The sequence below is a fragment of the Pseudomonas sp. GW823-FHT06B06 genome, from assembly GCF_058795195.1.
In genome coordinates this window covers 1-56191 of the sequence record NZ_JBXAHO010000032.1, presented here as the reverse complement: position 1 = coordinate 56191, position 56191 = coordinate 1, and the positions used below count along the sequence as shown (strand labels likewise).

The 56191-nt window shown below is 59.3% G+C and carries 54 protein-coding genes; 18 read left to right on the top strand and 36 right to left on the bottom strand.

The features are described from left to right. Positions 1–35: 35 nt before the first annotated feature. The 3 genes from AC1Q8Q_RS24265 to AC1Q8Q_RS24255 all read left to right on the top strand — a co-directional run bounded on the left by AC1Q8Q_RS24265 (position 36) and on the right by AC1Q8Q_RS24255 (position 2063). The gene (locus AC1Q8Q_RS24265) at positions 36–740 is read left to right on the top strand and encodes a YebC/PmpR family DNA-binding transcriptional regulator (RefSeq protein ID WP_008063883.1); all 705 of its coding nucleotides are present in this window, start codon (positions 36–38) and stop codon (positions 738–740) included. A 635-nt stretch (positions 741–1375) separates the two neighbouring features. Further along, on the top strand, positions 1376–1801 hold the full coding sequence (locus AC1Q8Q_RS24260) for a hypothetical protein (protein WP_020798447.1): 426 nt from the start codon (positions 1376–1378) through the stop codon (positions 1799–1801). Between the two features lie 67 nt (positions 1802–1868). Next, the gene (locus tag AC1Q8Q_RS24255) at positions 1869–2063 is read left to right on the top strand and encodes a PLDc N-terminal domain-containing protein (protein WP_020798446.1); all 195 of its coding nucleotides are present in this window, start codon (positions 1869–1871) and stop codon (positions 2061–2063) included. Between the two features lie 30 nt (positions 2064–2093). On the opposite strand, the gene AC1Q8Q_RS24250 is transcribed toward AC1Q8Q_RS24255, so the two are convergent. The 4 genes from AC1Q8Q_RS24250 to AC1Q8Q_RS24235 form a co-directional block, all read right to left on the bottom strand. Then, positions 2094–2642, bottom strand: a complete 549-nt coding sequence (locus tag AC1Q8Q_RS24250; protein WP_007895886.1) for a cupin domain-containing protein — start codon at positions 2640–2642, stop codon at positions 2094–2096. Positions 2643–2916: 274 nt separating this feature from the next. After that, a complete protein-coding gene (locus AC1Q8Q_RS24245; RefSeq protein ID WP_168758311.1) occupies positions 2917–4200 on the bottom strand; it encodes an NAD(P)/FAD-dependent oxidoreductase in 1284 nt (427 codons plus the stop codon). A 56-nt stretch (positions 4201–4256) separates the two neighbouring features. Further along, the gene (locus AC1Q8Q_RS24240) at positions 4257–5747 is read right to left on the bottom strand and encodes an aldehyde dehydrogenase (protein WP_492615582.1); all 1491 of its coding nucleotides are present in this window, start codon (positions 5745–5747) and stop codon (positions 4257–4259) included. A 181-nt stretch (positions 5748–5928) separates the two neighbouring features. Continuing rightward, positions 5929–7305 (bottom strand): glutamine synthetase family protein, encoded by a 1377-nt coding sequence (locus AC1Q8Q_RS24235; protein ID WP_083349274.1) that lies wholly within the window; start codon positions 7303–7305, stop codon positions 5929–5931. A 280-nt stretch (positions 7306–7585) separates the two neighbouring features. Between AC1Q8Q_RS24235 and AC1Q8Q_RS24230 the strand changes: the two genes are divergently transcribed. The 5 genes from AC1Q8Q_RS24230 to AC1Q8Q_RS24210 all read left to right on the top strand — a co-directional run bounded on the left by AC1Q8Q_RS24230 (position 7586) and on the right by AC1Q8Q_RS24210 (position 12872). Next, positions 7586–8347, top strand: coding sequence for a gamma-glutamyl-gamma-aminobutyrate hydrolase family protein (locus tag AC1Q8Q_RS24230; RefSeq protein ID WP_033044669.1), 762 nt, complete (start codon positions 7586–7588; stop codon positions 8345–8347). A 335-nt stretch (positions 8348–8682) separates the two neighbouring features. Continuing rightward, on the top strand, positions 8683–9825 hold the full coding sequence (potA, locus tag AC1Q8Q_RS24225) for a polyamine ABC transporter ATP-binding protein (RefSeq protein ID WP_110755180.1): 1143 nt from the start codon (positions 8683–8685) through the stop codon (positions 9823–9825). A gap of 29 nt (positions 9826–9854) precedes the next feature. Beyond that, entirely contained in the window at positions 9855–10736 is an 882-nt protein-coding gene (locus tag AC1Q8Q_RS24220; RefSeq protein ID WP_162831853.1) for an ABC transporter permease subunit, read from the top strand. After that, a complete protein-coding gene (locus AC1Q8Q_RS24215; RefSeq protein ID WP_020798439.1) occupies positions 10733–11617 on the top strand; it encodes an ABC transporter permease subunit in 885 nt (294 codons plus the stop codon). The genes AC1Q8Q_RS24220 and AC1Q8Q_RS24215 overlap by 4 nt, the downstream gene beginning before the upstream one ends. Positions 11618–11774: 157 nt before the next feature. Next, on the top strand, positions 11775–12872 hold the full coding sequence (locus tag AC1Q8Q_RS24210) for a polyamine ABC transporter substrate-binding protein (RefSeq protein ID WP_492615581.1): 1098 nt from the start codon (positions 11775–11777) through the stop codon (positions 12870–12872). Between the two features lie 287 nt (positions 12873–13159). On the opposite strand, the gene thpR is transcribed toward AC1Q8Q_RS24210, so the two are convergent. Further along, positions 13160–13699, bottom strand: coding sequence for an RNA 2',3'-cyclic phosphodiesterase (thpR, locus tag AC1Q8Q_RS24205; RefSeq protein WP_020798435.1), 540 nt, complete (start codon positions 13697–13699; stop codon positions 13160–13162). Between the two features lie 110 nt (positions 13700–13809). Between thpR and AC1Q8Q_RS24200 the strand changes: the two genes are divergently transcribed. Further along, the gene (locus AC1Q8Q_RS24200) at positions 13810–14004 is read left to right on the top strand and encodes a hypothetical protein (protein ID WP_020798434.1); all 195 of its coding nucleotides are present in this window, start codon (positions 13810–13812) and stop codon (positions 14002–14004) included. Between the two features lie 14 nt (positions 14005–14018). On the opposite strand, the gene AC1Q8Q_RS24195 is transcribed toward AC1Q8Q_RS24200, so the two are convergent. Continuing rightward, positions 14019–14372 carry a DUF1428 domain-containing protein gene (locus AC1Q8Q_RS24195; protein WP_020798433.1) on the bottom strand — a complete coding sequence of 118 codons (354 nt, stop codon included), beginning with the start codon at positions 14370–14372 and terminating at the stop codon, positions 14019–14021. Between the two features lie 15 nt (positions 14373–14387). Then, positions 14388–15452: a hypothetical protein gene (locus AC1Q8Q_RS24190; protein ID WP_492615580.1), complete on the bottom strand. Its 1065-nt coding sequence runs from the start codon at positions 15450–15452 to the stop codon at positions 14388–14390. 436 nt (positions 15453–15888) lie between these two features. On the opposite strand from AC1Q8Q_RS24190, the gene AC1Q8Q_RS24185 reads away from it, so the two are divergent. Beyond that, positions 15889–16149, top strand: a complete 261-nt coding sequence (locus tag AC1Q8Q_RS24185) for a hypothetical protein (RefSeq protein WP_020798431.1) — start codon at positions 15889–15891, stop codon at positions 16147–16149. Here AC1Q8Q_RS24185 and AC1Q8Q_RS24180 read toward each other — a convergent pair. The 6 genes from AC1Q8Q_RS24180 to AC1Q8Q_RS24155 all read right to left on the bottom strand — a co-directional run bounded on the left by AC1Q8Q_RS24180 (position 16121) and on the right by AC1Q8Q_RS24155 (position 23174). After that, complete coding sequence (locus tag AC1Q8Q_RS24180; protein ID WP_033039621.1) at positions 16121–17068, bottom strand: NAD-dependent epimerase/dehydratase family protein; 948 nt, start codon at positions 17066–17068, stop codon at positions 16121–16123. The genes AC1Q8Q_RS24185 and AC1Q8Q_RS24180 overlap by 29 nt on opposite strands. Before the next feature lie 2 nt (positions 17069–17070). Beyond that, positions 17071–18195 (bottom strand): HlyD family secretion protein, encoded by a 1125-nt coding sequence (locus AC1Q8Q_RS24175; RefSeq protein WP_168758313.1) that lies wholly within the window; start codon positions 18193–18195, stop codon positions 17071–17073. A 6-nt stretch (positions 18196–18201) separates the two neighbouring features. Further along, entirely contained in the window at positions 18202–19044 is an 843-nt protein-coding gene (locus tag AC1Q8Q_RS24170) for a hypothetical protein (protein ID WP_020798428.1), read from the bottom strand. A gap of 1 nt (position 19045) precedes the next feature. Then, positions 19046–20374, bottom strand: coding sequence for a glycosyltransferase family 2 protein (locus AC1Q8Q_RS24165; protein WP_033039616.1), 1329 nt, complete (start codon positions 20372–20374; stop codon positions 19046–19048). Then, entirely contained in the window at positions 20371–21768 is a 1398-nt protein-coding gene (locus tag AC1Q8Q_RS24160; RefSeq protein ID WP_492615579.1) for a TackOD1 domain-containing metal-binding protein, read from the bottom strand. Before AC1Q8Q_RS24160 ends, AC1Q8Q_RS24165 begins: the two co-directional genes overlap by 4 nt. Positions 21769–22280: 512 nt before the next feature. Beyond that, positions 22281–23174 (bottom strand): LysR family transcriptional regulator, encoded by an 894-nt coding sequence (locus AC1Q8Q_RS24155; protein ID WP_454866078.1) that lies wholly within the window; start codon positions 23172–23174, stop codon positions 22281–22283. Between the two features lie 132 nt (positions 23175–23306). Between AC1Q8Q_RS24155 and AC1Q8Q_RS24150 the strand changes: the two genes are divergently transcribed. Continuing rightward, a complete protein-coding gene (locus tag AC1Q8Q_RS24150; RefSeq protein ID WP_492615578.1) occupies positions 23307–24719 on the top strand; it encodes an MFS transporter in 1413 nt (470 codons plus the stop codon). Between the two features lie 6 nt (positions 24720–24725). On the opposite strand, the gene AC1Q8Q_RS24145 is transcribed toward AC1Q8Q_RS24150, so the two are convergent. The 7 genes from AC1Q8Q_RS24145 to AC1Q8Q_RS24115 form a co-directional block, all read right to left on the bottom strand. Continuing rightward, positions 24726–25175, bottom strand: a complete 450-nt coding sequence (locus AC1Q8Q_RS24145; RefSeq protein ID WP_020798423.1) for a cupin domain-containing protein — start codon at positions 25173–25175, stop codon at positions 24726–24728. A gap of 814 nt (positions 25176–25989) precedes the next feature. Next, complete coding sequence (locus tag AC1Q8Q_RS24140; protein WP_020799784.1) at positions 25990–26643, bottom strand: O-methyltransferase; 654 nt, start codon at positions 26641–26643, stop codon at positions 25990–25992. 18 nt (positions 26644–26661) lie between these two features. Next, positions 26662–27198 carry a C40 family peptidase gene (locus AC1Q8Q_RS24135; RefSeq protein ID WP_020799785.1) on the bottom strand — a complete coding sequence of 179 codons (537 nt, stop codon included), beginning with the start codon at positions 27196–27198 and terminating at the stop codon, positions 26662–26664. A gap of 165 nt (positions 27199–27363) precedes the next feature. Next, positions 27364–28011, bottom strand: coding sequence for a C40 family peptidase (locus AC1Q8Q_RS24130; RefSeq protein WP_042955704.1), 648 nt, complete (start codon positions 28009–28011; stop codon positions 27364–27366). 226 nt (positions 28012–28237) lie between these two features. Continuing rightward, on the bottom strand, positions 28238–28942 hold the full coding sequence (hda, locus tag AC1Q8Q_RS24125; RefSeq protein WP_008063324.1) for a DnaA regulatory inactivator Hda: 705 nt from the start codon (positions 28940–28942) through the stop codon (positions 28238–28240). Between the two features lie 197 nt (positions 28943–29139). Next, positions 29140–30213, bottom strand: a complete 1074-nt coding sequence (locus AC1Q8Q_RS24120) for an AI-2E family transporter (protein ID WP_168757471.1) — start codon at positions 30211–30213, stop codon at positions 29140–29142. 37 nt (positions 30214–30250) lie between these two features. Continuing rightward, positions 30251–31318, bottom strand: coding sequence for a DUF2066 domain-containing protein (locus AC1Q8Q_RS24115; protein WP_168757470.1), 1068 nt, complete (start codon positions 31316–31318; stop codon positions 30251–30253). A 385-nt stretch (positions 31319–31703) separates the two neighbouring features. Here AC1Q8Q_RS24115 and purM point away from each other — a divergent pair, with 385 nt between their 5' ends. The 5 genes from purM (at position 31704) to AC1Q8Q_RS24090 (ending at position 35600) form a co-directional block, all read left to right on the top strand. Next, positions 31704–32762 carry a phosphoribosylformylglycinamidine cyclo-ligase gene (purM, locus tag AC1Q8Q_RS24110; RefSeq protein ID WP_033044269.1) on the top strand — a complete coding sequence of 353 codons (1059 nt, stop codon included), beginning with the start codon at positions 31704–31706 and terminating at the stop codon, positions 32760–32762. Next, complete coding sequence (gene purN / locus AC1Q8Q_RS24105) at positions 32762–33412, top strand: phosphoribosylglycinamide formyltransferase (protein ID WP_033044271.1); 651 nt, start codon at positions 32762–32764, stop codon at positions 33410–33412. Before purM ends, purN begins: the two co-directional genes overlap by 1 nt. A gap of 8 nt (positions 33413–33420) precedes the next feature. After that, positions 33421–34134 (top strand): DUF3108 domain-containing protein, encoded by a 714-nt coding sequence (locus tag AC1Q8Q_RS24100; protein WP_020799791.1) that lies wholly within the window; start codon positions 33421–33423, stop codon positions 34132–34134. A 126-nt stretch (positions 34135–34260) separates the two neighbouring features. Further along, entirely contained in the window at positions 34261–34677 is a 417-nt protein-coding gene (locus AC1Q8Q_RS24095) for an OsmC family protein (RefSeq protein WP_033044272.1), read from the top strand. Positions 34678–34739: 62 nt separating this feature from the next. Next, positions 34740–35600, top strand: coding sequence for a pirin family protein (locus AC1Q8Q_RS24090; protein ID WP_151141012.1), 861 nt, complete (start codon positions 34740–34742; stop codon positions 35598–35600). Positions 35601–35734: 134 nt separating this feature from the next. Here AC1Q8Q_RS24090 and AC1Q8Q_RS24085 read toward each other — a convergent pair whose 3' ends face one another. The 4 genes from AC1Q8Q_RS24085 to AC1Q8Q_RS24070 form a co-directional block, all read right to left on the bottom strand. Next, positions 35735–36463 carry a dienelactone hydrolase family protein gene (locus AC1Q8Q_RS24085; protein ID WP_020799794.1) on the bottom strand — a complete coding sequence of 243 codons (729 nt, stop codon included), beginning with the start codon at positions 36461–36463 and terminating at the stop codon, positions 35735–35737. A 68-nt stretch (positions 36464–36531) separates the two neighbouring features. Beyond that, positions 36532–38436, bottom strand: a complete 1905-nt coding sequence (htpG, locus tag AC1Q8Q_RS24080) for a molecular chaperone HtpG (protein WP_033044612.1) — start codon at positions 38434–38436, stop codon at positions 36532–36534. 81 nt (positions 38437–38517) lie between these two features. Beyond that, the gene (locus tag AC1Q8Q_RS24075; protein ID WP_168757469.1) at positions 38518–38970 is read right to left on the bottom strand and encodes a PaaI family thioesterase; all 453 of its coding nucleotides are present in this window, start codon (positions 38968–38970) and stop codon (positions 38518–38520) included. Next, positions 38967–39443 carry a PaaI family thioesterase gene (locus AC1Q8Q_RS24070; RefSeq protein WP_020799797.1) on the bottom strand — a complete coding sequence of 159 codons (477 nt, stop codon included), beginning with the start codon at positions 39441–39443 and terminating at the stop codon, positions 38967–38969. Before AC1Q8Q_RS24070 ends, AC1Q8Q_RS24075 begins: the two co-directional genes overlap by 4 nt. Before the next feature lie 158 nt (positions 39444–39601). Between AC1Q8Q_RS24070 and AC1Q8Q_RS24065 the strand changes: the two genes are divergently transcribed. Further along, complete coding sequence (locus AC1Q8Q_RS24065; RefSeq protein ID WP_020799798.1) at positions 39602–39838, top strand: hypothetical protein; 237 nt, start codon at positions 39602–39604, stop codon at positions 39836–39838. A gap of 67 nt (positions 39839–39905) precedes the next feature. On the opposite strand, the gene AC1Q8Q_RS24060 is transcribed toward AC1Q8Q_RS24065, so the two are convergent. The 12 genes from AC1Q8Q_RS24060 to sdhC form a co-directional block, all read right to left on the bottom strand. Further along, on the bottom strand, positions 39906–40307 hold the full coding sequence (locus AC1Q8Q_RS24060) for an MAPEG family protein (protein WP_151141006.1): 402 nt from the start codon (positions 40305–40307) through the stop codon (positions 39906–39908). Continuing rightward, positions 40307–41044 (bottom strand): DUF599 domain-containing protein, encoded by a 738-nt coding sequence (locus AC1Q8Q_RS24055; RefSeq protein ID WP_020799800.1) that lies wholly within the window; start codon positions 41042–41044, stop codon positions 40307–40309. The genes AC1Q8Q_RS24060 and AC1Q8Q_RS24055 overlap by 1 nt, the downstream gene beginning before the upstream one ends. Positions 41045–41317: 273 nt before the next feature. Continuing rightward, on the bottom strand, positions 41318–42631 hold the full coding sequence (brnQ, locus tag AC1Q8Q_RS24050) for a branched-chain amino acid transport system II carrier protein (protein WP_020799801.1): 1314 nt from the start codon (positions 42629–42631) through the stop codon (positions 41318–41320). 323 nt (positions 42632–42954) lie between these two features. Continuing rightward, positions 42955–43836, bottom strand: a complete 882-nt coding sequence (gene sucD / locus AC1Q8Q_RS24045) for a succinate--CoA ligase subunit alpha (RefSeq protein WP_007919877.1) — start codon at positions 43834–43836, stop codon at positions 42955–42957. Then, positions 43836–45002 carry an ADP-forming succinate--CoA ligase subunit beta gene (gene sucC, locus AC1Q8Q_RS24040; RefSeq protein ID WP_007919879.1) on the bottom strand — a complete coding sequence of 389 codons (1167 nt, stop codon included), beginning with the start codon at positions 45000–45002 and terminating at the stop codon, positions 43836–43838. Before sucC ends, sucD begins: the two co-directional genes overlap by 1 nt. A gap of 196 nt (positions 45003–45198) precedes the next feature. Beyond that, the gene (gene lpdA, locus AC1Q8Q_RS24035) at positions 45199–46635 is read right to left on the bottom strand and encodes a dihydrolipoyl dehydrogenase (RefSeq protein ID WP_020799802.1); all 1437 of its coding nucleotides are present in this window, start codon (positions 46633–46635) and stop codon (positions 45199–45201) included. Positions 46636–46733: 98 nt separating this feature from the next. Beyond that, positions 46734–47954, bottom strand: a complete 1221-nt coding sequence (odhB, locus tag AC1Q8Q_RS24030; protein WP_020799803.1) for a 2-oxoglutarate dehydrogenase complex dihydrolipoyllysine-residue succinyltransferase — start codon at positions 47952–47954, stop codon at positions 46734–46736. 42 nt (positions 47955–47996) lie between these two features. After that, complete coding sequence (locus AC1Q8Q_RS24025; RefSeq protein ID WP_020799804.1) at positions 47997–50828, bottom strand: 2-oxoglutarate dehydrogenase E1 component; 2832 nt, start codon at positions 50826–50828, stop codon at positions 47997–47999. Positions 50829–51103: 275 nt separating this feature from the next. After that, the gene (locus AC1Q8Q_RS24020; protein ID WP_083348460.1) at positions 51104–51808 is read right to left on the bottom strand and encodes a succinate dehydrogenase iron-sulfur subunit; all 705 of its coding nucleotides are present in this window, start codon (positions 51806–51808) and stop codon (positions 51104–51106) included. An 11-nt stretch (positions 51809–51819) separates the two neighbouring features. Further along, positions 51820–53592 (bottom strand): succinate dehydrogenase flavoprotein subunit, encoded by a 1773-nt coding sequence (sdhA, locus tag AC1Q8Q_RS24015; protein WP_168757467.1) that lies wholly within the window; start codon positions 53590–53592, stop codon positions 51820–51822. A 3-nt stretch (positions 53593–53595) separates the two neighbouring features. Continuing rightward, positions 53596–53964: a succinate dehydrogenase, hydrophobic membrane anchor protein gene (gene sdhD, locus AC1Q8Q_RS24010; protein ID WP_083348458.1), complete on the bottom strand. Its 369-nt coding sequence runs from the start codon at positions 53962–53964 to the stop codon at positions 53596–53598. After that, entirely contained in the window at positions 53958–54332 is a 375-nt protein-coding gene (gene sdhC, locus AC1Q8Q_RS24005; protein WP_083348457.1) for a succinate dehydrogenase, cytochrome b556 subunit, read from the bottom strand. The genes sdhD and sdhC overlap by 7 nt, the downstream gene beginning before the upstream one ends. Before the next feature lie 363 nt (positions 54333–54695). On the opposite strand from sdhC, the gene gltA reads away from it, so the two are divergent. Continuing rightward, on the top strand, positions 54696–55985 hold the full coding sequence (gene gltA, locus AC1Q8Q_RS24000; RefSeq protein WP_007959044.1) for a citrate synthase: 1290 nt from the start codon (positions 54696–54698) through the stop codon (positions 55983–55985). The last annotated feature ends 206 nt before the right edge of the window (positions 55986–56191 follow it).

The following is a 56191-nucleotide window of genomic DNA, read 5'->3' as shown; positions in this document are numbered from 1 at the left end:
TAGATGTTTCGGCGCCATAGACAAGAGAGTGAGTAATGGGCGCACAGTGGAAGGTTAAACACAAAGAAGCGGCAGCCAACGCCAAGGGCAAGATCTTCGGCAAACTGGTGAAGGAAATCACCATTGCTGCGCGCAACGGTGCCGATACCGCCACCAACGCACACCTGCGTCTGGTGGTCGAACAGGCCAAGAAAGCTTCGATGCCAAAGGAAACCCTGGATCGCGCCATCAAGAAAGGCGCCGGTCTGCTGGGCGAAACCGTACAATACCATCGCGTGACCTATGAAGGCTTCGCGCCACACCAGGTGCCGCTGATCGTCGAGTGCGTAACGGACAACATCAACCGTACCGTCGCTGAAATCCGCGTTGCTTTTCGCAAGGGCCAACTGGGCGCTTCCGGTTCGGTGGCTTGGGACTTCAACCACGTGGGCATGATCGAGGCCTCGCCGGACACTCCGGACGCCGATCCGGAAATGGCTGCCATCGAAGCCGGTGCCCAGGATTTCGAACCGGGCGAAGACGGCGCGACGCTGTTCCTGACCGAACCTACGGACCTGGACGCGGTACAAAAAGCCCTGCCTGAGCAAGGTTTCACCGTGTTGTCGGCCAAGTTGGGCTACCAGCCGAAGAACCCGGTCAGCGGCCTGAGCGACGAGCAGATGGCTGAGGTCGAAGCGTTCCTTGAAGGGCTCGATAACCATGACGACGTGCAGGATATGTTTGTCGGCCTGGCGGGTTGATTTGCGCCCTCGCGGTGACTGAAAAAACAACCCCGTAGGAGCCAGGCTTGCCGGAGAAGGCCGACCTATGTTTTGTTGACTGCGTACATATCCATTCCTGCGGTAACGGCCGCTTATGGTTTCGCTCTTACAGCGAGTCACTTGGAAAAGCCCCAAGTAACCAAGGGCTCCTGCCCCTGACGTTCGGTGGCTCGCTAAGGCTCGCCATACCCTCGCTCCGGTCCTGCTCCGTGGGTCGCCGCGATGGGCCATCCATGGCCCAGCGCGGCTAAACCGGCATCCTTGCCGGTTTACCCACTGCGCAGAACCTCCACTCGGCCTCTCGAGGGGGCAAGAAAATCAAAAGCCAGATCAAGATCAAACGCGAAAGCGAGGCGGCCTGACAGCCGACCTGATTTCGCGGATGTACTCATCCTTCTGTAGGAGCGAGCCTGCTCGCGAAAAATGTCCAGACAACGCGTTCATCCAGACAGGGCGCGTTATCGTTGACGTCCATCGTCGGAACGCCGCCCGGAGCATGCTCGCTCCTACAGGGTCCCTTGAAATGAAGGGAACCCCGTACCTCATCGCGTTTTCAAATCTCTGTCGGCGCCACTTCCCGATCAGGCAAAGGCGCCATTGCAGAGGAAATCCCGATGAACCGTCGACTTCTGCTCCTGATCGCCAGCCTCGTTCCCGGCCTGGCCGCTGCCGAAGGCTGTGACGTGCTGACGCGATCGCAAAGCGCTGCCGTCCCCGTGGTCGAAACCCACAGCTGTTATGAATACGAAGGCATGCCGGTCAATGCCATCGATTGGTCCTGCAGCAATGAGAGCAAGGACATGCTGGCCAGCACCAAGAAAAAGGTCGAACAGTGCGCCGATCACTATCAAGCCTCCTGCGTCGCTACGCTGACTCAGGAATCCCTGGCCAACCCACATTCCACCAGCAAGGACAAGAACAGCACGTCGCTGAACATTCCCGACAGCGCCAAGGTCACCACCTATTACTACGATGCGCAGCACATTGACCAGGCCAGGATCGATTGCGAGTCCGGTGGCGGACACTGGAAAGCCAGGTAGCGGCGAAAATTAAATGAACCCCGCGATTGCACGGCCACCTAACTGACTGACTATCAGGAGGTGGCTCATGCAAATAGAAACGCTATGGATCGTATCGGCGGCAGTGCTGCTGGCGCTTGAACTGTGGGCGATCAACCGGGTGCGCAAAAGCGCAGGGAACGCCAGCAACAAGGGGGTATGGATGGTGCTGATCGTGTTTGTACCGTTGATTGGCCTGGTACTGTGGGCCCTGGCGGGGCCCAAGCACGTTGCCCAGGCGTAATGCGGCGATTGACGTCCTGGGGCCGGTTCGTCAGAAGTTCGCCGGGGTGTTCGCACTGATGATTTCCGCCTCATCCGCGCCGATGTTCCTGAACCGGTGCGGCAAGGTCGTGGGGAAATAGTACCCGTCACCGGCATTGAGCACGCTGATCTGCCCGTCCACCGTCAGCTCGACGGTGCCACGGGTGACCAGCCCGCACTCCTCGCCTTCTGAGTGCACGATCGGCTCTTCGCCGGAACTGGCACCCGGCGCGTATTGTTCGCGCAACAGACGCATCTGCCGACTCGGCACGGACGCACCGATCAGCAGCAGCCGCAGGCCGTGGCGGCCGAGGTCCGGCTGTTCGTTGGCGCGAAAGACGTATTGATGCTCGCGCGGTGGCTGATCGAAGGTGAAGAAGTCGGCCAGGGACATGGGAATGCCTTCAAGCAGCTTTTTCAGCGAGCTGACGGAAGGACTGACGCGATTCTGTTCGATCAGGGAAATGGTGGCATTGGTGACGCCGCTACGCCGGGCCAGCTCGCGCTGGGACAGTTTGTAGCTTTCGCGTACTAATTTGAGTCGTGAGCCCGTGTCCATGACAGCCTTATGTGCTTGGTACGCAAGGGTAATGGGGGTGGAGAGCAGGCGTAGATCGCGCCGTTTTCCGGTCCCGGAAACGTGAAAGGCGGCTATTAAATCACGTTTGTGGGTGTTGCTGTAGGAGCTGCCGCAGGCTGCGATCTTTTGATCTTTGATCGTCAAAAGCAAGATCAAACGATCGCAGCCTGCGGCTGCTCCTACAGGGGTACGTGGTGTTTCAGGTAAAAAAGCCGGCAGTACCTGATTGGGGTGCCTGCCGGTGAGGTAAAGTCTAGATGCCGAAACGGTCGCGCAGCGAGTAGTACACGGCGCCGAGGGCGGTCAACGGAGCCGAGAAGGTGCGCCCGCCGATCATCGGCATGTGCGGCAAGGATGCAAACGCGTCGAAACGCTCGGCGTCGCCACGAATCATTTCCGAGATGAGCTTGCCGGCCAGGTGCGAGCACGTAACGCCGTGACCACTGTAGCCCTGCATGTAGTAGGCGTTTTTCTCGATACGGCCGAATTGCGGCATGCGCGACATGGTCAGCAGGAAGTTGCCGGTCCAGCGGTAGTCGATCTTCACATCCTTCAACTGCGGGAAGGTCTTGAGGATCTTCGGGCGGATCAGTTGTTCGATGTCGTCCGGCTCACGGGCGCCGTAGACCACGCCACCGCCGTAGAGCAGGCGGTTGTCGCGGGTCAGGCGGTAATAGTCGAGCAGGTAGTTGCAGTCTTCGACGCAGTAGTTGTTGGTGATCAGGCTGCGGGCAACTTTTTCCGGCAGCGGTTCAGTCACAACGATCTGCGAACCGCACGGCATGCTCTTGCTGGTCACGCGATTGTCCAGGCCCTGCGGCAGGTAGGCGTTACCAGCGATCAGCAGGTACTTGGCCTTTACCACGCCTTTGGCGGTGCGCACGGTGATCGGCTCGCCGTAGGTGATTTCCACCGCCGCCGACTGCTCGTAGATCTTGCCGCCCAGGCCGATGATCGCCGAGGCTTCGCCGAGGGCCAGGTTCAGCGGGTGAATGTGGCCGCCCTGCATGTCCAGCAGGCCACCGACGTAGGCATTGGAACCCACTTCGCGCTTGATGTCGGCAGCGTCGAGCATTGTCAGGTTCTTGTTGCCGTAGCGTTCCCAGCTCTTCTTCTGCTCGGCCAGGCCCTTGAGTTGCTTTTTGTTCATCGCCGCGAAGATGCCACCGGGACGGTAGTCGCACTGGATGTCGTAGTGCTGTATGCGCTGACGAATGATGTCCGCACCTTCGAAGATCATGCTGCCGAGGATTTCGGCGGTCTTGTCGCCGTAGCGCTCTTCGATGACATCGACGTCGCGGCTGTAGGAATTGACCAGTTGCCCGCCGTTGCGACCGCTGGCGCCGAAGCCGACCTTGGCCGCTTCGAGCACGGTGACGCTGTAGCCCGCTTCGGCGAGGAACAGCGCCGAGGACAGGCCGGTGTAGCCGGCGCCGATCACGCAGATATCGCAGTCAACCGCCCCTTCCAGTACCGGGAAATCGCCGGTGAAGTTGCGGGTGGCGGCGTAGTAGCTATTAACATGTGCTTGTTTCATAGGTTTCTCCGATGGGCACCGGCAAGAGGCCAGTGACCGTCGCTTTTTTATAGGTCTTAGAGCTTGATCCAGGTCGCCTTGAGTTCGGTGTACTTGTCGAACGCGTGCAGCGATTTGTCCCGACCGTTACCCGACTGCTTGAACCCGCCGAACGGCGCGGTCATGTCGCCGCCGTCGTACTGGTTGACCCAGACGCTGCCGGCACGCAGGCCACGGGCGAAGGTGTGGGCCTTGCTCAGGTTGCTGGTCCACACGCCGGCGGCCAGGCCGAAGATGCTGTCGTTGGCGATCGCCAGGGCTTCTTCAGCGGTGTCGAAGGTGATGACCGACAGCACCGGGCCGAAAATTTCTTCCCGGGCGATGGTCATGGCGTTGGTCACGCCGTCGAAAACCGCCGGCTCCACGTACAGGCCACCGGTTTCTTCGAGGGTGCGCTGGCCGCCCGCGATCAACTCGGCACCCTGTTCCCTGCCGATATCGATGTAGCGCAATACGTTGTCCAGTTGACGCTGGTCGACGACCGCGCCGACGGTGGTCGAAGGATCAAGCGCATGCCCCGGCTTCCAGGCTTGCAGGGCTTCGACCAACAATGGCAAGAACTGCTCGCGGATCGAACGCTCCACCAGCAAGCGCGAACCGGCGGTGCAGACTTCGCCCTGGTTGAAGGCAATGCCGCTGGCTGCCGCTTGTGCCGCCGCGCGCAGGTCCGGTGCATCGGCGAACACCACGTTCGGGCTTTTGCCCCCCGCTTCTGCCCAGACGCGTTTCATGTTGCTTTGCCCGGCGTAGATCATCAGTTGCTTGGCAATCGCCGTGGAGCCGGTGAAGGCCAGCACGTCGACGTCCATGTGCAACGCCAGCGCCTTGCCGACGGTGTGACCGTAGCCCGGCAAGACGTTGAAAACACCTTTCGGGATGCCCGCTTCCAGTGCCAGCTGCGCGATGCGAATGGCCGTCAGCGGCGACTTTTCCGAAGGCTTGAGGATGAACGAGTTACCAGCCGCCAGGGCCGGGGCGAATTTCCAGCTGGCCATGATCAGCGGGAAGTTCCAGGGCACGATGGCCGCGACCACGCCGGCCGGTTCGCGCGTCACCAGGCCAAGCTGATCGCTGGGCGTGGCAGCGACTTCGTCGTAGATCTTGTCGATGGCTTCGGCGGTCCAGCGAATCGCGTTGGCGGTCGCCGGAATGTCGACGTTCATCGAGTCGCTGATCGGCTTGCCCATGTCGAGGGTCTCAAGCAGCGCGAGCTCTTCCTGGTTGGCCAGGATCAAGTCGGCGAAGCGGATCAGCACGCGTTTGCGCTCGGCCGGAGCCAGGTTGGCCCAGACGCCGGATTCGAAGGTGCGACGGGCAACGGCGACGGCGGCGTTGGCATCGGCTTCGTCGGTGCTGGCCACATTCGCCAGGAAACGACCGTCCACCGGGCTGATGCATTCGAACGTGGCGCCGCTGGCGGCCGCGCAGTACTGGCCGTCGATGAAGGCGCGGCTTTCGATGTTGAGGGACTGGAAGCGTTGCTCCCAGTCGCTGCGAGTGATTGTCATGGTTGTGACTCGACGCAGGGGAATATGTAGTCGAACTGACCGGTCATCCAAGGATTTGAAAGACGGTCCCCTGTGGGAGCGAGCCTGCTCGCGAAAGCGGTGTGTCAGACAACATCAATGCTGACTGAACCGCCGCCTTCGCGAGCAGGCTCGCTCCCACAGTTGATCGGCGTGATCCGTCTTAAACGGTATGCAGGTACCAGTTGTACTCAAGGTCGGAGATGGAGTTCTCGAACTCGGCCAGCTCGCTTTCCTTGCACGCCACGAACACGTCGATGTACATCGGGTCGATATAACGGGCCATGACTTCGCTGTCGTCCAGCTCGCGCAGGGCATCGCGCAGGTTGTTCGGCAGGCTCTGCTCGTTCTGTTCGTAGCTGTTGCCTTCCACCGGGGCGCCAGGCTCGATCTGGTTGGTCAGGCCGTGGTGCACGCCGGCCAAAACCGAAGCCATCAACAGGTACGGGTTGGCGTCGGCACCGGCCACGCGGTGCTCGATGCGCACGGCGTCCGGTGAACCGGTCGGCACGCGAACCGCTACGGTACGGTTGTCGACGCCCCAGCTCGGCGAGTTCGGCACGTAGAACTGCGCGCCGAAACGACGGTAAGAGTTGACGTTCGGGCAGAGGAACGCCATCTGCGCTGGCAGGGTCTCGAGCACACCGCCGATCGCGTGACGCAGCGCGGCGTTCTGCTCGGGATCCTCGCTGGCAAAGATGTTGTTGCCTTCCTTGTCGAGAATCGAAATGTGTACGTGCAGACCGTTACCCGCCTGGCCTGGATACGGCTTGGCCATGAACGTGGTGTCCATCTCGTGGTCGTAGGCGATGTTTTTCACCAGACGCTTGAGCAGCACCGCGTAATCGCAAGCCTTTATAGGATCGGCCACGTGGTGCAGGTTGACTTCGAACTGCGCCGGGGCGCTTTCCTTGACGATGGCGTCAGCCGGGATGCCCTGCTCTTTCGCGCCTTCGAGGATGTCCTGCAGGCAGTCGACGTATTCGTCGAGGTCGTCGATCAGGTACACCTGGGTCGACATCGGACGCTTGCCGGACACCGGCGAACGCGGCGACTGTGGACGACCGTTCACGTTGTCCTGGTCGATCAGGTAGAACTCCAGTTCGAACGCGGCGCAAATGGTCAGGCCCATGTCGTCGAACTTGCGCACCACATTAGCCAACACTTCCCGCGGGTCGGCGAAGAACGGCTGGCCTTCGAGCTCGTGCATGGTCATCAGCAGTTGCGCGGTTGGGCGCTTCTGCCATGGCTCGATGCTCAGGGTGCCAGGGATCGGATAGCAGATCCGGTCGGAGTCGCCGATGTCCAGGCCCAGGCCGGTGCTTTCCACCGTGGAGCCATTGATGTCCAGCGCAAACAGGGACGCTGGCAGGTTGATGCCTTTCTCGTAAACCTTATGAAGACTGGTGCGTTCGATGCGCTTGCCGCGCACCACACCGTTCATATCCGCAATCAGAAGGTCGACGTACAAAACCTCAGGATATTTCTTAAGGAATGCGTTTGCTTCGTTGAGTTGAACGGTACGCAGAGGGACCGACATGATGCACCTATTAGCTGTTAATTATTATGTTCACCGCCCTTTCACGTAGCCAGTCAATCCGAAAGGCAAAGTGAAGTCAATAGCGAACACTCAGCCTTTAAGCGTTTATTTTCGGGCCTCTCAGAGGCACGAGAGTGCCAGATCATCCTTGAAACACGCGTAAATCCTCGTCTTCAGACGTGCGGCGTTTAGAATTTTTTACATGAGAGTTGTTAATTAAAATCAACAAGGCTAAGCTCCAGAAAAGCTCGTTCAAGTGTGAAACTTCGAGGTGATAAAAATGGCATTCAAGCCATTGATCGGCGTTACTGCATGCGTCAAACAGATTGGCCTGCACCCCTACCACGTCAGCGGTGACAAGTACTTGCGTGCTGTCAGCGTTGCCGCGCTGGGACTGCCCGTGGTCATTCCTTCCCTGGGCGACCTGACCGAAATCGAAGACCTGCTACCGCAGCTCGACGGTCTGTTGCTGACCGGCTCGCCGTCGAATGTGGAGCCCTTCCACTATCAAGGCCCCGCCAGCGCTCCCGGCACCGAACACGATCCCCAGCGGGATCAAACCACCCTTCCCCTGATTCGCGCGGCGATTGCCGCTGGCGTTCCGGTGCTCGGCATCTGCCGCGGCTTTCAGGAGATGAACGTGGCGTTCGGTGGCAGCCTGCATCAGAAGGTCCATGAGCTGCCGGGATTGCTCGATCATCGTGAAGCCGACCATCCCGACCTCGCGGTGCAATACGCTCCGGCGCACGCCGTCGATGTGCAGCCCGGTGGCGTGTTCCAGGCGATGGACCTGCCCCCGCAGTTCCAGGTCAATTCGATTCACAGCCAGGGCATCGACCGGCTCGCGCCTGGCCTGCGCGCCGAAGCACTCGCGCCGGACGGCTTGATCGAAGCGGTCTCGGTGGAGCACAGCAAGGCCTTTGCCCTCGGCGTGCAATGGCACCCGGAATGGCAGGTTCTTGAAAACCCGCCCTACCTGAGAATTTTCCAGGCGTTTGGTGACGCGTGCCGACAACGGGCGGCGCTTCGTAACTCGCGCTGACGTCATAAAAGATCAATCAATTTACTGCCCCCGTGGGTCTGGCGGGTGCGCTTGCGCGCATCCGTGACTCACGACAACAACACACTGCAATAACAACAAGTACCGCAGCCAGGAAGGCGGCACCGGATAAACCCGGACGGGGCATCCAGCGCAATCCCCTGTAGGAGCTGGCGAAGCCTGCGATCTTTTGATCTTGATTTTGAAAAGCAAAGTCAAAAGATCGCAGGCTTCGCCAGCTCCTACAGGGATCGCGACCCACTGACCGCTCGGGTTTGCAATCAACTATTAAGCCAGGCCGCGTTGGCCCGGCGAACGAAACCTGTTGGGAGTTTCACATGGCAAACGCCTCCAGCATCTACAGGAAGGCTCTTGAAGGTCACCAGGCACCGAAAAAGGTGTTGGTGAAAGTCGACCGCGTCACCAAGAAGTTCGACGAGACCACCGCAGTGGACGATGTGTCCCTGGAAATCCATCAGGGTGAAATCTTTGCCCTGCTCGGTGGTTCCGGTTCCGGTAAATCGACGCTGCTGCGCATGCTCGCCGGCTTCGAGCGCCCGACTGAAGGGCGCATCCTGCTCGACGGCGTGGACATCACCGACATGCCGCCGTACGAGCGGCCGATCAACATGATGTTCCAGTCCTATGCCCTGTTCCCGCACATGACCGTGGCGCAGAACATCGCCTTCGGCCTCAAGCAGGACCGGTTGCCCGCCAGTGAAATCGATGCCCGCGTCGAAGAAATGCTGCGCCTGGTGCACATGACCCAGTACGCCAGGCGCAAGCCGCATCAGTTGTCCGGCGGCCAGCGTCAGCGCGTGGCATTGGCCCGCTCCCTGGCCAAACGTCCAAAGCTGTTGCTGCTCGACGAGCCGATGGGCGCGCTGGATAAAAAACTGCGTTCGCAAATGCAGCTGGAGTTGGTCGAGATCATCGAGCGCGTCGGCGTGACCTGCGTCATGGTGACCCACGACCAGGAAGAAGCCATGACCATGGCCCAGCGCATTGCGATCATGCACCTGGGCTGGATCGCCCAGATCGGCAGCCCGGTGGACATCTATGAAGCGCCAGTCAGCCGCATGGTCTGCGAATTCATCGGCAACGTGAACGCTTTCGAAGGCACCGTGGTGGAAGATCTGGAAGGTCACGCGATCATTCACAGCACGGATCTGGAGCAGAAGATCTACGTCGGTCACGGCGTCAGCACCTCGGTGCAGGACAAGTCGATCACCTACGCCATTCGCCCGGAAAAACTGCTGGTCAGCACCACCAAGCCCGACACCCGCTACAACTGGTCCAGCGGCACCGTGCATGACATCGCCTACCTCGGCGGCCACTCGGTGTTCTACGTCAAGCTGCCTGGCGGCAAGGTCGTGCAATCGTTCATGGCCAACGCCGAACGCCGTGGCGCACGTCCGACCTGGGACGATCAGGTCTACGTGTGGTGGGAAGACGACAGCGGCGTGGTACTGCGCGCATGAGAACCTTCAATCAGCAATTCCTGCGCCTGGTGCCCAGCGGACGAAAACTGGTCATCGGCATTCCGTTCCTGTGGCTGTGCCTGTTCTTCATGCTGCCGTTCTTTTTGGTGATGAAGATCAGCTTCTCGGAAGCAGCCCTGGCCATTCCGCCCTACTCGGAGATCTACACCTACGCAGAGCAGAAATTCAATCTGTTGCTCAACATCGGCAACTACACGTTGCTGGGCGAAGATGAGCTGTACCTCTCGGCTTACCTCGGTTCGTTGAAGGTTGCGCTGTTCAGTACGCTGATGTGCCTGGTGATCGGTTTTCCGATGGCCTATGCCATTACCAAGGCAAGCAAGGAAGCACAGAACGTGCTGATGCTGCTGATCATGATGCCGACCTGGACCGCGATCCTGATCCGCGTGTATGCGTGGATGGGCATCCTCAGCAACAACGGCCTGCTCAACGGCTTTTTGATGTGGATCGGGCTGACCGATCACCCGATCGAGATCCTCAACACCAACACCGCCGTCTACATCGGCGTGGTGTATGCGTATCTGCCGTTCATGATCCTGCCGCTGTACGCCAACCTGGTCAAACACGACCAGAGCCTGCTGGAAGCGGCTTCGGACCTGGGTTCGAGCACCTTCAACAGCTTCTGGAAAATCACCGTGCCGCTGGCCAAGAACGGCATCATCGCCGGGTGCATGCTGGTGTTCATTCCAGTGGTCGGTGAGTTCGTGATTCCGGAGCTGTTGGGCGGTCCCGAGACCCTGATGATCGGCCGAGTGCTGTGGCAGGAGTTTTTCAATAACCGCGACTGGCCGGTGGCGTCCGCCCTGGCGGTGGTGATGCTGTTGATTCTGATCGTGCCGATTCTGCTGTTCAACCGCAGCCAGGCCAAAGAGATGGAGGCACGGGGATGAAACGCTTCGGATTTTCAAAGTTCATGCTGGTTTTCGGCCTGTCGTTTATCTACCTGCCGATGCTGATCCTGGTGATCTACTCGTTCAACGCCTCCAAGCTGGTGACGGTGTGGGGTGGCTGGTCGTTCAAGTGGTACGCCGGCCTGCTCGACAACTCGCAACTGATGGGCTCGGTGGTGCGTTCGCTGGAAATCGCCTGCTACACCGCGATTGCCGCGGTGGCGCTGGGGACATTGGCTGCATTCGTGCTGACCCGCGTCACGCGCTTCAAGGGCCGCACGCTGTTCGGTGGCCTGGTGACCGCGCCGCTGGTGATGCCGGAAGTGATCACCGGTCTGTCGCTGTTGCTGCTGTTCGTGGCCATGGCGCAAATGATCGGCTGGCCGATGGAGCGTGGCATCGTGACGATCTGGATCGCCCACACCACGTTTTGTGCCGCCTACGTGGCAGTGGTAGTCTCCGCGCGCCTTCGCGAGCTGGACCTGTCCATCGAAGAAGCGGCCATGGACCTGGGTGCGAAACCGTTCAAGGTGTTCTTCCTGATCACCATCCCGATGATCGCGCCGTCACTGGCGGCCGGCGGCATGATGTCGTTTGCCCTGTCGCTGGATGACCTAGTACTGGCGAGCTTCGTCTCGGGCCCGGGTTCCACCACCCTGCCGATGGAAGTGTTCTCGGCGGTGCGCCTGGGCGTGAAGCCGGAGATCAACGCCGTGGCCAGCCTGATCCTGTTGGCTGTGTCGATCGTGACCTTCATGGTCTGGTACTTCAGCCGCCGCGCCGAAGCCAGCCGTAAACGGGCGATCCAGGAAGCGATGGACCAGACTGCCAGCGAATCCTGGCAACAACCGAAAAAGCAAATGGTCGGAGCAACGGCCTAGCACCACCCCCTGTAGGAGCGAGCATGCTCGCGATGGACGTCAACGATGGCTTGGGCAATCTGAATGAACGCGTTGTCCTTGAGTTTTTCGTCGGAACGCCGCCCGGAGCAGGCTCGCTCCTACAAGGATTTGAATAAGAAAAGAAATGGAGTTGTACATGAAAATGTTTGGCAGGACTCTGCTGACACTGTCCTTATTGGGCGTGATCGCCTCGGGCGCCCAGGCCAATGACAAGGTTCTGCGCGTCTATAACTGGTCGGATTACATTGCCCCGGACACCGTCAAGAAGTTCGAAGACGAGACCGGCATCCGCGTGACCTACGATGTCTTCGACAGTAACGAAACCCTTGAAGCTCGCTTGCTGGCGGGCAAGTCCGGCTACGACATCGTCGTGCCGTCCAACAGTTTCCTGGCCAAGCAGATCAAGGCCGGGGTCTATCAGGAGCTGGACAAGTCGAAGCTGCCCAACTGGCAGAACCTCAATCCGGTGCTGCTGAAAAACGCCTCCGCCAGCGACCCGGACAACGCCCACGCCTTCCCGTACATGTGGGGCTCGATCGGCATCGGCTTCAACCCGCAGAAGGTCAAGGAAGTGCTTGGCGCCAACGCCCCGACCAACTCCTGGGACCTGCTGTTCAAACCGGAAAATGCTGAAAAACTCAAAGCCTGCGGCATCAGTTTCCTCGACTCGCCCACCGAGATGATCCCGGCCGCCCTTCACTACCTGGGCTACCCGGTGAACGACAAGGACAAGGCGCACATCGCCGAAGCCGAAGCACTGTTCATGAAAATCCGCCCATCGGTGGCGTACTTCCATTCCTCGAAGTACATCTCGGACCTGGCCAACGGCAACATCTGCGTGGCCGTCGGTTACTCCGGCGATGTGCTGCAGGCCAAGGCTCGCGCCCAGGAAGCCGGGGACAAGGTGAAGATCGACTACAGCATCCCGAAAGAAGGCGCCGGCAGTTTCTACGACATGGTCGCCATCCCGCGCGATGCCGCCAACGTCGAGAACGCCTACCTGTTCATGAACTTCCTGATGCGCCCGGACATCATCGCCGAGATCACCAACAACATCGGCTACAGCAACGCCAATGCGGCCGCAACGCCGTTGGTGGATGAGGCGATTCGCAATGAGCCGGGTTCGTATCCGCCCGAAGCGGTGATGGCAACCTTGTATGCCATCCCTGACCAGCCGATTGCGGTACAGCGGATCATGACCCGGGGTTGGACCAAGGTGAAACTCGGCCAGTAATTCACTGCACATAAGTGTTGAACTTGATGCCGCTTTCGCGAGCAGGCTCGCTCCCACAATGGAATACGTCCCCCTGTGGGAGCGAGCCTGCTCGCGAAGAGGCCATAACATTCAACCTGGATTTCAGCTTTAGCTTTTCTATTCATGCAGCGCCTTACCACCGCTGCATCCCTCACCTGGCTCCTCGGTTAAGGTGAAGTTTGGCGCCCTCGGGCGCCTTTTTTTGTGATCGTTCCCACGCTCTGCGTGGGAATGCAGTCCGGGACGCTCCGCGTTCCAGCTTTAAGTCAAACACCCCCCAACGGCCATTCGGCCAGCGCCCGGTAACGGCCCTTGTGCGATTCGAACAACGCGAAGCGATCAGCACGCAGGACAAACTCGGGTGGCGTGGGAGACTCCGGCACCGGCGCCCGATAGTCTCGAGCCAAGGTCAAGTGCGGGCGAAATTCCCGTGGTGCATCCTCAAGGCCAAAGGGCAACAGGGCCTGCTCCAGGTCATACACCAGCCGCAACAACGCGGGCGATGCCTGCTCGGGTGCCAACACCAAGACCCCTGCCCTGCGCCAGACGTCGAGTCGATCGAGCTCCACGGTCAAGCGTTCGCCCGACGTTCGTACAGACGCGGCAGCCGTGCAGATATCGGCAATCTGCGCGATCGCGACCGCCCCCAGAAACTTCAAGGTCAGATGAAAGTTCTCGACCGGCACCGCACGTCCGCTGCGCAGTTGCAAGGCGCTGCGCCACTGGGCGATGGCCTTGCGTTGCGCCGGCGCGCAGCCGAGCGCGAAAAACAAGCGCTTGAACGGCTCATGGGTTTCGTCATTCATGCCAGATATCTCTGCCGGAAATAACCTGAGTCTACAACCTGCAAGGCCGCTTCTGGCGTCTGCCGGCATGCAAGTTATAGTTGATGCAGGCGAACCAACCGGAGGGAAGCATGCGACAGATCCTCAGTAAGGAACCCTGGTGGGCCACCCCCCCAGAACCCGGTCAGGATGAACTCAAGCTGGAATGGGGCTGGCTGGTGCATTACAGCGAAGGCGAGCCGCGCTTCGAGTTTGTCCGCGAGCGACCGTCCGATGACGAAATCCGCAACCGCAAGAGTTGCCGGATCACCCCGGCGGCGGAGTGATCCGGCGGTTCGGATCAAGCCTTCACGATCATTTCGAAACCGCCGAAGATCATCCTTTGACCATCGAATGGCATGGGATTGACGTCCGGTTGCACCCGCGGATCGCTCATCAGTTTCGCCATCCCGGCGTCACGCGTGGGCTTGTCCGGCCAGACGATCCAGGAAAACACCACGGTTTCGTTCTCTTTGAGTTTCACCGCCATGGGAAACGAGGTCACCTTGCCGTCAGGCACGTCGTCACCCCAACACTCGGCGAGGCTGAGCGCGCCGTTCTCGATGAAAATGGCAGCGGCCATCTCGGCGTGCTTGCGGAATTTTTCGCGGTTGGCGGTGGGTACGGCAATGACAAAGCCATCAACATAGGACATGAGGTTCTCCTTGGGTCATGGGTTGATCTGTTGATTAGTCGACTGGGTCGGGCTCCAATCGACAGACCCTGGGTCCGTACCGACCGACGGTTGGGCGCTTTGCGCCAGGCTCCCCTCTATCTGCGAGGCCATGTACAAGGTGCCCGCCATCACACCGGTGGTCGGGTTCTGCAGCAGCTTGGTCCAGGCCTTGTCGAACGTGTTGCCCAGGCTGCTGCGGATCAACGCTTCGCTGTCCGGTCGATCGTTGGCCTGGATGATCGCCCGAACGCCCGCGACGCCGACGGAAATCAACGCGCCGGCCAACTTGCCGGCTGCCGCCGCTACCGCACTGGCCGCCCCACGCGGGGCCATCTCGGCTTCGATGCGTTGACTGGCGCGCTTGGCCACCGGTGCCATGGCGGTGTCCGTCGAGCCCACACCCTTGTCGCCACCGGCCTTGTGGACCTTGTCGACCAGCGCGGCGTACGCCGGCAACGCGCTCAACTGCTCAGCATGCACCACCTGGTACAGCGAGGCGTCCCTGGCGGGCGGCGGCCCGAGGGCAATCGCGGGAACTTTGCGGATGCGACCATTGAGCTGCGCCATCGGCACGCCATGACGTTGGGAAATTTTCTGCAGTTCTTCCTTCATTATGTCCAGGTAGAACGCCGCTGCCAGGGTGAGAATCGCATCCGGATCCACCTCAAGCGCCGCCGGAGCCAGCACCTTTTCCTGGTACTTCTCCAGCAGATACGCTGCCAGGCGTTTCTCCGTGGCATCCTGCTCGCCCTTGGCACTGATGGTGTACCAACTGACCTTCATCGATAGCCATTCCTGGGTCCAGTAACTGCTGAACCAAGGAATGAAATTTTCTTCGGTCAGCTGATAGACCCGGGTGCGCCAGTAATCCATGGCGCCGTGGGCGTAGATTTTTGCCTGCTCGGTGGCCGACTGCGACGCATCGATAATTTCCCGGTCCACTTGCTGCCAGGTACTTGGAGAAATCATGATCTGCGGCACTTCTACCGGGGTAGGCGGAGCCGTGACGCATCCCGCCAACACTACCAGCACGGCGACGATCAGCGAACGCAGGTTCAAGATCGCGGTTCCTGAAGTGTAAGCCGAACGGGAGGTTCGGCGCTCTGAGGCCCCTGGTTTGAGTATAGGTGGCGGCGGGTAGCCGCTCAGGATTGATGGTGCTCTTGAGGCTGCCATCGTGGGCAAGCCCGCTCCCACAATGGTTACAGGTGTACACAACAATCGTGTTCCAACCCGACCCCCTGTAGGAGCGGGCTTGCCCGCGATGGGGCCATCAGAAACACCCACAACATCAGACCATCACTCCCATCGATATTCACCATCGCCACGATTGCCTTCCGCCCACGCACCGTCAGCGTAGGATCAGTTCCAACCCAACACAAAACCCTGTAGCGGAGGGTAGAACCATGCTGATCCATCTCCTGACCTGCCTGGCCCTGACGGCCTTCACGTTAAGCGTATTCGGCTGGTTCTTTCTCTCTGAGGAGCGCACGTCATGATCACCAACGTCACCTTGGCCGTGAGCTTTCCGGTGTTCGGCAACAACTACTACTCGCAGCAATTCGAGTCTCGTAAAGTATTGACCCTGATGTTCGACGAAAAATTCGAGGCACTCCTGATTCCGGCAGCCGGTCATCACTTCAGTAACGAAGTGATCGGGCTCAACGATCAGTTCCGCTTTCTCAATGACGTATTGGCCGAGCATTTGCTGGCAACCGAAGTCGCCTCTAGCGCCCGCCGGCATCAATACTTCTGAGAAGCTGACCCAGCCCCTCTGCAAAACAGGTCGGTTTTTCCAACGAAAAATGCCTCAGCAATCGACTGTTGTCGGCGAGAGAGTGCCTGATGTCACCGGATCGCGGCGCATCGTAGGCCAGCGAAAGCGGCCAACCCAGCAGTTCGCCCAGCATCGTCGCCAGATCGTTCAAGCTGGTGGAGCGGTTAAACCCGACATTGATCGGTTCATTACGCGGTTTTGATTCAGTGACCGCCTGTACCAGGATCTTGACCAGGTCATTGACATAGACGAAGTCCCTTGTTTGCTCCCCATCACCATAAACGGTGATGGGGAGTTTTTTTTGTGCCCGTTCGCTGAAAATACTGATGACGCCGGAATAAGGCGACGAAGGATCCTGGCGCGGTCCATAAATATTGAAGAAGCGCAGGATGACCGGTTCCAGTCCGTGCTGGCGGCGATAGAAATCAAGGAAGTGTTCGCTGGCCAGTTTGTCGGCGGCGTACGGCGTCAGGGGATTTTTTGGTGTGTCTTCACTGATCGCGGTGCCTTCGCCGTTGTTGCCGTAAATCGCTGCACTGGAGGCGTAGACCACCCGCCTTACACCTGCCTGGCGCATGGCTTCACAGATATTGAGCGTACCGATGAAGTTGCTCTGGTGCGTGGCGATCGGGTCATCGACCGAGGCCTGCACCGAGGCGACTGCGGCCAGATGGACCACCGCGGTGCAGTCTTTCATGGCGCGCGCTACCGTCGAGGCATCGGCGACATCCCCCACTACCAAGGTCAAATGACAACGATCAATCGGCAGGTTGGATAATTTCCCGGTGGAAAGATCATCCAGGACTCGAACGCTGTAGCCGTATTCGAGCAGGGCTTCGACAAGGTGCGAGCCGATGAAGCCGGCGCCACCGGTGACCAGGATTCGCTCAGCAGTCATCATCATTGAGCCTCCGATACGCGGGTGCTGGGGTTTTGTGGTCGATCCATTGCAATCAAGTCCCCTAATTGGTTGATGAACTCACGGCTGTCACTGAGCAATTGTGGCCAATCAGTGGGAAAACGAACATTCAACGGCAATTGATCAATGCGCCAACGAGGCGACAGCGGCTGATCAAACCGCGCGGCGACCTGCAAGCCCATTTCGCTGGCTGCGAACGGCCCGCGCAATACTGTTGGCGTGCGACCCGCGCTGTCGACTGCCTGGACCACATGAGCGCTCAACCACTCGCCGTCCGGCATGCGTACCCGCAGCGGTTGACCAATCGCGGCGTAGCTGATGTTCAACGGTTCCAGATAAATCCACAGCAGCGGGTCTTCCAGTCGCTCGATGCGCATCAGCAATGTGCCAGCACCAACGTTCTCGCCGGGATTGACCAGTACTTCCGCCACGCGTCCACTTTGCGCGGCGTTGATCGGTAGCGCGGCAAGGCGAGTCTTCAACCACTGTTGCTCGGCCTGCTGTTGGATAACATCGCGCTCAACGCTCAACGGCGCCTGGTTAGCCAATTGTTCACGGCGCTCGAATGCCAGCAGGTCCGCCCTGAAACCGTCGAGTTCTGATTTGGCCGTCAACACTTCACCGGGAGACACAGCACCTCGATAAACCAGGTCTTCGAGCACCTTCACCCGTTCCTGGGCGCGGCCTATGCGGGTCTGCAGCAATGCCCGTTCGCTGCCGCCCAATTTGATATTGCGCGCAGGCTTGGTATTGGTCGGCATGGCCGCCAGTTGCGATAACCTGGCGCGCCATTCCGGGTTGTCGAGATTGACCAGGGGCTGGTCAGCCCGGACCTGATCACCGGCCTTGACGAACAGTTGCTCGACCCGACCGGTATCACGCGCACGCACCTCAAGAATCGGCAGGCGCAACTGTGCCGGCGCGTCGATCATCAGCATGCCGTAGACCAGCTTGCCTCCCAGCCAGATCAACGGGCTGGCGACCAGCAGCAGGATCAGGTACCAGCGCACGCGAAAGGCCATGCGTTTGCCTGGCGCGTAGAGCACGGTCAAACCCTGTTCCTGAGTCGGACGCAGTTCTTTACGACTATCGAAACGAATCTTCATGACGGCTCACCGTTTTGGAAAGTCTCGCCAGGCTTGCCAGTCGATGCCGGCAATCCCCAGGGGTTGCAGTTGCTCACGCCAGACACTGCTCTGGTGTTGCAACTGTTCGGTCGACGCGCCGGCCCAGGATTCCGTGGCATCCAGTTGTGGCTCCGTGCTTTGGGCGAGGCGAAATTGCAGTTCGGGCCAGCGCCGGGCTATCTGCTCTGCCATCCGAGCGCTGTTTTTTGGGTTGCGGGTGTAAATCATCAGGCTGACCTGGCGCACACCGGCGGCGGGAAGCCCGCATGGCACGCAGGTTTGTCCGGGCTTGGTCTCGGCGAACCAGCGATGATGGCTGGAAATCTCGACCGGCCAAGGGCTCTCTCGGGATGCCGCGCGCAAGGTATCGAGCAAGTCCTTCAAACGCTGGTCAGGCACAGGCACGCCCAACTGCTCGACCTCCAGGTCAAGGTGCAGGCTGGTGAATGAAAGCCCTTTGAGTTTGTCCAGCAGCTCGGTGAGCTGGTGGCGCTCCTGCGGCTTCATCCATTCAGGATCGCCCAGCAACAGGCTCACTTGCAGCCCCTCGCCGGCTGCCTCCTGCAGCAATTGCTCAAGGCGCTGGCGCGTCGTGGCGAGGTCCTCCAACTGCGCGCCCTTGAGGCCAAGATAAATCTTGTCCATTCCGGCTCTGCGCAGGGCCGTCAATTCTGCCGCGCGATGATCGGGATCGAGCAATACCTCGCTGTCCCAGACATAACTGGCCTGGGACCATTTTTGTGCCTGTGCCGCTTCAAGCGTCATGGGTTGTACCGCCAGCAACACCGTGGGCATCCACAGCGACGCGGCCAGAATTATCGATCGCATGTCAAAACCTCGTGGCACGTTTAAGCACCCACCATGGCGCCATCGAGCTTTCTTCATGGCCGCGACGAAACATCTCGTTGAGCATGGCCACGACGCTCCAGCACCGCAGGAGCAGCATGAACATCGGGAACAGAGGCACCAGCAACCCCAGCACCATGTCCTGTCGAGGCCGGTCGGAGACCATCACCAGCATGGCTGCGAACATCAGCAGGGTGATCAACAGGTACAGCAGGTAGATCAGCGCAAACAGGAACAACAGCGTCTTGCCCGGCAGGATGAACAGCGCCAGCAAGGTATAAATGAAGATGACAAACGGCAGCACCAACTGGAAGAAAAAGCCCGTGATCAGGATCATCACAAAGGTGGGCCAGCCCAATAATGTGGGGCTGATATTGTGGTTGTGCTTTCTGATATAGAGAAAAAACAGGTCGCCATCCCAGCGCAAGCGCTGCATCAGAAACTGGCTCAGCGTCGCCGGTGCATCGGTATGTCCTACCGCTTCGGGCTCGAACGGAATCCTCAGGTCATGCCGCTTGAAGTAACTCTTGATGCGCAACGTCAGGTCCAGATCCTCCGCGGTGTGCGTGTTCCAGCCACCGATTTTCACCAGGAAACTGCGACGGAACGCGCCAAAGGCCCCGGAAACGTTATTGACCAGGTTCCATTCGGCCAGACCGATTTTCGACATATGGATCGACAGCAGGTACTCCAGCGCCTGCATCGCTGTCACCCAGGAACCCCAGACATTGCGCACACGCAGGCTACCGGCTACCGCAGGCACCTTAGGGTCCTCGAAATGCCGCACGATGGAAGCGACCATGTTGTTGTCGAAGGATGTATCGCCATCGAGCGCCATCACGATTTCGCCGCCGGCAAGCGACAGGCCGGCGTTGAGGGACGACACCCTGCCACCCCTCTGCCATTTGGCGATCGGCCGTAAATGGCGCTTGGGGTATAACTGCGGGTCTACATGGAAATTGCGAACGGCGCTGAGTGTGGCCTGGTTCACCGTGGCGCCATCCACCACCGGGATCATCTCGATGTGGCCGCCATAGGTTTGCTCACACAGGCTCAACAGCGTGGTCTGAACGTCCATGCCCTCGCTGTAGCAGGTAATGATGCAAGAGACCTTGGGTCGGTAAATACTGATCTTCGGAACACTGGTACGCCGACGGGTGAACCAACGCAATACGCCCAGCAACACGATGATGATCATGGGCAGTTCGAACAGGATGAACGCTGGAAAAAGCATGTAGAACAAGCGGCTCAATCCATCCGGCCCTGCGAGCGCGCTGAGTGCACTCAAGAGTTGCTCCAGGAATGGGCTCATGCCGTGTCACCCAGCTCACCGGCCATACGCGCCAGTAACAGCTCGCCATCTTCTTGATCGAGTAGATCCCGGGGTGCAGCGATACTGATGACACGCAAGGTAATGTCGCTGACCTCCGGCGCTGAAAACAATTCGGCGACCCGACCCAAGCGGCGCTTGACGACTTCCAGCCCCTTCTCGTCGGTATGGGGAAGCATGATCCAGAAGAATTCTTCGGTACTGCGCGAGCAACGGTCCGTTTCCCTGACAGATTCCTGCAATCGATCGGCCACACTATCTATAAAGGCATGGCCGCGTTGTTCGCCCAGGTGCGACAACGCACCGGCAAGGTTGACGAAGCGCAGGCCGATCAGTGAAAACTCAGGCACAGGGTGGCGACGCACGATCTGCATCTGCCAGGTCAGCAAATCATAGAAGTCCTTGCCACCTAACAGACTGAGCCGACCGAAATGCTCAACCGTCTTTTCACTGAACTCCTGGCGGCAGCGGAATCGCCCGGCCTCGGACAGGCGCAGATCCCTGACTTCCCGTATGCGCAACTTGTCGGGTGTGTGTGACAGGCCGCAATCCAGGCAGCGCGCCTGCACCTCGGCATCGACAAAAAACGCCTGACACGACCGGCAACGATAATTCTCCATCGGGCGGTCGTAATCGCTACCAATGTGGCGCAGCCGGTTCAAACAGTTGGGGCACAGCAACACCCCGTCCTTGAGAAATGACTCCTGTGCGCCAACATGACCACAGGTAAAACAATGCAATGAAGGTTGCCGTGCAATGTCCATGGCGTGACATTCGGTACACACATCAATGTAATTGAGGCGGCCCGAACCACAATCCGAACAGAGCCGGACGCGATCCACCAGAACCCCCTCTTCCAGCCAGTCCTGTTGCACCATCAGGCTGAGCCAGACGAACGCGTTGACCTGCTCGCTGTCTGCCAGGGCGTCCAGCAACGGATAACGATAGTGCTGAGGCACCTCCGGATCGCGTAAGGCAAGCAACTGAGCGCCTTCGCGCAACCACAGCCAGGAAAGCACCCGGCTTTCGAAACGTTCGGGGGCCGAGCCATGTTCGAACAGCCGGAAGCGTTCCTGCCACACGCTCCAGAGCCTTTTTATTTCGCTAGTCTCGACGGGACACGCGCCATCGCCCAAGGCTTCACACCAGCCATCCTGATCACGGCAGCAGAAAATCAGCGTGTAGCGGTAAGGGGCAAGCGTGCGCAATTTTCGTAGCACTTTGCCAGCATACGCGGCTGGCATGTCCAGTAACACCACATCAAATGCTTCGGCAGCCAGCAAGCTGCCCAGATCGGTAAAGTGCTCAAGCTCTGGAAGATTCAGGCTCGGAACTCTGTTACCGAATATCGCAACCCTGGGGTTTGAAGTCGGCATGACGCACGTCCTCTACAAACAGACAAGTGCGGTTAATTGGAGGAAGGAACACTAGCATCACATTTGCGAAGTGTCCGATTTTATTGTTCAAGTTATTTTTTGACTCGGCCAGCGCCAAAAATTCGTCGCCATTCGTCGATAAATTCTGACGCGGCATTCATGAGACAGACGGCGCCTTCAATACAAACAAATTATTACAAAAAAACGTTTTAAATCAAAAATTTAAACATTGTAATTAAGAAAAAGCCCTAACAATCAAAACTACCGGTGAGCATCGAACATTGATAGCTTCAAGCGCCCCAATTGCAACTGAGAGACTCTTCCAATTACTCAGAATAACTTCCCAACACACTATGATCCACGAATACCGCAAACAATCTTATAAGTTCAAAGTTTTTTATATCATCGAAGCCGAGACATATAACCAAACCAAAACATATCCGCAAACAGTTACAACAATGATACAGCCATTACTTTAATATCAAATCAGGTAAATACAAGTGAATCGGTAGTTAATCAAAAGTACAAACTTCCCGCAGACAGCCACGCAGCCATCGATGCACTGGATCGGCATTCAGTCGGGGATGCCAGATCATGGCCAGGGAAAATGGAGGCAGTGACAATGGCAGTGCAAAGCTGTGCATACCGCACCGCAGATTGGCAGTATGCCGCTCGGGCACACTGGCAATCAGATCGCTCGATCGGGCAAGTGCCAGTGCCGTCGAGAAGCCGGCGACCATGGTCGCGATGTGCCGTTGCAACCCGAGCAGTTCCAGGGCTTCGTCAATCGCCCCCTTGTCCAGTCCTCGCCGTGACACGCTGATGTGGTCGTGCGCGGCAAAACGCGCGGGCGTTATCTCGCCATCGCACAGCGGGTGCCCCGTGCGCACCACGCCGATGAAACGATCGCGGAACAATCCCTGGGTAAGCAGTTCCGGGCTCGCGGCCTGGCCCACCACACCCGTTTCCAGATCGACCGTACCGTCGCGCAGTGCAGCGCTGTCCTTGTCGGGCTTGTGCATGAAGCGCAGGCGTATGCCCGGCGCTTGTTCAGCGACGCGGGCGATCAGCGCGGCGCCGAAGTTTTCGACAAAGCCTTCGCTGGTGCGCAACGTGAATGTGCGCACCAAGTGCATGAGGTCAGGTTGCTCGGCCGGGCGCAGCATCGCTTCTGCCTCCTGCACAAGCTGACCGACCCGCTCGCGCAACTCCAGCGCACGCGGTGTAGGCACCAGGCCACGCCCGGCCCTGACCAGCAGCGGATCGCCAGTGGTTTCACGCAGTCGCGCCAGGGCCCTGCTCATCGCCGATGGACTCAGGCGCAGGCGCTTGGCGGCACGGGCGACGCTGCCTTCTGCCAGGAGCGCATCAAGGGTAGTCAGCAAGTTGAGATCGGGTGTGGACATACGTGGCCCCATGGTCGGCTGATGTGGCGCTGTATGCATGTATCAAGTGCGATTCGTGCGCCTTCCGCCATGTTAGGCCCGGGCGTAGATTTCTGTTAGCTCCAATCGGGAGTGACCAGAGAGGAGAACATCATGAATGACGGTTCTGCAGTCGCCGCAGTTACTCAACAGTCGTTGTCGGTGAAAGGCGCGCTGGCCAGCCTGTCGCTGGCGATGTTGTTGTCATCGCTGGGCACCAGCATCGCCAACGTCGGCCTGCCATCCCTGGCCCAGGCATTCAGCGCGTCCTTTCAACAAGTGCAGTGGGTCGTCATCGCCTACCTGCTGGTCATTACCACCTTGATCGTCAGCGTCGGTCGATTCGGTGACCTGATCGGTCGACGCCGCCTGTTGCTGTGCGGCATTGCCCTGTTCACATTGGCTTCGGCCTGCTGCGCACTGGCGCCCAATCTCGGTCTGCTGATCGCTGCCAGGGCGCTGCAAGGCCTGGGCGCGGCAATCATGATGGCGTTGACCCTGGCGTTTGTCGGCGAAACGGTGGCCAAGGGCAAGACTGGCGGCGCCATGGGCCTGCTGGGGACGATGTCGGCCATTGGCACCGCGCTGGGCCCGGCGCTCGGCGGTGTGCTGATCGGCGAATTCGGCTGGCGTTCGATGTTCCTCATCAGCGTGCCTCTGGGCATGGCGACATGGCTGCTCGCGCAACGCTACTTGCCCGATGATCGCCCGGCGCAATCCGGGCGTACGGGGTTCGATCCGGCAGGCACGCTGTTGCTGGCCCTGAGCCTCGCCGCCTATGCCCTGGCCATGACCCTTGGACGCGCGCACTTCGGCCTGCCGAATATCGTCCTGCTGCTGGCGGCCTGCCTGGGTCTCGGATTGTTCGTGCGGGTTGAATCGCGGGTCGCGGCACCCCTGGTGCGCCTGGCCTTGTTTCGTGACAGCCGCCTCAGCGGCAGCCTCGCCATGAGCCTGCTGGTGACCACCGTAATGATGGCCACGCTGCTGGTCGGGCCGTTCTACCTTTCACAGACCCTGCGGTTGTCGGCAATGGAGATCGGCCTGGTGTTGTCGGTCGGGCCACTGGTCGCCGCGCTGACCGGCGCGCCCGCCGGGCGCATCGTCGACCGTTGCGGAGCCCCTGGCATGACCCTCGCCGGGCTCTTGGGCATGGCGCTGGGCTGCTTGATGTTGTCGCTCGTGCCCGAGTCGTTCGGCGTGGGCGGCTACCTCGCCCCCATGGTCGTCCTCACCCTGGGCTATGCGGTGTTCCAGACCGCCAACAACACCGCCGTGATGCTCGACGTTGCGCCTGATCAACGCGGTGTAGTGTCTGGCCTGCTCAACCTTTCGCGCAACCTGGGGCTGGTCACCGGGGCCTCGGCCTTGAGCGCCGTGTTCGCCTTGGCCTCAAGGGCGGTCGACATCGGCACCGCGCATCCGCAGGCCATCGCCAGCGGCCTGCGCACGACGTTTCTGGTCGCGCTGGGGCTGATCGTCGTCGCCTGCCTGATCGCATGGCGCAGGCAGGCTAACGGGCGGTAAACGCGATTACTGCTCCAGTACCACCAGCGGTGTGTCCTTCTTGACGATGTAGGTCGCCAGTTCCGACGCCTTGCCCTGGCCGACATTCTTGGCCACATGGGCGGTGCCGGCGGGGATGTACAAGGAGTCACCGGCCTTGAGCGTAACGGCCGGTTGCCCTTCGAGTTGATACTCGAAGGTGCCGTCGATGACGTAGGCAACTTCCACCCCGGGGTGGGAGTGTTTCGGCGACACCACGCCCGGGTCGAAATCAACGCGCACCTGGATGACTTCGCGCCCGGCGACATCCAGGTCACGGCGCACCAGGTCCGTGCGCTTGAGGCCGGCCTGCCAGTTTTTCGCCGGCGGCTGGCCCGCCTCCTGGGCTTGGGCAAGGCCGGTGAAAGCGGTCAATGTTGCAGTGACGAGAGCAACGCCGAGCAGGCCTGCCGCGTAGCGGGTGGGGGTTCGGGACATGCTGATTCTCCGGTGTGCGTTAGGTAAAAGCCGTTAGGGGGCGGTTGCATTACGCACTCGCCGTGTAACGCCTTCGTGTCCTGTCACCCCGGTTTTTGTATGTGACTGTAGCTTTGTGAATGGCGGATACGTTGCGATACGTCTTGCGGATGATCGGGAACTTGGGGTGTAGATCCAGCGCTACGGTAACGGCCACTTAGGGTTCCGCTATTACAGCGGGTCACTTTGAAAAGCGGCACGCCGCCCGGGCTGGAGCGAGCATGTCGAATCGTCGCACCGTCGCGATGGAGGTCAACGATGACGCGGCCTGTCTGGATGAATGCGTTGTCTGGAAGTCCATCGCGAGCAGGCTCGCTCCCACAATGGAATCGCGGACAGATCTGCAATCAGGTCGGCTTTAAGGCCGCCTCGATGTTGCTGTTGCTTTGGCTTTTGATTTTCTTGCCCCCTCGAGAGGCCGAGTGGAGGTTCTGCGCAGTGGCTAAACCGGCATGGATGCCGGTTTAGCCACGCTGGGCCATGGATGGCCCATCGCGGCGGGCCCTGTAGGAGCGAGCATGCTCGCGAAAAACGCCAGAACAACACGGGCATTCAGATAGCCCTCGTCATCGTTGACGACCATCGTCGGAACGCCGCCCGGAGCATGCTCGCTCCTACAGGCTCTTCCAAGTGACTCGCCGTAAGGGCGAAACCCTAGGTGGCCGTTACCGCAGGAATGGATATGTACACAGTCAACAAAACATAGGCCGGCTGTCAGACCGCCATCGCCGGCAAGCCAGCTCCTACAGTTTGGATCGGGTACAAACGCGAGAGATCAGCGCTTGCGGCAAAGGGTAAGCCCATCCCCCAGCGGCAACAGCGACAGATCCACCCGCGCGTCATCCTTCAGGGCGCGATTCAGCGCCTGGATGGCGCGGGTATCGGCGCTCTCGGGGTTGTCCTCAAGCACCCGGCCACTCCACAGGGTGTTATCGAACACCGCCAGTCCACCGTTGCGCAACAGACGAAGCGCCTGCTCCAGGTACGCCGGATAGTTGGCCTTGTCGGCATCGATGAAAATCAAATCAAACTGGCCTGGCTGATCCAGCGCGCCCAGGGTTTCCAGCGCAGGCGCCAGCCGCAGATCGATTCGCCCGGACAGGCCGGCCTCCTGCCAATAGCGGTGCGCGATGGCGTTGTAATCCCCGGGAATGTCACAGCAAATCAGCGAACCGTCAGTCGGCAATGCCGCTGCCATGCACAGGGCGCTGTAACCGGTGAACGTGCCGACTTCCAGCACACGCCTCGCACCGGTGAGCTTCACCAGCAACGCAAGAAACTGCCCCTGTTCCGGCGCCACCTGCCAGCGCGCCATGGGCAGCGCCTGGGTTTCATCGCGCAAGCGCTTGAGCAGCGGGGTTTCGCGCAGGGAGACGTCGAGCAGGTACTGATAGAGCGAATCGTCGAGATTGAGCGTGCGGGCAGTCATGACAACACCCTCTGGCGGTTACGGGTTGCGCGCCAAATGCTCGGGTTGCAGGACGCGCTTGGCACTCAGGTAGGCTCTTTGCCAATAAGCCTTGGACAAGCTGTCGAGCTTGACCGTGCCACCGGTAGCCGGCGCATGCACGAAACGGCCCTCGCCAACGTAGATGCCGGCATGGCTGACCTGGGAACCACCGTTGGTGGCGAAGAAAATCAGGTCACCGGTTTGCAGGCCTTCCTTGCCGACATTGGCCGCTTGCATGGAGATCATTTCGCGGGTGGTACGGGGCAGGGAAATACCGGCCATGTCACGGTAGACGTAGCCAATCAGGCCACTGCAATCAAATCCGGAGTCCGGCGTGTTACCGCCCCAGCGATAAGGCGTGCCGACCAGCCCCAACGCGCGAAACAGCACGTCTTGCGCTTCAGGCGAAAAGTCCTGGGAGGAATTGAACACGATGGGCGCGCGAACCACCGGCGCAGGCGGCGGTGTACGGCTTGCACAGGCACTGAGCAGCGCTGCGAACAACATGATTGCAAGGCGGGCCGACATCGTCATAAGCAGAGCATCCTGATCAGGCTGCGGCTAATTTCTGCGGGAGCGCAGAAAAGAAAACCGCCTGCGGATCACGCAGGCGGTTTGCCATCATTCATGAATCAGAATTTTAGCGCTTATCAGGCAAACTTCAAGTAAGACTTTAAGTTCGCCTTACGAAATGTGCGCTTACTTGCGGGCAGTGACGATTGGCGCCGCTGCAGGAGCCATGGCGAGTGCTCGCTTGGCTTCGATGAAGGTCTTGCTCCAGTAGCTATCACCGAGGTTGTCGATGCGCACACCACCGCTTTTGCGGCTGCTGGAGTGAATGAACTGATTGTCACCCAGGTAGATCCCGGCATGACTGACGCGACCGCGACGACCGTTGGTGGCGAAGAACAGCAGGTCACCTGGCTCAAGTTTACTGCGCGATACCAGCGGCGCATCAACGTTGATCATTTCGCGAGTGGAGCGTGGCAGGTTCATGCCCGCTTCTTCACGGAACAGATAACCGATAAAACCGCTGCAATCGAAACCGGCTTCGGAGGTACCGCCGAAACGGTAACGGGTACCGATCAGGGACATGCCGCGTTCGAGGATGCTGTCGGCCAGAACCGGAAGCTGGTACGACTTACCATCGGCGAAGCTGGCCAGTTCTTTTTCAGTAGCCGCTTCTTCGAGTTCAAACGCTTGCTTATAGAGAGCGGAAGACTGGGCGGAACCGGAATGTTGAACCTGCTGTTGTTGCGCTTGCTCGGACACTGGCGTGTGGGCAGCGCAACCGAACAACAGGGTAACGAGTGCGAGGGGCACGAGGGGTGCAAAGCGATTTAGCATGGGCACGACCGTGGCTGAATGGTTTTCAAGAGCCGAGACTATGCCTTCTATCATCCTCATTTGCAAATTCAATCGAACTTTTTGTGACTTCTTGGTTTCCCGATTACATCTAAGCGCTAAAGCCCATTCCAGACACTTGCGCAGCCTGCCCCCATCAGGAAAGCGGATTTTCTGACGCCTTGAATCTGTCGAAATTCGCTGCAAGCCTTGAATTTACGGGACCTGGCTACCAGCCCAGGGTTTCTTTCAGGAACGGGATGGTCAGCTTGCGCTGCGCTTGAAGAGAGGCCTGGTCGAGTTGCTCAAGCAGTTCGAACAACGCACTCATGCTGCGGGTACCGCGGGTCAGGATGAAGTGCCCGACCTCGTCGGTGAGGTGCAGGCCGCGGCGAGATGCACGCAACTGCAGGGCGCGCAACTTGTCTTCGTCGGAGAGTGGGCGCATCTGGAATATCAGCGCCAGGGTCAGGCGCGACTTGAGGTCCGCCAGCTTTACCGGCAGCTCGCGTGGCGAAGTCGACGCGGCAATCAACAGGCGCCGACCACTGTCACGCAGGCGGTTGAACAGGTGGAACAACGCTTCTTCCCAGTCAGCCTTGCCCGCCACCGCCTGCAAGTCATCCAGGCAGACCAGCTCGTATTGCTCGAGGTTGTCGAGAATCTCGATGCCGCGATCCATCAGCTCGGCCAGCGGCAGGTACACCGCTGGTTCACCCATCTGTTCGAAGCGCAGGCACGCGGCCTGCAACAGATGCGTACGCCCTACCCCATGCTTGCCCCACAGGTAGATCAGGCTTTCGGTCCAGCCGGCGTCGGCTTCGCACAGCCGCTCGACATAGCCGAGTGCAGCGGCATTGGCGCCTGGGTAGTAGTTGATGAAGGTGGCGTCGTCACGCAGACGCACACCTAGGGGCAGCTGAATCGGTTTCATGCTGACTGAACAGTTCCAAAGGAACCGTTAGTGGCCTCTGTGTAAAGTTTGCGAAGTTTATACCCGTGAAGCCGACCGCACAATGCGACAGACCACAAGCAAAATCAAAGGTTTGCGTTAGCGCACCGGTTTTATGACAGATTCTCTGGCGCCATGGGCAGCCACCGGGCGTCAATCCGGGCTGCCCGCGACCCCTTCTACTGCTGTGGTTCGTCCACACCACTGTACATACCAGAATCCTTATACAAATCATGCACATGGCGCAACAGCACCATGATCACCGCCGCCACGGGCAGCGCCAGCAACACACCGGTGAAACCAAACAGTTCGCCCCCGGCCAGAATGGCGAAGATCACTGCCACCGGGTGCAGGCCGATGCGGTCCCCCACCAACAAGGGCGTGAGCACCATGCCCTCGAGCGCCTGACCGACCATGAACACCGCGACAATACCCATCATGGGGTACAGATCGCCGCCAAACTGGAACAGCCCGGCAATCAGCGCCGCACCAATGCCAATGATAAAGCCCATGTACGGCACAATCGCCGCCAGACCGGCAATCATCCCGATCAACAAGCCCAACTCCAGGCCCACCAGCATTAGACCCGCGGCGTAGATCACACCCAACGCGACCATCACCAGCAATTGCCCGCGGACGAAGGCACCAAGCACTTCATGGCACTCCGCGGCCAGCGCCACTGCGCGCTCTTCGCGATCGCGCGGCAGCAGGCTGCGGATCTTGGCCATCATCAGGTCCCAGTCCCGCAGCAAGTAGAAACTCACCACCGGAATCAACACCAGGTTCGCCAGCCAGCCGATCAACGCCAAACCAGATGCCGTCGCCTGGCTCAACACCACGCCAACGATGTCGGTCGTCTGCCCCATGTGCTCGCTGATCGCGGCCTTGAGTTTGTCGAACTTCCAGAAGCCCTCCGACAGGCCGAACTTCGATTGCGCCCAGGGCAATGCAGTGTGCTGCAGCCAATCGAGCATCTGCGGCGCCAGTTCATACAAGCGAAACAACTGCTTGGCGAGCATCGGCACCAACACCAGCAACAGCGTGGTGAAGATCAGGGTGAACAACGCAAATACCGCAATCACGCCCCAGGTCCGGGACAGTCCGGCGTTTTCCAGCCGATCCACCAGGGGGTCAAACAGATAGGCCAACAACAACGCCACCAGGAACGGCGTGAGGATCGGGTGCAACAGCCAGACAAACGCGCAGAGCAAGAGCACTCCACCCAACCAGAACCAACGCCGCGTATCGGCCATGAACCACTCCATTGCTTCTATATAAAGAAAGAAAATCCTACCAGCGGAAACGCAATTGCGGCGTCGGTGCCGGTGCGGGCGCTACCGCGGGAACCGAACCACCGGCGACAGGCTGGACCGGCGCCGCGGGCACCGGCGCCGGCTCCCCCGCAACCTCCTGCAACCTGGCCAGCGATAATTGCGCTCGCAGTTGATCGGTACTGCCATTGACCCGATAAAGAATCCGGTCGCCGTCGACACTTTGCGGACGACCGCCGAAAGGCTCCAACAGGCGCCCCAGGGTCGCATACCGCTCCAGATTCATGCCCTGGACCTCCAGCAACTGCGCGGCCGAGGCCCCAGGCTTTACGACAAATCGAGGCGCGAGCCGCTGGTTGACCGCTAGCATTACCGCGTCCGCCAATGCGGCTTGATCGGCGCCTTGGGCGATGCCGGCCTCTTTCTGGTCGCCCAGCCACAATTGCCACTTGGCTTGCCATTGGCCGCCCTCTTCACGGGCATGGACCGCCAGCAAGGCGTCGGCATTGTAACGCTGTGACGCGCTGCGCAGTGCCGACGGATCGGCACTTTCCAGATTCGGCCCGGTGCCGACGATTTGTTCGTTCAAGTCCGCCAGCGGCAGACGCAGGGGCAAACCACGGTGCTGCGCGGCGCGACGCAGGGGTGTCGCACCGGCCTGACCATCGCCCACCAGGCTCGAACCCTCGGTGTAATCGTTCAACCACCAGCCCAGTATCGACGGCCGATTGGCGCCCCACATCGCCAACCCGGCCCGACGCAGGGCCTGATCGGTGGTGCCCGGGTCGAAATCGACTTTCAACACTTCCGGCGGGCCTGCCTCAAAGCCGTATTGGCTGATGATTTGCTGCGGGTCTTTGCGAATCGCCGCCAACCCGGGATTCTGCGGCGCCTTGGGATCGCCGGTCAGGCGCAAGACCAGCGTATCGAGCGCTCGCTGCGTGGCTTGCTCACGCTCCTCTGGCGACTGGCCGTTGACCGGTTCGCGCACTTGATAGAGGCCTTTGACGGTTTCAGCATGGCCTACCAGGCTGGTCAGGCTAACCAGTGACAAACAGCCCACAAACAAGAATTTACAAAAACCCATGGAATATTCCTGAAGACAAAGGCGGCTGGAACAGACCGCATGAAGGCGATCGGGCAAGGCTGTGACCATTGCCGAACGCAAAACATTCACACGCCCTGGGTAAGTTTTCGCACTGTGCTAACGATAGACGGTTAATGACGACACCCCGTACAGGCGAGCAGGATGTCATCCACACCAACTAATGGCAGTTTTTTTCGGCCGATATGCCCCCTGCCGTCGGCGTGAGGATGGCCGCTGCCCTTCAAGCCTGATAAAATCGCGCGCCTTCGCAGACCGGCAACAGCCGGGCACCCTCGAATATCGCGTGAGGCAATCACCTTCGTCGATGTCGGCGGTCCCGCTGGACTCGGTCGTTACCCAGAAATCCCCCCTAAAGGCCTGGATCATGAGCAAGCAACCCTCCCTGAGCTACAAGGACGCCGGTGTAGACATCGACGCCGGTGAAGCATTGGTCGAACGCATCAAGAGCGTCGCCAAGCGCACTGCGCGCCCGGAAGTCATGGGCGGCCTGGGCGGTTTTGGCGCCCTCTGCGAAATCCCGGCCGGCTACAAGCAGCCCGTGCTGGTTTCCGGTACTGACGGCGTCGGCACCAAGCTGCGCCTGGCCTTGAACCTGAACAAGCACGACAGCATCGGCATCGACCTGGTTGCCATGTGCGTCAACGACCTGGTGGTGTGCGGCGCAGAGCCGCTGTTCTTCCTCGACTACTACGCCACCGGCAAGCTCAACGTCGAAACCGCGACCCAGGTCGTGACTGGCATCGGCGCTGGTTGCGAACTGTCCGGTTGCTCCCTGGTGGGCGGCGAAACCGCAGAAATGCCTGGCATGTACGAAGGCGAAGACTACGACCTGGCCGGCTTCTGCGTTGGCGTCGTGGAAAAAGCCGAGATCATCGACGGTTCCAAGGTCGCTGCTGGCGATGCCCTGCTCGCCCTGCCGTCTTCCGGCCCGCACTCCAACGGCTACTCGCTGATCCGCAAGATCATCGAAGTATCCGGTGCCGACATCGAGAACACCCAACTCGACGGCAAGCCGCTGACCGACCTGCTGATGGCCCCGACCCGTATCTACGTGAAGCCGCTGCTCAAGCTGATCAAGGAAACAGGCGCGGTCAAGGCCATGGCCCACATCACCGGTGGCGGCCTGCTGGACAACATCCCGCGCGTCCTGCCAAAAGGCGCACAAGCGGTGGTTGACGTGGCAAGCTGGACTCGCCCTGCGGTGTTCGACTGGCTGCAGGAAAAAGGCAACGTCGACGAAAACGAAATGCACCGCGTGCTGAACTGCGGCGTAGGCATGGTTATCTGCGTCGCTCAAGAGCACGTGGAAACCGCGCTGAACGTGCTGCGTGAAGCCGGCGAGCAGCCTTGGGTCATCGGTCAGATCGCCACCGCTGCCGAAGGCGCAGCCCAGGTTGAACTGAAGAACCTCAAGGCTCATTAATGTCAGCCACCTGTGATGTTGTGGTGCTGCTCTCCGGCACCGGCAGTAACTTGCAGGCCTTGATCGACAGCACGCAGACCGGCGACAGCCCGGTCCGCGTCGCTGCGGTGATCTCCAACCGCGCCGACGCCTATGGCCTGCAACGCGCCAGGGACGCGGGTATCGAAACCCGTACCCTGGATCACAAGGCTTTCGAAGGCCGCGAGGCCTTCGACGCCGCGCTGATCGAACTGATCGACGCCTTCAATCCCAAACTCGTGGTACTGGCCGGATTCATGCGCATTCTCAGCGCTGATTTCGTACGCCACTACGCGGGTCGCCTGCTCAATATCCATCCCTCGCTGCTACCCAAATACAAAGGGTTACACACTCATCAGCGCGCGCTGGAGGCCGGGGACGCCGAACACGGCTGCTCCGTGCACTTCGTCACCGAGGAACTCGATGGCGGACCACTGGTCGTACAAGCAGTAATACCGGTAGAGTTGCACGACTCGCCGCAGAGCCTGGCGCAGCGAGTCCATGTACAGGAACACCTGATCTACCCCATGGCCGTACGCTGGTTTGCCGAAGGCCGGCTATCGCTCAGTGAACAAGGTGCTTTACTGGATGGACAGCTGCTTGCGCCCAGCGGCCACTTGATTCGAACCTAGGAGATTTTATGCGTCGCGCCCTGCTCTTCGCTTGTGCTCTGCTCGCCTTGCCCTTCGCACAGGCCGCAGACCTTCAACCCTTCTCCGCCAGCTACACCGCCGACTGGAAACAGTTGCCCATGAGCGGCACGGCTGAACGCAGCCTGACCAAGCAAGCCAATGGCGTCTGGAAGCTCAACTTCAAGGCGTCGATGATGATCGCCAGCCTGTCCGAAGAAAGCACCCTGACCGTCGACAAGGACACCTTGCTGCCACAGTCCTACCATTTCGAACGCGGAGGCCTGGGCAAAGCCAAGAAGGCCGACCTGGACTTCGACTGGACCGCCAAGAAGGTTACCGGTACCGATCGTGGTGACGCGGTCAATATCCCGCTGAACCGCGGCATGCTCGACAAATCCACCTACCAGCTGGCGCTGCAGCATGACGTGGCCGCCGGCAAGAAAAGCATGAGCTATCAGGTGGTCGATGATGGCGAAGTCGATACCTATGACTTCCGCGTGCTGGGTGCGGAAAAAGTCGACACCAAGGCTGGCCAGATCGATGCGATCAAGGTCGAGCGCGTGCGCGACCCGACACAAAGCAAGCGCATCACCGTCCTGTGGTTCGCCAAGGATTGGGATTACCTGCTGGTCCGCCTGCAACAGGTCGAGACCGACGGCAAGGAGTACAACATCATGCTCCTGGACGGCACGGTCAACGGCAAGCCGGTTAAAGGTAGCTGAGCCCACCGACATGAAAAAGCCTCGCGATTGCGGGGCTTTTTCTTGGAACGCACCATCGGAGCAAGGCTCTATACCTTCAACGCCTTTTTTGATCGAATGACCTTTCCCGTCGCTTGCGAGGTTCCCATGACTGTCACCGTCAACACCGTCTCCGCCGAAGGTTTGCGCCATACCGTACAGATCGATGATCACGAACTCTTTGCCGATGCGCCCGTTACCGCAGGCGGCGAAGGCTCGGCCCCGGAGCCACACGATTACTTCGATGCCGCACTGGGCGCATGCAAGGCCCTGACCTTGAAGATGTATGCGAAGAAAAAGGACATTCCGCTGACGGGGGTTGGCGTCGAGGTCAAACGCGACAACAGTGAAGAGCAGAAAGGCAAATATGCCCTGCATGTGAAACTGACCCTCAAGGGTGTACTCACCGACGCCCAGCGCGAAGAGCTGCACCGCGTGGCCGACCGCTGCCCGGTACACAAGCTGATGACCAGCAGTGAAGTCAGCATCGAAACCCATCTGTCCGAAGGCGCGTTCAGCCAATAGCGGCAACGGCTGCGCAAGCGGGTTATGCTCGACCGCATCACCCGCTCAGCCTGGAACGCACCATGAACACTCCGCTCGTGATCCGCCCCCGCGCCGAAGATGTCGAAGGCCAACCGATTCTTCGCCCTTTGCCGTCAGCCAAATGCCGCAATGTCGGGCCCTTCGTGTTTTTCGACCACATGCTGCAAACCCGCTATGCCGCGGGAGAAGGCATGAACATCCGCCAGCATCCGCACATCGGCCTGTCCACCCTCACCTACCTCTTTGAAGGCCAGCTGCAGCACAAGGACAGCCTTGGCTCGGATCAGGTGGTGAGCGCCGGCGATGTCAGCTGGATGACCGCCGGCAGCGCGATCGCCCATGTCGAGCGCACACCCCAGGCACTGAAAGAAAGCGGCTTTACGATGCACGGCCTGCAGATCTGGCTGGCGTCGCCAAAAGACCGGGAGCAGGGCCCGGGACACTACAGTCATCACCCGGCGAGCACCTTGCCAGTCAGCGAGAACCTTGGGGTGAAGATCCGCATGATCGCAGGCTCGGGCTTTTGCCTGGAATCGCCAGTGCCGGTGCTTTCCCCTACGCTGTATGCCGAACTGCACCTGCAAACGGCGACGACCTTGCTGATTCCCACTGAGCATGAAGAGCGCGCGCTGTATGTGTTGAGCGGTGAAGTGCGATTGGATGGCGAATCGATAGAGCCGCATTCGCTGGTGGTGTTGCCGCCCGGGGAAGAGATGACATTGTTCGCCGAGAGCGACTGTCATGCTGTGGTGTTCGGTGGCGCGCCGCTGGACGGGCCACGGCGGATCAACTGGAATTTCGTGGCAAGCGACCCGGCGGCTATCGATGAAGCGCGGCGGCGCTGGGCGGCCGGGGATTGGCCAACGGTGCCGGGGGAAGTTGAGAGGATTGAACTGCCTTAAATTCTTTTTAGCAGTTACACCGCCTTCGCGAGCAAGCCCGCTCCCACAGTTGACCGCATTCTAATGTGGGAGCGGGCTTTTGCTCGCGAAGAGGCCGGCACTAACACCAACCAGGTGAAGCAAAACTACCGCAATCAGCCCTTGAACACTTCATCCAGCAAGTTGTGCATCGAAGTGAACGCGCGTGCGGCGACCTTCGCGTCGTACATCATCATGCCCGGCACGTTCGCATGCGGATCGGTGAACGAATGGAACGCACCGCCGTAACTCAGCAGTTGCCAATCCACGCCAGCCGCGTTCATTTCATCTTCAAACGCGGGCAGCTGTTCTTTAGGCACCAATGGATCGGAAGCGCCATGCAGTACCAGCACCTTGCCCTTGATGTTTTTCGCATCGGCCGGATTCGGTGTATCCAGCGTGCCGTGGAACGAGACAGCCGCTTTCACCGGCGCACCCGTACGGGCAAACTCCAGCGCGCAGCAGCCACCGAAACAGAAACCGAACGTGGCCAGTTTCGACGTATCGACAGCGGCCTCACCCTGGCTTTGCAACTGTTCGAACGCCACTTGCATGCGCTTGCGCAGCAACGGCCGGTCATTCTTGAGCGGCATCATTGCCGCGCCTGCCTCATCATTGTTCTGCGGGCGCACCGATTGGCCGTAGAGGTCCGCGATCAGCACCACATAGCCCTTGGCCGCCACCGATTTGGCGATTTCCTCGGCACCGGCACCCACGCCCATCCAGTTCGGCGCCATCAACAAACCCGGACGCGGGCCCTTGTGATCAGCGTCGAAGGCCAGGCGGCTTTCGTACGGCTGGCCGTCAATCTGATAAGCAACAGAACGTACAGTGATTTGGCTCATATCTGACTCCTGATTATTTAAACACCAGAATGAAAAAACCCGCCGAAGCGGGTTTTTCTACAACGCCGTTAAGCCGACAGCTCAACCAGCAGCTTGTTCAGACGGCGCACATAGGCCGCCGGGTCTTTCAAGCTGTCGCCGGCCGCCAGGGCCGCTTGATCGAAGAGGATGTGCGACAGATCGCCGAAGCGCTCGTCGCTCTGCTCGCTGTCGAGCTTCTCGATCAGTGGGTGAGCCGGGTTGAATTCGAAGATCGGCTTCGAATCCGGAACCTTCTGCCCGCTGGCTTCGAGGATCTGACGCATCTGCAGGCCCAGGTCCTGCTCGCCGATGGCCAGGATCGCCGGGGAATCGGTCAGGCGATGGGATACCCGTACTTCAGCAACGGATTCGCCCAGTGCAGTCTTCAGACGCTCAACCAGGCCTTCTTTGGACTTGGCGACTTCTTCAGCGGCTTTCTTGTCCTCTTCCGAGTCCAGGTTGCCGAGGTCCAGGTCACCGCGTGCCACGTCGACAAAGCCCTTGCCGTCGAAATCGCTGAGGTAGCTCATCAGCCACTCGTCGATACGGTCGGTCAGCAGCAGCACTTCGATGCCTTTCTTGCGGAAGACTTCCAGGTGCGGGCTGTTCTTGACTTGCGCGTAGGTTTCGCCGGTCAGGTAGTAGATCTTGTCCTGGCCTTCCTTGGCGCGTGCCAGGTACTCAGTCAGGCCGACAACCTGTTCGCCGTCATCACCATTGGTCGAGGCAAAACGCAGCAAGCCAGCGATTTTCTCTTTGTTGGCGAAGTCTTCTGCCGGGCCTTCTTTCATGACCTGGCCGAAGTTTTTCCAGAAGCCCTTGTATTGCTCTGGATCGTTCTTCGCCAGCTTTTCCAGCATGTCCAGCACGCGCTTGGTCAGTGCCGACTTCATGGAGTCGATGATCGGGTCTTTCTGCAGGATTTCCCGCGACACGTTCAGCGACAGGTCGTTGGAGTCCACCACGCCCTTGATGAAGCGCAGGTACAGCGGCAGGAAGGACTCGGCCTGATCCATGACGAACACGCGCTGCACGTACAGCTTCAGGCCTTTCGGCGCTTCACGCTGGTACAGGTCGAATGGAGCACGTGCCGGCACGTACAGCAGCGAGCTGTATTCCAGCTTGCCTTCGACCTTGTTGTGGCTCCAGCTCAGCGGGTTTTCGAAGTCGTGGGCGATGTGCTTGTAGAACTCCTGGTATTCCTCGTCCTTGATTTCGGTACGCGGACGGGTCCACAAGGCGCTGGCGCGGTTGACGGTTTCCCATTCAACGGCAGGCTTCTCTTCACCCTCGACAGCTGCCACTTCTTTGGGCAACTCGATCGGCAAGGCGATGTGGTCGGAATACTTCTTGATGATGTTACGCAGGCGCCAGCCATCGGCGAACTCGTCTTCACCGGATTTCAGGTGCAGGACGATACGGGTACCGCGCTCGGCCTTGTCGATGGTCGCGACTTCGAAATCGCCCTCACCTTTGGACGACCAGTGCACGCCTTCGCTGGCATCGCTGCCCGCACGACGGCTGTACACATCGACTTTGTCGGCGACGATGAAGGCCGAGTAGAAGCCAACACCGAACTGACCGATCAGGTGCGAGTCTTTCTTCTGGTCGCCCGTCAGGTGCTTCATGAAATCGGCGGTGCCGGATTTGGCGATGGTGCCCAAGTGGGTGATCGCGTCTTCGCGGCTCATGCCGATGCCGTTGTCTTCGAGGGTGACGGTCTTGGCGTCCTTGTCGAAGCTCACACGGATTTTCAGCTCAGCGCCGCCTTCGAGCAATTGCGGCTTGGCCAGCGCTTCGAAACGTAATTTGTCTACAGCGTCAGAGGCGTTCGAGATCAGTTCGCGAAGGAAAATTTCCTTGTTGGAATACAGCGAATGGATCATGAGGTGCAGCAGTTGCTTCACCTCGGTCTGGAAGCCCAGGGTTTCCTTTTGAGTTTCCACACTCATGGTCATCAAACTCCAATCAGATGGCATAAGCCGCGACCATGAGGGTCGGCGGCGGGTTGTCATCAGAGTTGGGGGCTCCATTCAGGATTTCAAGGGCTCATCGAGTTTGAAATGCGCCCGCGCCGTGGCGATGGGCTCGGCTTCAGTGCTTTGCCACGCGGTTACCGCCACATTGGCGACCCGGCGTCCCTGGCGACAGACCTGGCAGCGGGCCCAGGTATCGCGAAACTGCCCGGCGCGCAGGTAATCGAGGGAGAAGTCGATGATCTTTGGCACGCAAGGCGAACCGGTGGCCACCAACAGGTGCAGCGCGGCGGACAATTCCATGAACCCGGCGATTACGCCGCCATGGATGGCCGGCAATAAAGGGTTACCTATGTTGTCCTTGTTGGCCGGCAGGCGAAACAACAACTCATCCCCCACCCGCGAACATTCGACACCGATCAAACTGGCGTAGGGAATCAGGCTCAACAACGGGGCGTACTCTCCCCGCTCATGGGCCAGTTGCACTTGCTCCTTGAACGACTCACTCATGCCGCACCTCCGGCGATAGTGCCGCCAAAACCCTTGGTGCCTTTGATGCCCTTGCCCATGCGCATGAAAGTGCCCACGACATGGGCAATGGGCTGTTCGGGATCATCCTGATAGGCAAAGCCGCGGGCAAAGATCACATCAGTGGTCACCCGATAGCATTGCGCGAAACCGTAGACATCCTTGTTCGGTTCGGCTGCGTGCATGTAGTCGATGCGCAAATCGAGGGTGGGGCAAACTTCGAACTCCGGGAGCACGCAGAGGGTAGACATGCCGCAAGCGGTGTCCATCAATGTGGTCAGGACGCCGCCGTGAATCACGCCCGTCAGGGGATTGCCGACGATCTGCGGGCTATAAGGCAGCACCACGGTGAGCCCGTCGGCACTGGCGCTGTGAACTCGTAATCCGAGCACCTGGCAATGCCGCAGCGCCGACAAAAATCGTGTTGCACGCTCAAAAACGGGATTTTCAGCCATTTGATAAAGACTCTTGTTTACAGTGCTTCAGTGAAGTCGGGGCCCAGGTAAAAGTTCCGCGTTAGAACAAACTTATATATCTCTGGGATTTGAGGAACTTAACCCTGTTGGCTGTGCTCTTAAGGCCAGTAGATAATTTCCATAAGGAGAAACACCCCATGCGTAAGACTTTAGCTATTGCCTTGATGTTGACCGCTTCCCTCGGTCTCGCTGCCTGCGATAAAAAATCCGAGGACAAAGCTCAAGATGCCAACCAACATGCTGAGCAAGCCCAGGAAAAAATGAGCGAAGCTCAGGATAAAGTGAACGATGCGGCGAAAGAAAACGCCGAAGCTGCCAAAGCTCAGGCTGAATCGAACGCAGCAGCACAAGAAGAAGCTGCCAAGAAGCAATAAGCCGCTTCTCGCTGCGATAAAAGAAAACCCGCCAAGTGCGGGTTTTCTTTTATCGGCGATTGACTCGTTAGAGCAAAATCGTTCGAAAAGTCGGACTAATCATCAACAACAACGAGCAGATCAAACCCACCAGCCACACCAGACTTCGCTGCCAGGCCAGGTCCTTCCAATAGCACACCAGATAGATAACTCGCGCTACCACAAAGATAATTGCCAGCAAATCGATGAGCCATCCCGCTGTTTGCGTGGTGTGGGCCATCAACACACCCACCGCAAACAATATGAAAGCTTCGAAGCTGTTCTGATGGGCCGCCACCGCGCGCGCGCCCAGGCCTGTAAGTTGCGCCTGCTGTTGGCGCGGCAGGTGGTTGTTGTAACCCCCCTGCTGTTTCATCGCCGTGGTCACGGGCATGCGCGCCACGTAAATCAGCACGGCACTGATAAATACGCACCAGAATGGAATACTCATCAAGCGGCCTCTTTGTTCGCCTCGGGCAACGGTGCCTCTGTAGGGGTATAGACCATGACATCGAGAACGTCGGAGTGAAACTCACGGCGGTACAGCACGAACACGACGCCGGCACTCATCAACATGAACAACCAGGGGCTGACGAACCAGGCCAACATGGTCATGCCGAAATAGTAGGAACGCAGGCCGAAGTTGAACTGGTTGGCGGCCATGGAAATAACCCGGGCAGCACGGTTGGCAAAGGCTTTGCGCTCCAGCTCCGACACATGTCGCTCACCGACCATGGGCGCCGAGCCCACCAGGATGGCCGCGAAGTTGTACTGGCGCATGCACCAGCTGAAGGTAAAGAACGCGTAGACGAACACCAGTGCCAGGCACAACAACTTGATCTCGGACATCCCCTGGGAAGCCTGTTGCACCATCGGGATATCCGCCAGCAACGACACCGCCCTTTCGGACGCCCCAAGTACCGTGAGAATACCGGCCAGGATAATCAGGGTACTGGAGGCAAAGAACGACGCATTGCGTTCCAGGTTGCCGATCACGCTGGCATCGGCGATGCGGTTATCACGCAACAGCATGCGGCGCATCCAGTCTTCGCGATACAGATGCAGCACGCTGGCCAGGCAGGCGGTATCTCGGCCTTTCCAGGTCGCATAGCGGGTGTAGCCGCCCCAGCAGATGACGAACCAGATGGCAGCGAGGATGTGGATCAGGTTGGCTTGGATGAACGACATGCAGGTCCTTGTGATGTGGTGGCGGAACACCGTACCCCTTGTAGGAGCGAGTATGCTCGCGAAGGTCGCGAACTATGGCGCGTGTTTACTGAATACACGCGTTGCTCTCAGGTTTTTCGCGAGCATGCTCGCTCCTACAGGGGATTGCGCAGTCTTTCGACGTTAGCGCAGAAGAAAAGACACCGCATCACCCCATAAAAAAATGCCCCGTATCGATTGATACGGGGCATTTCTGTGTCGTTTACAGGCCCGCTTGTGGCGGGCCGGTAAAGCTTAAGCCAACGCTTCTTCGCGCTTGCCCAGCAGGCGATCGCAAACCACGGCAACCACCAGGGTCATCACCGAAGGCACCAGCCAGGCCAGGCCCTGCTCGCTGAGTGGCAAGTGCGCCAGTTGCGTCGGCATCCAGTCCGCCAGACCCGCGCCCTTAAGCGCGTCGATCAGGCCGAAGATGAACGACACCAGCATCACCGGGCCGACAATGCGCCCTTGTTCATGCCAGAAGTCCTTGCAGAAGCTCAGGGCCACCAAGGCGATGCACGGCGGGTAGATCGCGGTCAGGACAGGGATCGAGAACGCGATCAGCTTGGTCAGGCCCAGGTTGGACACCAGCAGCGAGAACGCCGCGAGGATAATCACCAGCGTCTTGTAGGACAGTGGCAGCACACGGCTGAAGTATTCGGCGCAGGCGCAGGTCAGGCCAACAGCGGTCACCAGGCACGCCAGGGAAATCAGCACCGCAAGGAATCCGCTGCCCAGCGAACCGAAGGTGTGTTGTACGTAGGCGTGCAAGACCGCCGCGCCGTTGGTAGCGCCAGCCGCCACTTCATGGCTGCCAGAGCCCAGGCGAAACAGGCTGATGTAGACAAGCGCCAGGCCCACGCCGGCGATCAAGCCGGCAATGATCGCGTAGCGGGTGATCAGCGCTGGCGACTCGACGCCGCGCGAGCGAATGGCATTGACGATCACGATGCCGAACACCAGCGCACCGAGGGTGTCCATGGTCAGGTAACCATTGATGAACCCCTGGGAAAACGGCGCCGCCACGTACTCAGGCGTAGCATGGCCGATATCACCGGCGGGCAAAGCGAACGCAGCGATGCCGAGCGCGGCCAAAGCGATGATCTTCAGCGGTGCGAGGAAACGCCCGACGGTATCCAGCAGGCGGCCCGGATAGAGCGAAATGAAGAACACCACCAGGAAGTACACCGAGCTGTAGAGGAACAACGCCAGTGGGCTTTCGCCGGTCAGGGGTGCCAGGCCGACTTCAAAGGACACGGTAGCGGTACGCGGCGTGGCGAACAGCGGGCCGACAGCGAGGTAGCACGCTGCTGCCAGCAAGCCACCGGCGATCTTGCCGATCGGGCTGCTCAGCGCATCCATGGCGCCACCGACCTTGGCCAGGGCAACGACAGTGACCACGGGCAGCCCCACTGCGGTGATCAGGAAGCCCAGTGCCGCCATCCAGACATGAGGCCCGGACTGCAAACCGACGATAGGCGGGAAGATGATGTTGCCAGCCCCGACGAACAGGGCAAACGTCATAAAACCAAGTGCCAGGATGTCCTGGCCTTTCAACACTTTCATTAAGGAAATACCACACTACTGAATCGGAATTTAGAGAGGGATTTCCCTATGGGTGAGGGAAATGCTGTCGGTCCGTATGGGGCCAACCCTTTAAGCGCGTTGCAGCCTTGTGGGCGCGGACGCAAAAATGGCGCGTAGCCTAACGAATTTGGGCGACAAACGCACTGTTTGAGGGCGAACTATCCGATACACGACGTTTCCATGTCGCGTTTACATACTTAATTTTCCCGCCCCGACCCAGATCGTGGGAACGATCAGCCACAAACGACAAAGGCCACCCGAAGGTGGCCTTTGTTTGGTGAAGCGTCAGCTAAGCGCGAGGCTTACTTGACAGCCCAACCGGTCAGCTCGGCCAGGGCCTTGCCGATGTCTGCCAGCGAACGCACGGTTTTAACGCCTGCGTCTTGCAGAGCAGCGAATTTCTCGTCTGCAGTGCCTTTGCCGCCAGAGATGATTGCGCCAGCATGGCCCATGCGCTTGCCCGGAGGAGCAGTCACACCAGCGATGTAGGAAACAACCGGCTTGGTCACGTGTGCCTTGATGTAGGCAGCCGCTTCTTCTTCAGCCGAACCGCCGATCTCGCCGATCATCACGATCGCTTCGGTCTTCGGGTCTTCCTGGAACAGCTTCAGGATGTCGATGAAGTTCGAACCCGGGATCGGGTCACCACCGATGCCGACGCAAGTCGACTGACCGAAACCGGCGTCAGTAGTCTGCTTCACAGCTTCGTAGGTCAGGGTGCCGGAACGGGAAACGATACCGACCTTGCCTGGCAAGTGAATGTGACCTGGCATGATGCCGATCTTGCATTCGCCTGGGGTGATCACGCCTGGGCAGTTAGGGCCGATCAGGACTACGCCCAGCTCGTCGCACTTAACTTTAGCGTCCAGCATGTCCAGGGTAGGAATGCCTTCGGTGATGCACACGATCAGCTTGATGCCGCCGAAGGCAGCTTCCAGGATCGAGTCCTTGCAGAAAGGAGCCGGAACGTAGATCACGCTGGCGGTGGCGCCAGTGGCAGCTACAGCGTCTTTCACGGTGTTGAACACTGGCAGGCCCAGGTGCTCGGTACCGCCTTTGCCTGGAGTTACACCACCCACCATCTTGGTGCCGTACTCGATGGCTTGCTGGGTGTGGAAACTACCTTGCGAACCGGTAATACCCTGGCAGATAACTTTGGTGTCTTTATTGATCAGGACGCTCATTATTTGCCCTCCGCAGCTTTGACAACTTGTTGAGCAGCGTCGGTCAGGCTGGTAGCAGCGATGATGTTCAAACCGCTTTCTGCCAGTACTTTAGCGCCCAGCTCAGCGTTGTTGCCTTCAAGGCGAACAACAACCGGGATTTTCACGCCGACTTCTTTCACGGCGCCAATGATGCCTTCGGCAATCATGTCGCAACGAACGATGCCGCCGAAGATGTTAACCAGTACTGCAGCGACGTTGGTGTCGGACAGAATGATCTTGAACGCTTCGGTAACGCGTTCCTTGGTAGCACCGCCGCCCACGTCGAGGAAGTTGGCTGGCTTGCCGCCATGCAGGTTGACGATGTCCATGGTACCCATGGCCAGGCCAGCACCGTTGACCATGCAACCGATGTTGCCTTCCAGCGCTACGTAGTTCAGTTCGAACTTGGCAGCGTGCGCTTCGCGCGGATCGTCTTGCGACGGATCGTGGAAAGTCTTCAGCTTAGGCTGACGGTACATGGCGTTGGCGTCGATGTTGATCTTGGCGTCCAGGCAGTGCAGATCGCCGTCAGCCTTGATCACCAGCGGGTTCACTTCCAGCAGGGCCAGGTCGTGATCCTTGAACAGCTTGGCCAGACCTACGAAGATCTTGGCGAACTGAGCAACCTGCTTGCCTTCCAGACCCAGCTGGAATGCCAGCTCGCGACCCTGGAATGGCTGAGCGCCAACCAGTGGATCGATAGTGGCTTTCAGAATTTTTTCTGGAGTGTCGTGAGCGATTTTCTCGATGTCCACGCCACCTTCGGTGGAAGCCATGAACACGATGCGACGGCTCGAACGGTCAACGACAGCGCCCAGGTACAGCTCTTTAGCGATATCAGTGCACGATTCAACCAGGATCTTGGTGACTGGCTGGCCATTGGCGTCAGTCTGGTAAGTCACCAGACGCTTGCCCAGCCACTGCTGTGCGAAGGCCTTGGCGTCTTCTTTGCTGCGAACCAGCTTTACGCCGCCCGCTTTACCGCGACCACCGGCGTGGACCTGGGCTTTGACAACCCACTCGCTGCCGCCGATCTTGTCGCAAGCTTCTGCTGCTGCTTCCGGGGTGTCTACCGCGTAACCGGTGGAAACTGGCAGGCCGTACTCAGCGAACAGCTGCTTACCCTGATACTCGTGAAGATTCATGCTTATTACCGTCTTCGTTAGGTACTGCGCATTCGGTGCTGCACTCATTCAAGTGCCGCACCACCTGTGACTGCTGCTTGCATGGCCTTTCCGGACAACCGGTGCAGCCATGCAAGGCTGCGTCCAGCGGATATTCCGCGGTGAGTCTTGCATGCAAGGCTCACGACGGGCCATTCCGCCGTGGTTTCTTATTGTCTTAACGCTTCTTGCGGTTGGCGATGTGGATGGCGCCGCCATTCACTGCCAAAGCAGCTTCGTGCAAGGCTTCAGACAGGGTCGGATGGGAGAAAACCATCATGCCCAGGTCTTCAGCGCTGGTGCCGAATTCCATACCGATCGCACCCTGCTGAACCAGTTCGGCAGCGCTTGGGCCAATCACGTGGACGCCCAATACGCGGTCTGTCTTGGCATCTGCGATGACCTTGACGAAACCACCGGTGTCGTTGGCAGCCATGGCACGGCCGGAGGCTGCGAACGGGAAGGTGCCGACGTTAACTTCAACGCCTTCAGCTTTCAAGGCCTGCTCGGTTTTACCAACCCACGCGATTTCCGGGTGAGTATAAATAACCGAAGGGATCAAATCATAGTTCATCTGGGCCTTGTGGCCCTTGATGCGCTCGACAACCATGATGCCTTCTTCCGACGCCTTGTGCGCCAGCATCATGCCGCGAACCACGTCACCGATGGCGTAGACGCCCGGTACGGTGGTGGCGCAGTGATCGTCGACGTGCACGAAACCGCGCTCGTCCAGGGTCACGCCGCAGTCGGCAGCCAGCAGATCAGTGGTCACTGGACGGCGACCAACGGCTACGATCAGCTTGTCGAAAGTGATGTTCTGTTCGCCGTTGGCATCGGTGTAGTTCACCACGACTTCGTCGCCGTTCACTTTGGAGCCGGTCACGCGAGCGCCCAGCTTGATGTCCAGGCCCTGCTTGGTCAGGGTTTTCAGCGCTTCCTTGGAAACGGCTGCGTCAGCGGCCATCAGGAAAGTGTCCAGGGCTTCCAGGACAGTCACTTCTGCACCCAGACGCGACCAGACCGAACCCAGCTCCAGACCGATCACGCCAGCGCCGATTACGCCCAGGCGTTTTGGTACGGATTGGAATTCCAGGGCGCCGGTGGAATCGACGATCACATTCTGGTCGACCGGAGCCGGTGGAATGTCGATCGGACGCGAACCTGGAGCCAGGATCACGTTCTCGGCTTCGATGACTTCTACCGAACCGTCAGGCTTGGTGACTTCAACTTTCTTGCCGGCCAGCAGCTTGCCGTGACCCTGGATGGAGGTCACACCGTTGGCTTTGAACAGGGTTGCAACACCGGAGGTCAGGCCTTTGACGATGGTGGCTTTACGGCCGACCATTGCTGGCACGTCCATGGTCACGCCAGCGTGGTTGATACCGTGGATCGCGAAGCCTTCTTTGGCTTCCTTGTACTTCCAGGAGCTGTCCAGCAGCGCCTTGGACGGAATGCAGCCGACGTTCAGGCAAGTACCGCCCAGAGCCAGTTTGTCATCCTTGTCGGTGTACTTCTCGATGCAGGCAGTGCTGAGGCCCAACTGAGCGGCCTTGATGGCAGCTACGTAGCCGCCAGGGCCCGCGCCGATCACTACTACGTCAAATTTCTGCGACATTCAAAAAATCCTCTTTAGCGAAAAGCTTGAAGCCGCAAGCGACAAGCCAGGCTGCGGGTTTTCCGACAGCCTGGGCTTGCAGCTCGCGACTGCTTCTATCAGATATCCAGCAACAGACGAGCCGGATCTTCCAGCAGGTTCTTGATGGTCACCAGGAAAGTCACAGCTTCTTTGCCATCGATCAGACGGTGATCGTAGGACAGGGCCAGGTACATCATCGGACGGATAACGACCTGGCCGTTGATGGCCATAGGACGCTGGATGATGTTGTGCATGCCCAGGATGGCTGCTTGTGGCGGGTTGACGATCGGGGTCGACATCATCGAACCGAAGGTACCGCCGTTGGTGATGGTGAAGGTACCACCGGTCATTTCGTCCATCGACAGTTTGCCGTCGCGGGCTTTCTTGCCGAAGGTGGCGATGCCGCCTTCGATTTCAGCCAGGCTCATCAGTTCGGCGTTACGCAGAACCGGAACAACCAGGCCGCGATCGCTGGAAACCGCAACGCCGACGTCAGCGTAGCCGTGGTAAACGATGTCAGCGCCGTCGATCGAGGCGTTGACAGCCGGGAAGCGTTTCAGCGCTTCGGTGGCCGCTTTCACGAAGAAGGACATGAAGCCCAGGCGCACGCCGTTGTGGGACTTCTCGAACAGATCCTTGTACTTCGAACGCAGCGCCATGACTTCGGTCATGTCGACTTCGTTGAACGTGGTCAGCATCGCCATGTTCGACTGGGCTTCGACCAGGCGCTTGGCAACGGTGGCCCGCACGCGGGTCATCGGTACACGCTTCTCGATGCGATCGCCGGCAGCGAACACCGGAGCAGCAGCGGCAGGTGCGGCAGCCTTGGCAGGCGCGGCAGCCGGAGCGGCTTTCTTGGCAGCAACGGCTGCAACCACGTCTTCCTTGGTCACGCGACCGCCTTTGCCAGTGCCGGCAACGGAAGCGATGTTGATGCCGTTTTCTTCAGCCAGCTTGCGCGCAGCCGGTGCAGCAACAGGATCGTCTTCGCCTTCGGCGGCAGGGGCAGCAGCCTGGGCAGCGGCGGCAGGAGCCGCAGCAGCTGGAGCGGCAGCAGCGCCGCCCGCTTCGATGGAGCCCAGGACTTCGTCGGACAGAACGGTGTCGCCTTCGTTCTTGACGATAGCGCCCAGCACGCCATCAGCGGTAGCCAACACTTCGAGTACGACTTTATCGGTTTCGATGTCGACGATCAGTTCGTCGCGCTTGACCGCGTCGCCCGGTTTTTTGTGCCAGGTGGCAACGGTGCCATCGGCAACCGATTCCGGGAAAGTGGGGGCTTTGATCTCGATAGCCATTATCTGTGGTTCCTTAAATTCGGTTTCAGGTGCGCGAAGGCGTTAAACAGTAAAGGCGTCTTGCAGCAGTTGTTCCTGCTGTTCGGCGTGCATCGATGCGTAACCGCATGCCGGTGCAGCAGAAGCCTCGCGGCCCGCGTACTCGAGTACGAGAGACTTGTTGAGGTTGCTGATGCTGCGACGCATGTGGTGTTGGCTGCAGTACCACGCGCCCTGGTTCATCGGCTCTTCCTGGCACCAAACGGCATGCTTGGCGTTGGTGTAGGGAGCCAGGACTTCTTTCAAGTCGTCCTCAGGGAATGGGTACAGCTGCTCGATACGCACGATGGCGATATCGTCACGGCCTTCGGCACGGCGTTTTTCCAGCAGGTCGTAGTAGACCTTGCCGCTACACAGGACAACGCGCTCGACCTTTTTCGGGTCTTGGGCGTCGATTTCCGGGATAACGGTCTGGAAGGAACCTTCGGCCAGATCTTCCAGGGTCGAGATGGCCAGCTTGTGGCGCAGCAGCGACTTCGGAGTCAGGACTACCAGTGGCTTGCGCAGCGGGCGAATCACCTGACGGCGCAGCAAGTGGTAGATCTGTGCCGGCGTCGTTGGCATGCACACCTGGATGTTGTGCTCGGCGCACAGCTGCAGGTAACGCTCCAGACGAGCCGAGGAGTGCTCCGGCCCCTGACCTTCATAACCGTGCGGCAGCAGCATGGTCAGACCGCACAGACGGCCCCACTTGTGCTCGCCACTGGTGATGAACTGGTCGATTACAACCTGGGCGCCGTTGGCGAAGTCGCCGAACTGGGCTTCCCAGATAACCAGCGCGTTCGGCGTGGTGGTCGAGTAACCGTACTCGAACGCCAGTACCGCTTCTTCGGACAGGAACGAGTCGTACAGGTCGAAGCGTGGCTGACCGTCGTACAGGTTCTGCAACGGGATGTAGGTGCCCGCGTCCTTCTGGTTGTGCAACACGGCATGACGGTGCGAGAACGTACCGCGGCCGATGTCCTGGCCGGTCATGCGGATCGGGTGACCTTCGAACGCCAGGGTCGCGTACGCCATGGTTTCGGCGTAACCCCAGTTGATCGGCAGGCCGCCGGCTTGCATCTTCTGACGGTCTTCGTAGATCTTGGCAACCTGGCGCTGAACCACGAAGCCTTCCGGAATTTCCAGCAGCTTGGCGGACAGTTCCTGCAAGGTCTTCAGGTCGAAGCGCGTGTCGTGACGCGCGGTCCAGGCGTGGCCCAGATACGGACGCCAGTCCACGAACAGCTCTTTGTTCGGTTCCTTGACCAGCGATTTCACGACGTGCAGACCGTTGTCCAGCGCGTTGCGGTACTCGTCGACCTTGGCCTGGACACGCTCAGCGTCCAGTACACCGGCCTGGGTCAGGCGATCAGCGTACAGCTCACGGGTAGTGCGCTGCTTGGTGATCTGCTGATACATGATCGGCTGGGTGCCGCTTGGCTCGTCGGCCTCGTTGTGGCCGCGACGACGGTAGCAGACCAGGTCGATCACCACGTCACGCTTGAACTGCATGCGGTAGTCGATGGCCAACTGGGTCACGAACAACACGGCTTCCGGATCATCGCCATTCACATGGAGGATCGGCGCCTGGATCATCTTCGCAACGTCGGTGGCGTACTCGGTGGAACGCGAGTCCAGCGGGTTGCTGATGGTGAAACCGACCTGGTTGTTGATCACGATGTGCACGGTACCGCCGGTCTTGAAACCGCGGGTCTGCGACATCTGGAAGGTTTCCATCACCACGCCTTGACCGGCGAATGCCGCGTCACCGTGGATGGAGATCGGTAGGACTTTCTCACCGGTCAGGTCGTTACGACGATCCTGACGGGCGCGCACCGAACCCTCGACCACCGGGGAAACGATTTCCAGGTGGGACGGGTTGAACGCCATGGCCAGGTGAACTTCACCGCCGGTGGTCATCACGTTGGACGAGAAGCCCTGGTGGTATTTAACGTCACCGGAACCCAGCTCGACCTTCTTCTTGCCTTCGAACTCGTCGAACAGCTCGCGCGGGTTCTTGCCGAAGGTGTTGACCAGTACGTTCAGACGGCCACGGTGGGCCATGCCGATGACGATTTCCTTGGTGCCGTAGGAACCGGAACGCTGGATCAGCTCGTCGAGCATCGGAATCAGGCTTTCGCCGCCTTCCAGGCCGAAACGCTTGGTACCCGGGTATTTGGTGCCCAGGTATTTTTCCAGGCCTTCACCGGCGGTCACGCGCTCGAGCAGGTGGCTCTTGATGTCGGCGGAGTACGTCGGACGGCCACGCACGCTTTCCAGACGCTGCTGGAACCACTGGCGCTGCTCGGAATCGGTGATGTGCGTAAACTCAGCGCCGATGGTGCGGCAATATGTCTGCTGCAACGCTTCGTGAATTTCGCGTAGGCTCGCTTCCTCTTTGCCGATGAACAGGTCGCCGGCACGGAAGGTCGTATCAAGATCGGCATTGGTCAAGCCGTAATGATTGATCGACAGGTCTGCAGGTGCAGGACGCTGCCACAGCCCCAGCGGGTCAAGCTGGGCTGCCTGGTGGCCACGCATACGGTAGGCCTGGATCAATCGCAGCACTTCAACTTGCTTCTTCTCGTGCTCACTGCTCACGCTGCCGGCGGAAACCGGTTGGGCGCGGCGCTGGTTCTTTGCCAGCAAGACGAAATGATCGCGAATTGTGGAGTGCGAAACATCGGTGGCAGGGTTGCCGTCAGCAGGCAACTTCTGGAAGTAGGTGCGCCACTCTTCTGGCACAGCGTTAGGGTCGTGCAGGTAGAGCTCGTAGAGCTCTTCCACATAGGCAGCGTTACTACCGGATAGGTAGGCGCTGTTCCACATGCGCTGCATCACGCTTTCTTGCATGCTTGGTCACCCTCGGTTAGGGGAACACCACCGGTGTCGACACCGAGCAAACTTGCAGAAGTCCAAATGCAGCGACCAAAACAAGCCACTAGGATCACACTGATAGTCCGGGTACCAGCCCGGATGCCCCTGCTTGTCTCATTTCTTCAAAATAAGAGCCGCAGCCTTTTAAGCTGCTGCTCTGGTTATAGCTACGACGCGGGTTGAAGCCCGCGCCTTAGCCTCTACATTTACAGCGGTACTGCATTTACAACAGCTGGGTTACAACAGCTGTTTCACACACCGCTCGAGAGCAGCATGTGACGGATGTGACCGATGGCCTTAGTCGGGTTCAGGCCTTTCGGACATACGTTGACGCAGTTCATGATCCCGCGGCAGCGGAATACGCTGAACGGGTCATCCAGCGCAGCCAGACGTTCGGACGTCTTGGTGTCACGGCTGTCTGCCAGGAAGCGGTACGCTTGCAGCAGGGCAGCTGGACCCAGGAACTTGTCCGGGTTCCACCAGAAGGACGGGCAAGAGGTCGAGCAGCAGGCGCACAGGATGCACTCGTACAGACCGTCGAGCTTTTCACGCTCTTCAGGGGACTGCAGACGCTCGATGGCCGGAGCCGGCGTGTCGTTCTGCAGGAATGGCTTAACCTTCTCGTATTGCTTGTAGAAGATGCTCATATCGACGACCAGGTCACGGATAACCGGCAAGCCTGGCAGAGGACGAACGATCAACTTGTTACCTTTTACGACGGCGGACAGCGGCGTGACACACGCCAGGCCGTTTTTGCCGTTGATGTTCATGCCGTCGGAGCCGCAAACACCTTCACGGCAGGAGCGACGATAGGAGAAACCTTCGTCCTGCTCTTTAATCAGGGCCAGTACGTCCAGCACCATCAGGTCTTTACCACCGGTATCGACCTGGAATTCCTGCATGAACGGCGCAGCGTCCTGATCAGGGTTGTAACGATAAACACTGACTTGCAACATGGCGGCCACCCTTAATAAGTCCGAATCTTAGGTTCAAAAGTCGGAACCGTCTTCGGCGAGAAGTTCACGGCACGCTTGGCAACGCGCTTCTCACCCGGGAAGTACAGGGTGTGGCACAGCCAGTTTTCGTCGTCACGATCTTCGAAGTCTTCACGGGCGTGAGCGCCGCGGGACTCTTTACGCACTTCGGCAGCGATGGCGGTGGCTTCGGCCACTTCCAGCAGGTTCTGCAGTTCCAGAGCTTCGATACGCGCGGTGTTGAACGCCTGCGACTTGTCGTTGATCTTGACGTTGGCGATGCGCTTGCGCAGATCGGCCAGCTGGGCAATACCCTTCTGCATGTATTCGCCGGTACGGAATACACCGAAGTAGTTCTGCATGCAGTTTTGCAGCTCGCGACGCAGGGTTGCCACGTCTTCGCCATCGGTACGCTCGTTCAGGGCGGACAGACGCGACAGGGCCGCCGTGATGTCGGCTTCGGTGGCTTCGTCGTATTCGATACCGTCGGTCAGCGCCTTTTCCAGGTGCAGGCCGGCAGCACGGCCGAAGACCACCAGGTCGAGCAGCGAGTTGCCGCCCAGACGGTTGGCGCCGTGAACCGATACGCAAGCCACTTCGCCTACAGCGAACAGGCCCGGGATGATGGTGTCCACGCCTTCGGCGTCCTGGGTGATCGCCTGGCCGTGGATGTTGGTGGCAACGCCGCCCATCATATAGTGGCAGGTAGGAACAACCGGAACCGGAGCAACAACCGGGTCAACGTGTGCGAAAGTCTTCGACAGTTCGCAGATGCCTGGCAGACGGCTGTGCAGCACTTCCTCGCCCAGGTGGTCGAGCTTGAGCATCACGTGGTCGCCATTCGGACCACAGCCGTTGCCGGCGATGATCTCTTTAACCATCGAACGGGCCACGACGTCACGACCGGCAAGGTCCTTGGCGTTCGGAGCATAACGCTCCATGAAACGCTCACCGTGCTTGTTGATCAGGTAACCACCTTCACCACGGCAACCTTCGGTCACCAGTACACCGGCGCCGGCGATGCCGGTCGGGTGGAACTGCCACATCTCGATGTCTTGTACCGGCACGCCAGCACGCAGGGCCATGCCGACGCCGTCACCGGTGTTGATCAGGGCGTTGGTGGTGGACGCATAGATACGACCTGCACCGCCGGTGGCCAGAACGGTAGCCTTGGCACGGATGTAGGTGGTTTCGCCGGTTTCGATGCAAATGGCGATAACGCCGACGAATTCGCCAGCCTGGTTTTTCACCAGGTCAACGGCGTAGTACTCGTTCAGGAACGTGGTACCGGCTTTCAGGTTGCCCTGATAAAGGGTGTGCAGCAGCGCGTGACCGGTACGGTCGGAAGCGGCGCAGGTACGGGCAGCCTGGCCACCTTTACCGTAGTCCTTGGACTGACCGCCGAACGGACGCTGGTAGATACGGCCGGTTTCGGTACGCGAGAACGGAAGACCCATGTGGTCCAGCTCGAAAACGGCGGCCGGGCCTTCCTGACACATGTATTCGATAGCGTCCTGGTCACCGATGTAGTCGGAGCCCTTGACGGTATCGTACATGTGCCAGCGCCAGTCATCGTTCGGGTCGGCGGACGCGATGGCACAGGTGATGCCGCCCTGGGCGGATACGGTGTGCGAACGGGTCGGGAAAACCTTGGTGATTACCGCGGTCTTGTGACCGCCTTGCGCCAGTTGCAGCGCTGCGCGCATGCCGGCACCGCCACCACCAATAATGATGGCGTCGAAAGAAATCGTTGGAATGTTAGCCATGAATCAGATACCCCAGAGAATCTGCACACCCCAGACGAAGTAAGCGAACATCGCAACGCCGCATACTGCCTGGAAAAGGAAACGTACTGCAGTTGCGGACTTGCCCAGCGCCATCGGCGTCAGGTAGTCGGTCGCGATGGTCCACATGCCAACCCAGGCGTGAGCGCCGAGGGCAACAAGGGCCAGCAGACTGAAGATACGCATCCCGTTGTGAGCGAACAGGCCATGCCATTGGTCAAAGCCAATGCCCGGATTCGCTGCGAGGTATCCGATCAGGAAGATGAAATAAGCCGCGAGAACAACCGCAGACACACGTTGTGCCATCCAGTCATAGAGGCCCGAACGCGACAGGTTCGTTACGCTGGTTACCATATCCAAACTCCCGCCAGAATGATCAGCACCGCAGATACGGCGATAATGATTTTCGAGCCCAGCGTGCCGCCTTCCAGCGTCTCACCGATGCCCATGTCCATAATCATGTGGCGCACACCGGCTACCAGGTGATACAGGAGAGCGGATAGGAGGCCCCATGCTACGAACTTGGCCAGAGGGCTGGTCAAGGTTGCCTTCACGTCGGCAAAGCCTTCCTCCGAACCCAGGGATTTGCCCAATGCATAAAGCATGAAGCCCAGGCCCAGGAAGAGGATGATGCCGGAAACACGGTGAAGAAACGACGTAACGCCGGTGATGGGGAGCTTGATGGTCCTTAGGTCTAGGTTTACAGGTCGTTGGCTTTTCACGGCTTTTTTTTCACACTGAAGAGCCCCTAACAATCAGGGCAAAGTTGTTGGGGAGTGCACTGGTCAGGTAATCACCACCCAGGGAGGCGACCCCCAATAACGCAAGCCCAAAAGCCCTTGGCGGTCGGTGGCCGAGTATAGACAGTTAGGCTACTAATGACAACGGACATACCTTCCCAAAACGGCGCATTGCGCAACACGTATAAAAGGCGTAAATGGCGGTCAATTTCGATAAAAAAGTAGGGTTAAAGCCTTCTGGAGCAAGACTTTAGGCAAATTGACATTCAAATTTATCTCACTATAGTGGTGCGGGCCCTGCGTGGGGGGTCTGTCTGATGATTTCAAGCATAAATAGGAGGCCACATGGCTGACAAAAAAGCGCAGTTGATCATCGAGGGCGCAGCCCCCGTCGAGCTGCCCATTTTAACCGGCACCGTTGGTCCCGATGTTATCGATGTTCGGGGCCTGACGGCCACGGGCCGCTTCACTTTCGACCCTGGTTTCATGTCGACCGCTTCCTGCGAGTCGAAGATCACCTATATCGACGGCGACAACGGCATCCTGCTGCACCGCGGCTACCCGATCGAACAACTGGCTGAAAAGTCGGACTACCTGGAAACCTGCTACCTGCTGCTCAACGGCGAACTGCCGACCGCAGAGCAGAAGGCCCAGTTCGTCGGCACCGTGAAGAACCACACCATGGTTCACGAGCAGCTGAAGACCTTCTTCAACGGCTTCCGCCGTGACGCCCACCCGATGGCCGTCATGTGTGGTGTAGTCGGCGCCCTCTCGGCCTTCTACCACGACTCCCTGGACATCAATAACCCGCAGCATCGCGAAATCTCCGCGATCCGCCTGGTTGCCAAGATGCCAACCCTGGCCGCGATGGTTTACAAGTACTCCATGGGCCAACCCATGATGTACCCGCGCAACGACCTGTCGTACGCGGAAAACTTCCTGCACATGATGTTCAACACCCCGTGCGAGATCAAACCGATCAGCCCGGTACTCGCCAAGGCCATGGACCGGATCTTCATCCTCCATGCCGACCACGAGCAGAACGCGTCGACTTCCACCGTGCGCCTGGCGGGCTCCTCGGGTGCCAACCCGTTCGCCTGTATCGCTGCCGGCATCGCCGCACTGTGGGGCCCTGCCCACGGCGGTGCGAACGAAGCCGTATTGACCATGCTCGATGAAATCGGCGATGTCTCGAACATCGACAAGTTCATCGCCAAGGCCAAGGACAAGAACGATCCGTTCAAGCTGATGGGCTTCGGTCACCGCGTTTACAAAAACCGCGACCCTCGCGCCACTGTGATGAAGCAGACCTGCGACGAAGTACTGAAGGAACTGGGCATCCAGAACGATCCGCAGCTCGAACTGGCCATGCGCCTGGAAGAGATCGCCCTGACCGACCCGTACTTCATCGAACGCTCGCTGTACCCGAACGTCGACTTCTACTCGGGGATCATCCTCAAGGCGATCGGCATTCCAACCAGCATGTTCACCGTGATCTTCGCCTTGGCGCGGACCGTGGGCTGGATCTCCCACTGGAAAGAAATGCTCTCCAGCCCGTACAAGATCGGCCGTCCGCGCCAGCTGTACACCGGCTACGAGTCGCGTGACATCACCAAGCTGGAAGACCGCAAGTAAGATTTGTCTTGCTGTAGCGTGTTGAGTTGTACCGGGAACGGCCTCTATATATAGGGGCCGTTTTTGTTTGGGCGATGGTGGCTGTTTGGGATTGGGATTGGGTACATATCCATTCCTGCGGTCACGGCCACTTAGGGTTTCGCCCTTACGGCGAGTCACTTGGAAAAGCCCCAAGTAACCAAGGGCTCTTGCCCCTGGCGTTCGGT

What these genes read in the sequence shown, in the direction of transcription:
- AC1Q8Q_RS24245 (WP_168758311.1), bottom strand. Translation starts at nt 4,200, where the DNA reads ATGAAACAAGCACATGTTAATAGCTACTACGCCGCCACCCGCAACTTC.
- AC1Q8Q_RS24020 (WP_083348460.1), bottom strand. Translation starts at nt 51,808, where the DNA reads ATGTTGCAAGTCAGTGTTTATCGTTACAACCCTGATCAGGACGCTGCG.
- AC1Q8Q_RS24115 (WP_168757470.1), bottom strand. Translation starts at nt 31,318, where the DNA reads ATGGGTTTTTGTAAATTCTTGTTTGTGGGCTGTTTGTCACTGGTTAGC.
- AC1Q8Q_RS24095 (WP_033044272.1), top strand. Translation starts at nt 34,261, where the DNA reads ATGACTGTCACCGTCAACACCGTCTCCGCCGAAGGTTTGCGCCATACC.
- sucD (WP_007919877.1), bottom strand. Translation starts at nt 43,836, where the DNA reads ATGAGCGTCCTGATCAATAAAGACACCAAAGTTATCTGCCAGGGTATT.
- AC1Q8Q_RS24185 (WP_020798431.1), top strand. Translation starts at nt 15,889, where the DNA reads ATGATCACCAACGTCACCTTGGCCGTGAGCTTTCCGGTGTTCGGCAAC.
- AC1Q8Q_RS24260 (WP_020798447.1), top strand. Translation starts at nt 1,376, where the DNA reads ATGAACCGTCGACTTCTGCTCCTGATCGCCAGCCTCGTTCCCGGCCTG.
- AC1Q8Q_RS24230 (WP_033044669.1), top strand. Translation starts at nt 7,586, where the DNA reads ATGGCATTCAAGCCATTGATCGGCGTTACTGCATGCGTCAAACAGATT.
- AC1Q8Q_RS24085 (WP_020799794.1), bottom strand. Translation starts at nt 36,463, where the DNA reads ATGAGCCAAATCACTGTACGTTCTGTTGCTTATCAGATTGACGGCCAG.
- gltA (WP_007959044.1), top strand. Translation starts at nt 54,696, where the DNA reads ATGGCTGACAAAAAAGCGCAGTTGATCATCGAGGGCGCAGCCCCCGTC.
- purN (WP_033044271.1), top strand. Translation starts at nt 32,762, where the DNA reads ATGTCAGCCACCTGTGATGTTGTGGTGCTGCTCTCCGGCACCGGCAGT.
- AC1Q8Q_RS24100 (WP_020799791.1), top strand. Translation starts at nt 33,421, where the DNA reads ATGCGTCGCGCCCTGCTCTTCGCTTGTGCTCTGCTCGCCTTGCCCTTC.
- thpR (WP_020798435.1), bottom strand. Translation starts at nt 13,699, where the DNA reads ATGAATGACGAAACCCATGAGCCGTTCAAGCGCTTGTTTTTCGCGCTC.
- AC1Q8Q_RS24055 (WP_020799800.1), bottom strand. Translation starts at nt 41,044, where the DNA reads ATGTCGTTCATCCAAGCCAACCTGATCCACATCCTCGCTGCCATCTGG.
- sdhD (WP_083348458.1), bottom strand. Translation starts at nt 53,964, where the DNA reads ATGGTAACCAGCGTAACGAACCTGTCGCGTTCGGGCCTCTATGACTGG.
- AC1Q8Q_RS24025 (WP_020799804.1), bottom strand. Translation starts at nt 50,828, where the DNA reads ATGCAAGAAAGCGTGATGCAGCGCATGTGGAACAGCGCCTACCTATCC.
- sucC (WP_007919879.1), bottom strand. Translation starts at nt 45,002, where the DNA reads ATGAATCTTCACGAGTATCAGGGTAAGCAGCTGTTCGCTGAGTACGGC.
- AC1Q8Q_RS24155 (WP_454866078.1), bottom strand. Translation starts at nt 23,174, where the DNA reads ATGTCCACACCCGATCTCAACTTGCTGACTACCCTTGATGCGCTCCTG.
- AC1Q8Q_RS24135 (WP_020799785.1), bottom strand. Translation starts at nt 27,198, where the DNA reads ATGACGATGTCGGCCCGCCTTGCAATCATGTTGTTCGCAGCGCTGCTC.
- AC1Q8Q_RS24250 (WP_007895886.1), bottom strand. Translation starts at nt 2,642, where the DNA reads ATGGACACGGGCTCACGACTCAAATTAGTACGCGAAAGCTACAAACTG.
- AC1Q8Q_RS24265 (WP_008063883.1), top strand. Translation starts at nt 36, where the DNA reads ATGGGCGCACAGTGGAAGGTTAAACACAAAGAAGCGGCAGCCAACGCC.
- AC1Q8Q_RS24150 (WP_492615578.1), top strand. Translation starts at nt 23,307, where the DNA reads ATGAATGACGGTTCTGCAGTCGCCGCAGTTACTCAACAGTCGTTGTCG.
- AC1Q8Q_RS24160 (WP_492615579.1), bottom strand. Translation starts at nt 21,768, where the DNA reads ATGCCGACTTCAAACCCCAGGGTTGCGATATTCGGTAACAGAGTTCCG.
- AC1Q8Q_RS24165 (WP_033039616.1), bottom strand. Translation starts at nt 20,374, where the DNA reads ATGAGCCCATTCCTGGAGCAACTCTTGAGTGCACTCAGCGCGCTCGCA.
- lpdA (WP_020799802.1), bottom strand. Translation starts at nt 46,635, where the DNA reads ATGTCGCAGAAATTTGACGTAGTAGTGATCGGCGCGGGCCCTGGCGGC.
- htpG (WP_033044612.1), bottom strand. Translation starts at nt 38,436, where the DNA reads ATGAGTGTGGAAACTCAAAAGGAAACCCTGGGCTTCCAGACCGAGGTG.
- AC1Q8Q_RS24210 (WP_492615581.1), top strand. Translation starts at nt 11,775, where the DNA reads ATGAAAATGTTTGGCAGGACTCTGCTGACACTGTCCTTATTGGGCGTG.
- AC1Q8Q_RS24140 (WP_020799784.1), bottom strand. Translation starts at nt 26,643, where the DNA reads ATGACTGCCCGCACGCTCAATCTCGACGATTCGCTCTATCAGTACCTG.
- AC1Q8Q_RS24240 (WP_492615582.1), bottom strand. Translation starts at nt 5,747, where the DNA reads ATGACAATCACTCGCAGCGACTGGGAGCAACGCTTCCAGTCCCTCAAC.
- AC1Q8Q_RS24195 (WP_020798433.1), bottom strand. Translation starts at nt 14,372, where the DNA reads ATGTCCTATGTTGATGGCTTTGTCATTGCCGTACCCACCGCCAACCGC.
- AC1Q8Q_RS24130 (WP_042955704.1), bottom strand. Translation starts at nt 28,011, where the DNA reads ATGCTAAATCGCTTTGCACCCCTCGTGCCCCTCGCACTCGTTACCCTG.
- odhB (WP_020799803.1), bottom strand. Translation starts at nt 47,954, where the DNA reads ATGGCTATCGAGATCAAAGCCCCCACTTTCCCGGAATCGGTTGCCGAT.
- AC1Q8Q_RS24120 (WP_168757471.1), bottom strand. Translation starts at nt 30,213, where the DNA reads ATGGCCGATACGCGGCGTTGGTTCTGGTTGGGTGGAGTGCTCTTGCTC.
- AC1Q8Q_RS24235 (WP_083349274.1), bottom strand. Translation starts at nt 7,305, where the DNA reads ATGTCGGTCCCTCTGCGTACCGTTCAACTCAACGAAGCAAACGCATTC.
- AC1Q8Q_RS24145 (WP_020798423.1), bottom strand. Translation starts at nt 25,175, where the DNA reads ATGTCCCGAACCCCCACCCGCTACGCGGCAGGCCTGCTCGGCGTTGCT.
- brnQ (WP_020799801.1), bottom strand. Translation starts at nt 42,631, where the DNA reads ATGAAAGTGTTGAAAGGCCAGGACATCCTGGCACTTGGTTTTATGACG.
- AC1Q8Q_RS24175 (WP_168758313.1), bottom strand. Translation starts at nt 18,195, where the DNA reads ATGAAGATTCGTTTCGATAGTCGTAAAGAACTGCGTCCGACTCAGGAA.
- AC1Q8Q_RS24070 (WP_020799797.1), bottom strand. Translation starts at nt 39,443, where the DNA reads ATGGCTGAAAATCCCGTTTTTGAGCGTGCAACACGATTTTTGTCGGCG.
- AC1Q8Q_RS24065 (WP_020799798.1), top strand. Translation starts at nt 39,602, where the DNA reads ATGCGTAAGACTTTAGCTATTGCCTTGATGTTGACCGCTTCCCTCGGT.
- purM (WP_033044269.1), top strand. Translation starts at nt 31,704, where the DNA reads ATGAGCAAGCAACCCTCCCTGAGCTACAAGGACGCCGGTGTAGACATC.
- AC1Q8Q_RS24180 (WP_033039621.1), bottom strand. Translation starts at nt 17,068, where the DNA reads ATGACTGCTGAGCGAATCCTGGTCACCGGTGGCGCCGGCTTCATCGGC.
- AC1Q8Q_RS24170 (WP_020798428.1), bottom strand. Translation starts at nt 19,044, where the DNA reads ATGCGATCGATAATTCTGGCCGCGTCGCTGTGGATGCCCACGGTGTTG.
- AC1Q8Q_RS24060 (WP_151141006.1), bottom strand. Translation starts at nt 40,307, where the DNA reads ATGAGTATTCCATTCTGGTGCGTATTTATCAGTGCCGTGCTGATTTAC.
- AC1Q8Q_RS24215 (WP_020798439.1), top strand. Translation starts at nt 10,733, where the DNA reads ATGAAACGCTTCGGATTTTCAAAGTTCATGCTGGTTTTCGGCCTGTCG.
- AC1Q8Q_RS24075 (WP_168757469.1), bottom strand. Translation starts at nt 38,970, where the DNA reads ATGAGTGAGTCGTTCAAGGAGCAAGTGCAACTGGCCCATGAGCGGGGA.
- AC1Q8Q_RS24090 (WP_151141012.1), top strand. Translation starts at nt 34,740, where the DNA reads ATGAACACTCCGCTCGTGATCCGCCCCCGCGCCGAAGATGTCGAAGGC.
- hda (WP_008063324.1), bottom strand. Translation starts at nt 28,942, where the DNA reads ATGAAACCGATTCAGCTGCCCCTAGGTGTGCGTCTGCGTGACGACGCC.
- potA (WP_110755180.1), top strand. Translation starts at nt 8,683, where the DNA reads ATGGCAAACGCCTCCAGCATCTACAGGAAGGCTCTTGAAGGTCACCAG.
- AC1Q8Q_RS24255 (WP_020798446.1), top strand. Translation starts at nt 1,869, where the DNA reads ATGCAAATAGAAACGCTATGGATCGTATCGGCGGCAGTGCTGCTGGCG.
- AC1Q8Q_RS24200 (WP_020798434.1), top strand. Translation starts at nt 13,810, where the DNA reads ATGCGACAGATCCTCAGTAAGGAACCCTGGTGGGCCACCCCCCCAGAA.
- sdhA (WP_168757467.1), bottom strand. Translation starts at nt 53,592, where the DNA reads ATGGCTAACATTCCAACGATTTCTTTCGACGCCATCATTATTGGTGGT.